Source organism: Rhizobium sp. 01N447_2 (assembly GCF_056399245.1).
In genome coordinates, this window is sequence record NZ_JBFTQY010000079.1 from 1 (window position 1) to 55142 (window position 55142).

Annotated in this window: 58 protein-coding genes and 1 pseudogene; 37 read left to right on the forward strand and 22 right to left on the reverse strand. The window is 60.9% G+C overall.

The genetic code is table 11. The features are described from left to right. The 7 genes from AC1ECN_RS32510 to alr form a co-directional block, all read left to right on the forward strand. Nucleotides 1-387 (forward strand): aldo/keto reductase (locus tag AC1ECN_RS32510; RefSeq protein ID WP_477955273.1); only part of this gene is annotated, 387 nt, incomplete at its 5' end. Nucleotides 388-702: 315 nt separating this feature from the next. Further along, nucleotides 703-1170, forward strand: coding sequence for a 30S ribosomal protein S6 (rpsF, locus tag AC1ECN_RS32515; RefSeq protein ID WP_003547040.1), 468 nt, complete (start codon nucleotides 703-705; stop codon nucleotides 1168-1170). A 14-nt stretch (nucleotides 1171-1184) separates the two neighbouring features. Then, on the forward strand, nucleotides 1185-1433 hold the full coding sequence (gene rpsR, locus AC1ECN_RS32520; protein WP_003547038.1) for a 30S ribosomal protein S18: 249 nt from the start codon (nucleotides 1185-1187) through the stop codon (nucleotides 1431-1433). Between the two features lie 156 nt (nucleotides 1434-1589). Further along, the gene (locus AC1ECN_RS32525; protein WP_075224235.1) at nucleotides 1590-2576 is read left to right on the forward strand and encodes a DUF2232 domain-containing protein; all 987 of its coding nucleotides are present in this window, start codon (nucleotides 1590-1592) and stop codon (nucleotides 2574-2576) included. A 22-nt stretch (nucleotides 2577-2598) separates the two neighbouring features. Next, entirely contained in the window at nucleotides 2599-3177 is a 579-nt protein-coding gene (rplI, locus tag AC1ECN_RS32530; protein WP_018070564.1) for a 50S ribosomal protein L9, read from the forward strand. Nucleotides 3178-3551: 374 nt separating this feature from the next. Next, nucleotides 3552-5048 carry a replicative DNA helicase gene (locus tag AC1ECN_RS32535; protein ID WP_063474885.1) on the forward strand — a complete coding sequence of 499 codons (1497 nt, stop codon included), beginning with the start codon at nucleotides 3552-3554 and terminating at the stop codon, nucleotides 5046-5048. A gap of 178 nt (nucleotides 5049-5226) precedes the next feature. After that, nucleotides 5227-6396: an alanine racemase gene (gene alr, locus AC1ECN_RS32540; protein ID WP_197727395.1), complete on the forward strand. Its 1170-nt coding sequence runs from the start codon at nucleotides 5227-5229 to the stop codon at nucleotides 6394-6396. 120 nt (nucleotides 6397-6516) lie between these two features. Here alr and AC1ECN_RS32545 read toward each other — a convergent pair whose 3' ends face one another. Next, complete coding sequence (locus AC1ECN_RS32545; protein WP_130661313.1) at nucleotides 6517-7152, reverse strand: LysE family translocator; 636 nt, start codon at nucleotides 7150-7152, stop codon at nucleotides 6517-6519. Between the two features lie 163 nt (nucleotides 7153-7315). Between AC1ECN_RS32545 and radA the strand changes: the two genes are divergently transcribed. The 4 genes from radA to AC1ECN_RS32565 all read left to right on the forward strand — a co-directional run bounded on the left by radA (nucleotide 7316) and on the right by AC1ECN_RS32565 (nucleotide 11890). Continuing rightward, entirely contained in the window at nucleotides 7316-8716 is a 1401-nt protein-coding gene (radA, locus tag AC1ECN_RS32550; protein ID WP_012756823.1) for a DNA repair protein RadA, read from the forward strand. 89 nt (nucleotides 8717-8805) lie between these two features. After that, nucleotides 8806-9432, forward strand: a complete 627-nt coding sequence (locus tag AC1ECN_RS32555; RefSeq protein WP_011651236.1) for a CvpA family protein — start codon at nucleotides 8806-8808, stop codon at nucleotides 9430-9432. Nucleotides 9433-9580: 148 nt separating this feature from the next. Then, nucleotides 9581-11071, forward strand: coding sequence for an amidophosphoribosyltransferase (gene purF, locus AC1ECN_RS32560; protein ID WP_018070568.1), 1491 nt, complete (start codon nucleotides 9581-9583; stop codon nucleotides 11069-11071). Nucleotides 11072-11149: 78 nt separating this feature from the next. Then, nucleotides 11150-11890: an SDR family NAD(P)-dependent oxidoreductase gene (locus tag AC1ECN_RS32565; RefSeq protein ID WP_018070569.1), complete on the forward strand. Its 741-nt coding sequence runs from the start codon at nucleotides 11150-11152 to the stop codon at nucleotides 11888-11890. A 114-nt stretch (nucleotides 11891-12004) separates the two neighbouring features. Here the strand turns inward: AC1ECN_RS32565 and AC1ECN_RS32570 are convergent, their stop codons facing one another. Further along, entirely contained in the window at nucleotides 12005-12754 is a 750-nt protein-coding gene (locus AC1ECN_RS32570; protein ID WP_018070570.1) for a glycoside hydrolase family 25 protein, read from the reverse strand. Nucleotides 12755-13108: 354 nt separating this feature from the next. On the opposite strand from AC1ECN_RS32570, the gene cysS reads away from it, so the two are divergent. From cysS to rarD, 7 genes are all read left to right on the forward strand, one after another. Continuing rightward, nucleotides 13109-14500, forward strand: a complete 1392-nt coding sequence (gene cysS / locus AC1ECN_RS32575) for a cysteine--tRNA ligase (protein WP_018070572.1) — start codon at nucleotides 13109-13111, stop codon at nucleotides 14498-14500. Further along, nucleotides 14497-14973 (forward strand): GFA family protein, encoded by a 477-nt coding sequence (locus tag AC1ECN_RS32580; RefSeq protein WP_130661312.1) that lies wholly within the window; start codon nucleotides 14497-14499, stop codon nucleotides 14971-14973. The genes cysS and AC1ECN_RS32580 overlap by 4 nt, the downstream gene beginning before the upstream one ends. Then, nucleotides 14970-15458 (forward strand): GFA family protein, encoded by a 489-nt coding sequence (locus AC1ECN_RS32585; RefSeq protein WP_477955280.1) that lies wholly within the window; start codon nucleotides 14970-14972, stop codon nucleotides 15456-15458. Before AC1ECN_RS32580 ends, AC1ECN_RS32585 begins: the two co-directional genes overlap by 4 nt. Beyond that, nucleotides 15455-15931: a GFA family protein gene (locus AC1ECN_RS32590; protein WP_018070575.1), complete on the forward strand. Its 477-nt coding sequence runs from the start codon at nucleotides 15455-15457 to the stop codon at nucleotides 15929-15931. Before AC1ECN_RS32585 ends, AC1ECN_RS32590 begins: the two co-directional genes overlap by 4 nt. Then, complete coding sequence (gene pip, locus AC1ECN_RS32595) at nucleotides 15928-16890, forward strand: prolyl aminopeptidase (RefSeq protein WP_130661311.1); 963 nt, start codon at nucleotides 15928-15930, stop codon at nucleotides 16888-16890. Before AC1ECN_RS32590 ends, pip begins: the two co-directional genes overlap by 4 nt. Nucleotides 16891-17071: 181 nt before the next feature. Further along, nucleotides 17072-18685 carry a citramalate synthase gene (cimA, locus tag AC1ECN_RS32600; RefSeq protein ID WP_075224240.1) on the forward strand — a complete coding sequence of 538 codons (1614 nt, stop codon included), beginning with the start codon at nucleotides 17072-17074 and terminating at the stop codon, nucleotides 18683-18685. 219 nt (nucleotides 18686-18904) lie between these two features. Further along, complete coding sequence (gene rarD / locus AC1ECN_RS32605) at nucleotides 18905-19819, forward strand: EamA family transporter RarD (RefSeq protein ID WP_027689730.1); 915 nt, start codon at nucleotides 18905-18907, stop codon at nucleotides 19817-19819. Nucleotides 19820-19935: 116 nt separating this feature from the next. Here the strand turns inward: rarD and AC1ECN_RS32610 are convergent, their stop codons facing one another. Beyond that, entirely contained in the window at nucleotides 19936-20559 is a 624-nt protein-coding gene (locus AC1ECN_RS32610) for an LOG family protein (RefSeq protein ID WP_003558142.1), read from the reverse strand. 155 nt (nucleotides 20560-20714) lie between these two features. On the opposite strand from AC1ECN_RS32610, the gene AC1ECN_RS32615 reads away from it, so the two are divergent. The 5 genes from AC1ECN_RS32615 (at nucleotide 20715) to AC1ECN_RS32635 (ending at nucleotide 27155) form a co-directional block, all read left to right on the forward strand. Next, nucleotides 20715-22739: a LysM peptidoglycan-binding domain-containing protein gene (locus tag AC1ECN_RS32615; protein ID WP_018070580.1), complete on the forward strand. Its 2025-nt coding sequence runs from the start codon at nucleotides 20715-20717 to the stop codon at nucleotides 22737-22739. Between the two features lie 203 nt (nucleotides 22740-22942). Next, nucleotides 22943-24820 carry an ABCB family ABC transporter ATP-binding protein/permease gene (locus AC1ECN_RS32620; protein WP_477955284.1) on the forward strand — a complete coding sequence of 626 codons (1878 nt, stop codon included), beginning with the start codon at nucleotides 22943-22945 and terminating at the stop codon, nucleotides 24818-24820. Between the two features lie 134 nt (nucleotides 24821-24954). Beyond that, the gene (locus AC1ECN_RS32625; protein ID WP_477955285.1) at nucleotides 24955-25653 is read left to right on the forward strand and encodes a phosphatidylserine decarboxylase; all 699 of its coding nucleotides are present in this window, start codon (nucleotides 24955-24957) and stop codon (nucleotides 25651-25653) included. 74 nt (nucleotides 25654-25727) lie between these two features. After that, nucleotides 25728-26573, forward strand: a complete 846-nt coding sequence (gene pssA, locus AC1ECN_RS32630; RefSeq protein WP_024321223.1) for a CDP-diacylglycerol--serine O-phosphatidyltransferase — start codon at nucleotides 25728-25730, stop codon at nucleotides 26571-26573. Nucleotides 26574-27008: 435 nt separating this feature from the next. Next, nucleotides 27009-27155, forward strand: a complete 147-nt coding sequence (locus tag AC1ECN_RS32635) for a hypothetical protein (RefSeq protein WP_018070583.1) — start codon at nucleotides 27009-27011, stop codon at nucleotides 27153-27155. 225 nt (nucleotides 27156-27380) lie between these two features. Here the strand turns inward: AC1ECN_RS32635 and AC1ECN_RS32640 are convergent, their stop codons facing one another. Then, nucleotides 27381-28145 (reverse strand): SOS response-associated peptidase, encoded by a 765-nt coding sequence (locus AC1ECN_RS32640; RefSeq protein WP_130672320.1) that lies wholly within the window; start codon nucleotides 28143-28145, stop codon nucleotides 27381-27383. Nucleotides 28146-28186: 41 nt separating this feature from the next. Continuing rightward, nucleotides 28187-28294 (reverse strand): annotated as a pseudogene (locus AC1ECN_RS32645) (YnfA family protein); the annotation flags it as partial. Nucleotides 28295-28355: 61 nt separating this feature from the next. Here AC1ECN_RS32645 and AC1ECN_RS32650 point away from each other — a divergent pair. From AC1ECN_RS32650 to AC1ECN_RS32685, 8 genes are all read left to right on the forward strand, one after another. After that, on the forward strand, nucleotides 28356-28766 hold the full coding sequence (locus AC1ECN_RS32650; protein WP_130661309.1) for an NUDIX hydrolase: 411 nt from the start codon (nucleotides 28356-28358) through the stop codon (nucleotides 28764-28766). A gap of 34 nt (nucleotides 28767-28800) precedes the next feature. Then, the gene (locus AC1ECN_RS32655) at nucleotides 28801-29244 is read left to right on the forward strand and encodes a TIGR02301 family protein (protein WP_018070587.1); all 444 of its coding nucleotides are present in this window, start codon (nucleotides 28801-28803) and stop codon (nucleotides 29242-29244) included. Between the two features lie 103 nt (nucleotides 29245-29347). Further along, nucleotides 29348-29605, forward strand: a complete 258-nt coding sequence (locus AC1ECN_RS32660; protein WP_003546972.1) for a hypothetical protein — start codon at nucleotides 29348-29350, stop codon at nucleotides 29603-29605. Nucleotides 29606-29623: 18 nt separating this feature from the next. Next, a complete protein-coding gene (locus tag AC1ECN_RS32665) occupies nucleotides 29624-30376 on the forward strand; it encodes a hypothetical protein (protein ID WP_130661308.1) in 753 nt (250 codons plus the stop codon). Nucleotides 30377-30474: 98 nt separating this feature from the next. After that, a complete protein-coding gene (gene ygfZ / locus AC1ECN_RS32670) occupies nucleotides 30475-31338 on the forward strand; it encodes a CAF17-like 4Fe-4S cluster assembly/insertion protein YgfZ (RefSeq protein ID WP_130655103.1) in 864 nt (287 codons plus the stop codon). Then, nucleotides 31335-31943, forward strand: coding sequence for a YfbR-like 5'-deoxynucleotidase (locus AC1ECN_RS32675; RefSeq protein ID WP_018070590.1), 609 nt, complete (start codon nucleotides 31335-31337; stop codon nucleotides 31941-31943). The genes ygfZ and AC1ECN_RS32675 overlap by 4 nt, the downstream gene beginning before the upstream one ends. Then, nucleotides 31940-32470 (forward strand): tyrosine phosphatase family protein, encoded by a 531-nt coding sequence (locus AC1ECN_RS32680; RefSeq protein ID WP_477955291.1) that lies wholly within the window; start codon nucleotides 31940-31942, stop codon nucleotides 32468-32470. Before AC1ECN_RS32675 ends, AC1ECN_RS32680 begins: the two co-directional genes overlap by 4 nt. A gap of 58 nt (nucleotides 32471-32528) precedes the next feature. Further along, nucleotides 32529-33413 carry a mechanosensitive ion channel family protein gene (locus AC1ECN_RS32685; protein WP_130661307.1) on the forward strand — a complete coding sequence of 295 codons (885 nt, stop codon included), beginning with the start codon at nucleotides 32529-32531 and terminating at the stop codon, nucleotides 33411-33413. 110 nt (nucleotides 33414-33523) lie between these two features. Here AC1ECN_RS32685 and AC1ECN_RS32690 read toward each other — a convergent pair whose 3' ends face one another. Both AC1ECN_RS32690 and AC1ECN_RS32695 read right to left on the reverse strand, forming a co-directional pair. Further along, the gene (locus AC1ECN_RS32690; RefSeq protein ID WP_130672319.1) at nucleotides 33524-34039 is read right to left on the reverse strand and encodes a superoxide dismutase family protein; all 516 of its coding nucleotides are present in this window, start codon (nucleotides 34037-34039) and stop codon (nucleotides 33524-33526) included. 138 nt (nucleotides 34040-34177) lie between these two features. After that, nucleotides 34178-34531 (reverse strand): hypothetical protein, encoded by a 354-nt coding sequence (locus AC1ECN_RS32695; protein ID WP_477955293.1) that lies wholly within the window; start codon nucleotides 34529-34531, stop codon nucleotides 34178-34180. 427 nt (nucleotides 34532-34958) lie between these two features. Here AC1ECN_RS32695 and AC1ECN_RS32700 point away from each other — a divergent pair, with 427 nt between their 5' ends. The 3 genes from AC1ECN_RS32700 to AC1ECN_RS32710 all read left to right on the forward strand — a co-directional run bounded on the left by AC1ECN_RS32700 (nucleotide 34959) and on the right by AC1ECN_RS32710 (nucleotide 38523). After that, nucleotides 34959-36860, forward strand: a complete 1902-nt coding sequence (locus AC1ECN_RS32700; RefSeq protein ID WP_130672318.1) for a putative bifunctional diguanylate cyclase/phosphodiesterase — start codon at nucleotides 34959-34961, stop codon at nucleotides 36858-36860. A gap of 136 nt (nucleotides 36861-36996) precedes the next feature. Beyond that, the gene (locus AC1ECN_RS32705) at nucleotides 36997-37656 is read left to right on the forward strand and encodes an HD domain-containing protein (protein ID WP_024321234.1); all 660 of its coding nucleotides are present in this window, start codon (nucleotides 36997-36999) and stop codon (nucleotides 37654-37656) included. Nucleotides 37657-37665: 9 nt separating this feature from the next. After that, complete coding sequence (locus AC1ECN_RS32710) at nucleotides 37666-38523, forward strand: MOSC domain-containing protein (protein WP_130664365.1); 858 nt, start codon at nucleotides 37666-37668, stop codon at nucleotides 38521-38523. Between the two features lie 108 nt (nucleotides 38524-38631). Here the strand turns inward: AC1ECN_RS32710 and AC1ECN_RS32715 are convergent, their stop codons facing one another. The 12 genes from AC1ECN_RS32715 to rpoZ all read right to left on the reverse strand — a co-directional run bounded on the left by AC1ECN_RS32715 (nucleotide 38632) and on the right by rpoZ (nucleotide 48974). After that, a complete protein-coding gene (locus AC1ECN_RS32715) occupies nucleotides 38632-39627 on the reverse strand; it encodes an aldo/keto reductase (RefSeq protein WP_130655097.1) in 996 nt (331 codons plus the stop codon). Between the two features lie 101 nt (nucleotides 39628-39728). Further along, a complete protein-coding gene (gene recO, locus AC1ECN_RS32720) occupies nucleotides 39729-40499 on the reverse strand; it encodes a DNA repair protein RecO (RefSeq protein ID WP_018070599.1) in 771 nt (256 codons plus the stop codon). A gap of 82 nt (nucleotides 40500-40581) precedes the next feature. Beyond that, nucleotides 40582-41067, reverse strand: a complete 486-nt coding sequence (locus tag AC1ECN_RS32725; protein ID WP_477955297.1) for a response regulator — start codon at nucleotides 41065-41067, stop codon at nucleotides 40582-40584. Nucleotides 41068-41276: 209 nt separating this feature from the next. Continuing rightward, nucleotides 41277-42029: a Crp/Fnr family transcriptional regulator gene (locus AC1ECN_RS32730; protein WP_018070601.1), complete on the reverse strand. Its 753-nt coding sequence runs from the start codon at nucleotides 42027-42029 to the stop codon at nucleotides 41277-41279. 72 nt (nucleotides 42030-42101) lie between these two features. Further along, nucleotides 42102-43043: a GTPase Era gene (gene era, locus AC1ECN_RS32735; RefSeq protein WP_018070602.1), complete on the reverse strand. Its 942-nt coding sequence runs from the start codon at nucleotides 43041-43043 to the stop codon at nucleotides 42102-42104. A 7-nt stretch (nucleotides 43044-43050) separates the two neighbouring features. Continuing rightward, nucleotides 43051-43770, reverse strand: coding sequence for a ribonuclease III (rnc, locus tag AC1ECN_RS32740; RefSeq protein WP_018070603.1), 720 nt, complete (start codon nucleotides 43768-43770; stop codon nucleotides 43051-43053). After that, entirely contained in the window at nucleotides 43767-44510 is a 744-nt protein-coding gene (gene lepB, locus AC1ECN_RS32745; RefSeq protein WP_018070604.1) for a signal peptidase I, read from the reverse strand. The genes rnc and lepB overlap by 4 nt, the downstream gene beginning before the upstream one ends. A 114-nt stretch (nucleotides 44511-44624) precedes the next feature. Beyond that, complete coding sequence (gene acpS / locus AC1ECN_RS32750; RefSeq protein WP_018070605.1) at nucleotides 44625-45029, reverse strand: holo-ACP synthase; 405 nt, start codon at nucleotides 45027-45029, stop codon at nucleotides 44625-44627. A gap of 37 nt (nucleotides 45030-45066) precedes the next feature. Continuing rightward, nucleotides 45067-45657 (reverse strand): DUF2062 domain-containing protein, encoded by a 591-nt coding sequence (locus tag AC1ECN_RS32755; RefSeq protein WP_130661301.1) that lies wholly within the window; start codon nucleotides 45655-45657, stop codon nucleotides 45067-45069. A 161-nt stretch (nucleotides 45658-45818) separates the two neighbouring features. Further along, entirely contained in the window at nucleotides 45819-45968 is a 150-nt protein-coding gene (locus tag AC1ECN_RS32760; protein ID WP_003558084.1) for a DUF3563 family protein, read from the reverse strand. A 184-nt stretch (nucleotides 45969-46152) separates the two neighbouring features. Beyond that, a complete protein-coding gene (locus AC1ECN_RS32765; protein ID WP_477955302.1) occupies nucleotides 46153-48387 on the reverse strand; it encodes a RelA/SpoT family protein in 2235 nt (744 codons plus the stop codon). 182 nt (nucleotides 48388-48569) lie between these two features. Further along, the gene (gene rpoZ, locus AC1ECN_RS32770; RefSeq protein ID WP_477955304.1) at nucleotides 48570-48974 is read right to left on the reverse strand and encodes a DNA-directed RNA polymerase subunit omega; all 405 of its coding nucleotides are present in this window, start codon (nucleotides 48972-48974) and stop codon (nucleotides 48570-48572) included. 298 nt (nucleotides 48975-49272) lie between these two features. On the opposite strand from rpoZ, the gene AC1ECN_RS32775 reads away from it, so the two are divergent. Continuing rightward, nucleotides 49273-49854 carry a LabA-like NYN domain-containing protein gene (locus tag AC1ECN_RS32775; RefSeq protein ID WP_003558079.1) on the forward strand — a complete coding sequence of 194 codons (582 nt, stop codon included), beginning with the start codon at nucleotides 49273-49275 and terminating at the stop codon, nucleotides 49852-49854. Between the two features lie 68 nt (nucleotides 49855-49922). Here AC1ECN_RS32775 and smpB read toward each other — a convergent pair whose 3' ends face one another. Both smpB and dapA read right to left on the reverse strand, forming a co-directional pair. Beyond that, entirely contained in the window at nucleotides 49923-50402 is a 480-nt protein-coding gene (gene smpB / locus AC1ECN_RS32780; protein WP_003558077.1) for an SsrA-binding protein SmpB, read from the reverse strand. Nucleotides 50403-50613: 211 nt separating this feature from the next. Further along, nucleotides 50614-51498 (reverse strand): 4-hydroxy-tetrahydrodipicolinate synthase, encoded by an 885-nt coding sequence (gene dapA, locus AC1ECN_RS32785; protein ID WP_018070610.1) that lies wholly within the window; start codon nucleotides 51496-51498, stop codon nucleotides 50614-50616. Nucleotides 51499-51712: 214 nt separating this feature from the next. On the opposite strand from dapA, the gene AC1ECN_RS32790 reads away from it, so the two are divergent. Beyond that, nucleotides 51713-53788: a lytic transglycosylase domain-containing protein gene (locus tag AC1ECN_RS32790; protein ID WP_018070611.1), complete on the forward strand. Its 2076-nt coding sequence runs from the start codon at nucleotides 51713-51715 to the stop codon at nucleotides 53786-53788. 64 nt (nucleotides 53789-53852) lie between these two features. Continuing rightward, nucleotides 53853-54749: an alpha/beta fold hydrolase gene (locus tag AC1ECN_RS32795; RefSeq protein WP_018070612.1), complete on the forward strand. Its 897-nt coding sequence runs from the start codon at nucleotides 53853-53855 to the stop codon at nucleotides 54747-54749. Between the two features lie 100 nt (nucleotides 54750-54849). Here AC1ECN_RS32795 and AC1ECN_RS32800 read toward each other — a convergent pair. Then, the coding region (locus tag AC1ECN_RS32800) for a porin (protein ID WP_477955307.1) at nucleotides 54850-55142 on the reverse strand (293 nt) is incomplete at its 5' end.

A 55142-nucleotide genomic window follows, 5' to 3' on the forward strand; every position in this document is an offset into this window, starting at 1 on the left:
CGCATCACGAGGATGTCGCATCACGAGGATGTCGGGCTGCTTGCCTATTCGCCGCTCGCCGGCGGCATCCTCTCCGGCAAATATGTCGATGGTATCAGGCCGAAGGGTTCGCGCGGTTCGATCAACCCCGATATCGGCGGCCGGCTGCAGCCATTGCAGGAACCGGCGACCAAAGCCTATCTGCAGATCGCAGCAACATTCGGCCTCGACCCGGCAGCAATGGCGCTCGCCTTCTGCCTGTCCAGGCCCTTCATGGCTTCAGCCATCATCGGCGCGACCTCGATGGAGCAGTTGAAAATCGATATCGGCGCGGCAGACATTACGCTTTCGAACGAGATTCTGGCGGAAATCGCCAAGGTGCACCGGCAGTATCCGCTGACGCTTTGATCATATTTGTTTGGCGCCTGCCCGATGCCGACCATTGGCCTGCATCGGGTTCGGGTGTCCGATTGCGCTTGCCTTTGCCCAAAAAATCCGTATAAGCCGCCCTGTTCGTTAACCCGGTCTTCTGGCTGGTGGCTGAACGGAGGGCCGGTTTCCTATTGGAAATCGTTCGGAACGGAAGCGTTCCAGCCTCCCGTGTCTCCGCTCTCGACCGTCTCGGAAACGCTTTCTTGCCTGGGTCCGCCCAATCAGGAGCAGTCGTTGAGGCTTAGCCGCCGAATATCGGGTTGAACCAAACGCAAGAAAGGTAAAGCTGTCATGGCTCTTTATGAACATGTATTCCTTGCCCGGCAGGATATTTCCGCTCAGCAGGTCGATGCCCTCGTAGAACAGTACAAGGGTGTGATCGAAGCGAATGGCGGTAAGGTCGGGCGCATCGAGAACTGGGGCCTCAAGTCCCTCACCTACCGCATCAAGAAGAACCGCAAGGCGCACTACGCCCTGATGGACATCGATGCACCGGCTGCTGCCGTCCAGGAAATGGAACGTCAGATGCGCATCAGCGAAGACGTTCTTCGCTACATGACGATTGCCGTCGAGAAGCATGAAGAAGGTCCGTCTGCCATGATGCAGAAGCGCGACCGTGACGACCGTCCGCGTGAAGGCGGCCGTGGCCCGCGTGAAGGCGGCTTCGGTGATCGCGATCGCGGCCCGCGTCCGCCGCGTGAAGGTGGCTTCGGCGACCGTGACGACCGTCCGCGCCGTCCGCGCGAAGACCGTGTATAAGGGAGATCTGAGATATGTCTGAAACTTCCTCCGCTCCGGTCCGCCGCCCGTTCCATCGCCGCCGCAAGACCTGCCCATTCTCCGGCGCCAACGCGCCGCGGATCGACTATAAGGACGTACGCCTGCTGCAGCGCTACATTTCCGAGCGCGGCAAGATCGTTCCGTCCCGCATCACGGCCGTTTCCCAGAAGAAGCAGCGCGAACTCGCCCAGGCGATCAAGCGCGCCCGTTTCCTCGGCCTGCTGCCCTACGTCGTCGCCTAATCGGTCGACGCCAACACCTTTGAGGGAAGGCATTCGTGCCTTCCCTTCTCCCTTCCGCGATGGGCGCGGATCGGAACTGTTAAAACCCATGTTGAGACGTTTCTGAATTTGATTCAGCAACATCCTCTAACTGCTTGATGAAGCAGGACAGCGACCTTGAAACGACCGAACATTAAAACGCTGCTGATCGGCGCACTCGCCGGATTGACCGCCGCCCTGCTGGTGCTGGGCGCGAGCATGCAGCCGTCGTTTTTCAGCGCGCTCCTCTATACGGCCTCGGCGCTGCCGATCCTGATCGTCGGGCTCGGCTGGGGCAATGCCGCCGCGGTCTCGGCCGTCGTCACCGCTGCGGCGCTGGGCGCGATCTTGATCTCGCCTTCCTTCGCGCTGATCATGACGCTGGTGACGCTTCTGCCGGCCGGTTGGCTCAGCCATCTCGCCAATCTGGCGCGTCCGGCCTCCGAACTCGGCGGTCCCGACCATCTGCTTGCCTGGTATCCGCTCTCCGATATCCTGCTGCATCTCTGCGGTCTGGTGACGCTTGCCGTCATCGTCATCGGGGTGATCATCGGCTACGGGCCTGAGATCACCGATCCCATCGTTGATCTTCTGATCACCTCGCTCAAGCAGCAGCAGCCGGAATTCATGCCCGATCCGGCAGCGACGGCGCAGACCAAGTCGCTGATCCTGCTGATGCTGCCGGCTTTGCAGGGCGGCATGTGGGTCAGCATGCTGTTTGCCGCCTATTATTTCGCGGTGCGCATCGTAGCCGCGTCCGGCCGCGGCCTTCGTCCGCGCGAGGATATTCCCTCGTCGCTGCGGATGAACCGCAACTCGATCTTCATCTTCCTGGCTGGGCTTGCCGCGTGCTTCTTCGGCGGCGTTCCGGCGCTGGTCGGTGCGACCGTGATCGGCACCTTCGGCGCCGGCTTCATGCTCTCCGGTTTCGCCTCTCTGCATTTCCGCACGCGCGGCAAGGACTGGCGCATACCGGCTCTCATCCTCTGCTATCTGGCCTCGATGCTCATGCTGCTGCCAGCTCTCCTCATCCTCGTCCTCGGTCTCAGCGATACGCGCAAGGCGATCGCGCTGACCCCGACGAAAGATGCTGATGCCCCCAAACAATCCGATACGAAAATCTGAGACACAAGAAAGGAAAAAGAAAATGGAAGTCATCCTTCTCGAACGCATCTCCAAGCTCGGCCAGATGGGCGAAACCGTAAAGGTTCGCGACGGCTTTGCCCGTAACTACCTGCTGCCACTCGGCAAGGCGCTGCGCGCCAACGCCGCCAACAAGACCCGCTTCGAAGCCGAGCGCGCGACGCTCGAAGCCCGCAACCTCGAGCGCAAATCGGAAGCCCAGAAGGTCGCCGACGTTCTCGACGGCAAGTCCTTCATCGTCGTGCGTTCCGCCGGCGAAACCGGCCAGCTCTATGGTTCGGTCGCTGCCCGTGACGTCGTCGAGATTCTCGGCGCCGAAGGCTTCAACATCGGCCGCAACCAGGTTCACCTCAACACGCCGATCAAGTCGATCGGCCTGCACAAGGTCGAGCTGCAGTTGCATGCGGAAGTCGAAATCCACGTCGAGCTGAACGTTGCCCGTTCTGCCGAAGAGGCAGAGCGCCAGGCCAAGGGCGAAGAACTCACCTCGGTCGACGCGATCTACGGCGTCGACGAAGACGCGCTGCGTCCGGAAGATTTCTTCGATCCGGAAGCCGACGGCGTCGACGAAGACGAAGCATAATTCTCGTCGGAGCGATCCGCGTGAGGGAAAGCCCGGCCACCGCGCCGGGCTTTTTCGTTTCAATCCCTTCGATTTGAGCCGCCGATCGGTTCGCTTTTTTAAGGGGATTTTCCGGATGTTTTTGCTGCGTGCCTTATCGCATCGCGCTAAAGTAGCGTTCTCCGAAACGGATGGACTGAGTCGGCGCCATACCGTGTCGTGCGGGTGACACTGCCAGTATTTCTCCTTTGTGTCGCCCAAGACTGTGGAGAAGTCGAACAACGTGCACAGCATTCAGGATTTAGGCGAAGCGAGCCCCCGCTCCTTTCGTAGCCTCTTGATTTTCGCGTCCGGAATTGCAAATCCGGAGCTGGAAAAAGACAGAACGGATGATGATGAACGACGCCGCTCGAAAGATTGCAGCTGTTGCTCCGTCGGAGCAGCATTATCGCGAAGCACCCAACAATATCGAAGCCGAGCAAGCGCTTCTGGGTGCGATCCTGATGAACAACGACGCCTATTACCGGGTGTCCGACTTCCTGAAACCGATCCATCTCTATGAGCCGCTGCACCGGAAGATCTTCGAGGTTGCCGGCGATATCATCCGCATGGGCAAGATCGCCAATCCGGTGACGATCAAGACCTTCCTGAAAGCCGACGAGAAGGTCGGTGACATGACGGTTTCGCAATATCTGGCGAGCCTCGTCAGCAATGCCGTCACCGTCATCAATGCCGAGGATTACGGCCGGGCGATCTACGACCTGGCGCTGCGCCGGGCGCTGATCACCATCGGCGAGGACGTCGTCAACATCGCCTATGACGCGCCGCTCGACATGCCGCCGCAGTCACAGATCGAGGATACCGAACGCCGCCTCTTCGAACTGGCGGAAAACGGCCGCTACGACGGTGGCTTCCAGGCCTTCAACGATGCGGTCGCGCTGGCGATCGACATGGCGGCCGTCGCCAAGGAACGTGATGGCGGGCTTTCCGGCATTTCCACCGGCATCCATTCGCTGGATTCCAAGATGGGCGGCCTGCAGCGGTCGGACTTGATCGTGCTTGCCGGACGCCCCGGCATGGGCAAGACCTCGCTTGCCACCAACATCGCCTACAATATCGCCGCCGCCTACGAAGGCGAAGTCCAGTCGGACGGCAGCATGAAGGCGAAGAACGGCGGCGTTGTCGGCTTCTATTCGCTCGAAATGTCGTCCGAACAGCTCGCCACCCGTATCATCTCCGAGCAGACGGAAGTCTCCTCCTCGAAGATCCGCCGCGGCGACATCAACGATGCCGATTTCGAAAAGCTCGTCGCCTGCTCGATGATGATGCAGAAGGTGCCGCTCTATATCGACCAGACCGGCGGCATCTCGATCGCCCAGCTTTCGGCCCGCGCGCGCCGTCTGAAGCGCCAGCGCGGTCTCGACGTGCTTGTCGTCGACTACATTCAGTTGATGACCGGCTCGGGCAAATCCAGCGACAACCGCGTGCAGGAAATCACCCAGATCACCACCGGCCTCAAGGCGCTCGGCAAGGAGCTCAACGTTCCGATCATCGCGCTGTCTCAGCTCTCGCGTCAGGTCGAAAGCCGCGACGACAAGCGGCCGCAGCTGTCCGACCTTCGCGAATCCGGCTCGATCGAGCAGGACGCCGACGTCGTGCTCTTCGTGTTCCGCGAGGAATATTACGTCAAGAATTCGGAGCCGCGCGATATCCACGATCCGAAATATCCGGAGTGGGAGGCACTGTTCGACAAGGTGAAGGGCACGGCCGACGTCATCATCGCCAAGCAGCGCCACGGGCCAACAGGCACGGTGAAGCTCGCCTTCCAGGCGGAATTCACGCGTTTTGCCGATCTCGCCGATCCCTCCTTCACCCAATATGAAGAGCACTGATCGCGCGGATGCTGCGTGCAGCGCCGGGCTTTCCCTTGACATAGTTGACCTCTAACCGCGTCGTATGCGACGCGGTTAGAGGTMTTTGCTTTATGCACGTCGTCGTCCCAAAACCGCTACGCACTTTTGGGCGACTTGCAGTAAACTGGCCGGAGAATCCTTCTGCGGCCTCTTTTCGATGCGGATCATGAGCGAATTTTTCGACGCCCCCGAAGATGACAATTTTGCCTCGGCAGGCCTGCGGCTGACCGTCGACCTGACCGCCCTGACGGAGAACTGGCGCGACATGGCGCGCCGCTCCGGTGCGGCGCGCGCCTCGGCGGTCGTCAAGGCGGATGCCTATGGCATGGGCATCGAGGATGCCGGCGAAGCGCTCTATATGGCCGGCGCGCGCGACTTCTTCGTCGCGACCGTCGACGAGGGCGTGACACTTCGCCTCTATGCGCCCGAGGCGCGCATCTTCGTGCTTTCCGGCATCTGGCCGGGCACCGAGCGGCGCTTCTTCGAAAACGATCTGGTGCCGGTGATTTCTTCCGACGAACAGCTCGCCTTCTGGATGGCGGTGCTTGCCGATTACGGCGACTACCCCTGCGCGCTCCATGTCGATACCGGCTTCAATCGGCTCGGACTGCATATCGACGATGCGATCACGCTCGCCGACGACGTCTCACGGCCGGCGAGCTTCGCGCCCGTGCTTGTCATGAGCCACCTCGCCTGCGCCGACGATCCCACCCATGCGATGAACCGGCAGCAGCTCGAATCATTCCACAGGGTTAGCGCCGCCTATGAAGGCATCGATTCAAGTCTGGCTGCCTCGGCCGGCATCTTTCTCGGTGAGGATTATCACTTCGACCTGACCCGCCCCGGCATCGCGCTCTATGGCGGCGAAGCGGTCAGCGGCATGGCGAACCCGATGCGGCCGGTGGCGACGGCGGAAGCGCGCATCATCCAGGTGCGCAGCGTCGAAGCCGGCGAGACCGTCAGCTATGGGCGGGCGCTGCAGCTTCGCCGCGAAAGCCGGCTGGCGATCGCCTCGGCCGGCTATGCCGACGGCTATATGCGCAGCCAGTCGAGCGGCGGCGTGCCGCTGCGCCAGGTGGTGCCGCAAGGTGGGCAAGGTTTCATCGCCGGACACAAGGTTCCGGTTGCCGGCCGGATCACCATGGACCTGACGATCTTCGATGTCACCGACCTGCCTGACAATGCCGTGCGCGCCGGGGATTATGTCGAACTGTTTGGAAAGAACATGCCGGTGGACGATGTGGCGCGGGCATCCGGCACGATCGGATACGAGATCCTGACCAGCATGGGGCTGCGCCACGAGCGGCGCTACGTGGCCGAGGAATAGCGGCCTTTCTAGAACAGGATGATTTTAGGCCGGATCGGCCTAAAATCTGAATCCTGTTCTAAATTACTAGTTGGAGCATGATGTCGTCCGAAAACCGCTCACACTTTTCGGCGTCATGCTCTAGCGGCTGCTGAGAGCGAGACGGACACCGAGCGCCACAAAAAGCGCACCGAGGCCGCGGTCGAGCCAGAGTCCGATTTTTTGATTATGCCTGATCGCATCCGCAAGGCGCCCTCCGAGAAGGACGAGCGGTGGTTCGATGAAGGCCGCCACGACGATGATGAGCCCGCCATGCAGCAGGAGCTGCGCCCATGCCGGCCCTGCCCCTTCGACGACGAATTGCGGCAGGAAGGCCAGGAAGAATATCGCCACTTTCGGATTGAGCAGCGACACCAGAATTCCCTGCCGGTAGATCCTTGCCACCGACAATCTTTCACCGGCGGCCTTTATCAGGCCGTTGCCGCCGCCGGAGCGCAAAGCCTGAATGCCCAGCCAGACGAGATAGGCGGCGCCGATCCATTTGACCGTGGAGAAGGCGACGGCGGAAGCGGCAAGTATCGCGGAGAGGCCGAGTGCAGCCATCAGCACATGCAGACAGGCGCCGGACCAGACGCCGAACAGCGCGGAAAAACCGGCACGTTTTCCGCTTCTCATCGTGTGACCGAGGATGAAGGCGATGTCGGGACCGGGCGAGAGATTGAGCAGAACCGCCGCCGACAGAAATGCAAGCCAGTGCGCAAACGAATAATCGAACATCTTCCATCATTCCAGATAAGCAGAAGCAAAGGATAGGCATGGGTGCGCTGATGGGGAAATCATTAGTTTTGATCCGTCGCGATAGCCATTATCTCAAGCACGACAATGATTCGGTGAAGCGGCGCGTCGCTTCGCTCGGGACCCCGGACTGAAAGAGCAATTGATGGCGAAGGCCAGGACACAATTCATCTGCCAGAGTTGCGGCACAGTTCATAACCGCTGGGCCGGCAAATGCGAGAACTGCGGCGAGTGGAACACCATCGTCGAGGAAGACCCGATGGGCGGGATCGGCTCCGGTCCCGGCAAGACGCCGAAGAAGGGCCGCCCGGTGGCGCTGACGGCGCTCTCCGGCGAAATCGAAGAGGCACCGCGCATCCATACCGCCATGTCGGAGCTCGACCGGGCGCTCGGCGGCGGCTTCGTGCGCGGTTCGGCGGTGCTGATCGGCGGCGATCCCGGCATCGGCAAATCGACGCTGTTGATGCAGGCAGCCGCCGCCCTTGCGCGGCGCGGCCACAAGATCATCTACGTTTCCGGCGAAGAAGCTGTGGCGCAGGTCCGGCTACGGGCGCAACGCCTTGCGGCGGCCGATACCGACGTGATGCTGGCGGCCGAAACCAATGTCGAGGATATTCTGGCGACGCTCGCCGAGGGCAAGCGGCCGGACCTCGTCATCATCGATTCCATCCAGACGCTATGGAGCGAACTTGCCGAATCGGCGCCGGGAACGGTGACGCAGGTGCGCACCGGCGTCCAGGCAATGATCCGTTTCGCCAAGCAGACGGGGGCCGCCATGGTGCTCGTCGGCCACGTGACCAAGGACGGGCAGATCGCCGGGCCACGCGTCGTCGAGCACATGGTCGATGCCGTACTCTATTTCGAAGGCGATCGCGGCCATCACTACCGCATCCTGCGCACGGTCAAGAACCGCTTCGGCCCGACCGACGAGATCGGCGTCTTCGAAATGTCAGACAAAGGCTTACGCGAAGTCGCCAACCCCTCGGAACTCTTCCTCGGCGAGCGCAACGAAAAATCGCCGGGTGCTGCCGTCTTCGCCGGCATGGAGGGCACCCGCCCCATTCTCGTCGAGGTGCAGGCGCTGGTGGCGCCGACCTCACTCGGCACGCCACGGCGCGCCGTGGTCGGCTGGGATTCGGCCCGGCTCTCTATGATCCTCGCAGTGCTTGAGGCCCATTGCGGCGTCAGGCTCGGCCAGCACGACGTCTACCTCAACGTCGCCGGCGGTTACCGCATCTCCGAACCGGCGGCCGATCTTGCCGTCGCCTCGGCGCTCGTTTCCTCGCTTGCCGGTATTGCCCTTCCCGCCGATTGCGTCTATTTCGGCGAAGTCAGCCTGTCGGGCGCCATCCGGCCGGTTGCGCACACCGCCCAGCGCCTCAAGGAAGCCGAGAAGCTGGGTTTTTCTGCAGCACTGCTTCCATCCGCCTCCGCCGAACTGCCGAAGGGCTCCGGCGGGCGCTGGAGCGAAGTCGGAAGCCTGCCGGATCTGGTCGCGCGCATCGCCGGATCGAAGGGGGCGCTGCGTGTGGAAGACGACGTTTGATCCTTTCATTGCCAGGAATGGTGATGATATAGGAGCACACGATAAGGCACGACACGGCCGCCAAGCGGCAGTCCTGGAGTTGAATTTACATGCCCATTACGATTTTCGACGGTATTGTCATCGGCGTCGTGCTCTTCTCCGCCGTGCTGGCGATGGTCCGCGGGTTTTCGCGCGAGATCCTTTCGATCGCGAGCTGGGGTGGTTCGGCCGCCGCTGCCTATTACCTCTATCCGTACCTGCTACCCTATGCGAAGAAATATACCGATGACGACCGCATCGCGATCGTCGGTTCGGCAGCGGTCGTCTTCCTGATCGCGCTCATCGTCATCTCCTTCATCACGATGAAGATCGCCGATTTCATCATCGACAGTCGTGTCGGCGCTCTCGACCGCACGCTCGGTTTCCTGTTCGGGGCGGCGCGCGGTGTGCTGCTCCTGGTCGTCGCCGTCGCCTTCTGGAATTGGCTCGTCGATGTCGACCACCGTCCGGCCTGGGTCAACGAAGCGAAGTCGAAACCTTTCCTGGATTCGATGGTGGTGAAGCTGAAATCGGTTCTGCCGGAGCAATTTGCCCAGATGATACCGGAAAGCATCCGTGATAAGCTGCAGCCGCCGGCACAGGGCGCTGGAGGTACCACTCCGCCGACGGGCGACCAGGCTCCGGCGGAAGACGCACCGACCGCGCCAGCAGACGGCGCACAGCAGCCGGCGAATTGACACAGTGTTCAAGAGCTTGACCCGCCTTCCGGCAATTGCCATTTGAGCGGAACATGAAATGAGGGTCCGGCCGAGCATTCCAGCTCCGCCGGGCTCAGCTATTTCTGGAAATGCCGATCCATTCTTGTGAGAGCAGAGGCCCGCAGAAATGAACCAGTCCCATTCCTTCCCGACCGACGATCCGCTCGACGGAGATACGCTGCATGAAGAATGCGGGGTTTTCGGAATTCTGGGACATCCCGATGCCGCCGCGCTCACGGCTCTAGGCCTGCATGCCTTGCAGCACCGCGGGCAGGAAGCGGCCGGCATCGTCTCCTTCGACGGCAAGCGCTTTTATCAAGAGCGCCACATGGGCCTCGTCGGTGACCACTATACCAATCCGATGACGCTTGCCCGCCTGCCCGGCAGCATTACGATCGGTCATACCCGCTACTCGACAACCGGCGAAGTGGCCATGCGCAACGTACAGCCGCTCTTTGCCGAACTGGAAGAAGGCGGCATCGCCATTGCCCATAACGGCAATTTCACCAACGGCCTGACGCTGCGCCGCCAGATCATCGCGACCGGCGCCATCTGTCAGTCGACGTCCGATACCGAAGTCGTCCTCCACCTCATCGCCCGTTCCCGCCATGCTTCCACGTCAGACCGCTTCATCGACGCCATTCGTCAGATGGAAGGCGGCTATTCGATGCTCGCCATGACGCGCACCAAGTTGATTGCCGCGCGCGACCCGACCGGCATCCGCCCGCTGGTCATGGGCGAACTCGACGGCAAGCCGATCTTCTGCTCGGAGACCTGTGCGCTCGACATTATCGGCGCCAAGTTCATCCGCGACGTGGAGAACGGCGAAGTCGTCATCTGCGAAATCCAGCCTGACGGCTCGATCAGCATCGATGCGCGTAAGCCCAGCAAGCCGCAGCCGGAGCGCCTCTGCCTGTTCGAATATGTCTACTTCGCCCGCCCGGACTCGGTTGTCGGCGGCCGCAACGTCTATACGACGCGCAAGAGCATGGGCATGAACCTTGCCAAGGAATCGCCCGTCGATGCCGACGTGATCGTGCCGGTGCCGGATGGCGGCACACCTGCGGCGCTCGGCTATGCTCAGCAGAGCGGCATTCCCTTCGAATACGGCATCATCCGCAACCATTATGTCGGGCGCACCTTCATCGAGCCGACGCAGCAGATCCGCGCCTTCGGCGTAAAGCTGAAGCATTCCGCCAACCGGGCAATGATCGAAGGCAAGCGCGTGGTGCTGGTTGACGATTCCATCGTGCGCGGCACGACTTCTCTCAAGATCGTCCAGATGATCCGTGAAGCCGGCGCGCGCGAAGTCCATGTCCGCGTCGCAAGCCCGATGATCTTCTTCCCGGATTTCTACGGCATCGACACGCCTGACGCAGACAAGCTGCTGGCAAACCAATATGCCGATGTCAAAGCCATGGCCAAATATATCGGCGCGGATTCACTCGCCTTCCTGTCGATCGACGGCCTCTATCGCGCTGTTGGCGGTGAAGACCGCAATCCGGCCCGGCCGCAGTTCACCGACCACTATTTTACCGGCGACTATCCGACCCGCCTGCTCGACAAGAACGGCGAGTCTATGGGCAACAAGATTTCGATGCTTGCCAGCAACGGCTGACACAGCGCGCCGGTTTTTCCATTGTCCATCCCGAGGGGTTCATCGCACCCCTCTCCCTTCGTGAGGGAACACGACATCATGAATATCAATCTTGAGGGCAAGATCGCGCTCGTCACCGGTGCGTCGCGCGGCATCGGCTATTTCACGGCGCTGGAACTTGCGAAAGCCGGCGCCCATGTGATTGCCTGCGCACGCACAGTCGGCGGACTCGAGGACCTCGACGATGCGATCAAGGCCATCGGCGGCACGGCGACGCTCGTGCCCTTCGACCTTGCCGACATGAATGCGATCGATGCGCTCGGCGGCTCGATCTTCGAGCGCTGGGGCAAGCTCGACATCCTCGTCGCCAATGCCGGCGTGCTCGGCGTCATTTCGCCGATCGGCCATATCGAAGCGAAAGTGTTCGAGAAGGTGATGACCATCAACGTCACCGCGACATGGCGGCTGATCCGTTCGGTCGACCCGTTGTTGGCCCGCTCGGATGCCGGCCGCGCGGTGATCATCTCTTCGGGTGCTGCCCACAAGTGCCGCCCCTTCTGGGGCGCCTATTCCGCTTCCAAGGCTGCGGTCGAGGCGCTGGCACGCACTTGGGCCGGCGAAAGTCAAAGCACACCGCTGCGGGTCACCAGCGTCGATCCGGGGGCGACACGCACGGCGATGCGGGCGCAGGCGGTGCCGGGCGAAGATCCGCAGACGCTGCCGCATCCCTCCCAGGTCGCAAAGGCGATCCTGCCGTTGCTGGGGCCTGGAGTGACCGAGACGGGTAAGCTGTTCATCGTGCGGGAGAACAAGCTCGTCGATTACCGGTTGCCGGAATAAGCTCCTGCATAATTCCTTAAATCGGAATCGATTTAAGGATAAAATTATGCAGCAATTCAAAGTGCCACAGCGTCCTTTGCGGCTCTCGAAAAGACGCGTGGCGCTGTAGACGTCTCAGTTCGCTGCAACTGCCGGGAACAGATGCGCCAAGCCCGCTTCCGACGGGCAAAGCGCATTGAGGTCAACCGGTCCCTGGATGCCGTCCAAGGTGCCGTTGTCGGCAAATTGCCAGATTGACCAACGACTGCACTCTTCCTGCCTCGGTTCCCTGAATACACTACGCAGCCACAGATAGTGGTCGGGAAAGCGCGATTCATTGCCTTTCAGATATTGATCGAAGAACTCCTGCGTCACGTAGAAAATAGGCTTCTCCGGAAAAGTGCCCTTCAGCTCGGTGAAGAAGGCGTTCACCTCGGCAGCCATTTCCTCGAGCGTCGGGATTTTGTTACAATTGCCGACAAACTCCAGATCGATGGCGATGGGCAGAGTTCCCTGTTCCTTCGGCACGGTCGCCAGGACGTTCTGCGCCTGATCCTTGCCCGGTCGGCAGAAGGTGAAGAAATGATAAGCGCCCCTGACCAATCCAGCATCTCCGGCGCGCTGCCAGTTGTCGGCGAATTTGGAATCCCGATGATCTCCACCTTCGGTCGCCTTCATGAAGGCGAAGCGGACATTCGCCTGCGAGGCAACCACATTCCAATCGATATCACCTTGGTGATGGCTGACATCGATGCCTTGGATCGGATAGCTGCTTAAGGAAGGATTGTTGAAGCGAAGCATTCCGAAATCGTATGCGAAATATGCAGCGAATGCGACCACCAGCATTGCGGTCGCTCCGATCGTCGATCGAGCCGGTCTCCGCATCCCTTCCTCCCTATTAACAACAGCTTCTCAACCGGCTATGCGAGATTTGCGCCGCGAAAATGGCGGGCGAATTTCAAGGGCCCGCCAACTGGTTTCACCAGATGTCGCGGCTGCGATCGATTCATCGGATGGATGGATCCTGTTGCCGCTGGATCGCTCTTCGCCCCCTTGACCGGAAGCGCGAACCGGGCCATAAAACCCGCCATGAAAACGGTTATCTGCATTATCTGCCGGAAGATTATTCGCTAGCGCGAGCGCTGGCCCGGCCGTTTTCGTCTCCCAAATAGTCAAGATGCGAAACGCCCCGGTCCGCCGGTCGCGATATTTTTCTGATCGTGCATTTGGGAGAGTGAAATGGACGCGACGCCGGAACTGAAGCTGTACAACACGCTGACACGGGAAAAATCGGTCTTTTCGCCGATCGATCCCAACAATGTCCGCATGTATGTCTGCGGCCCGACCGTCTATGACTTCGCTCATATCGGCAATGCCCGGCCGGTCATCGTCTTCGACGTGCTGTTCCGGCTGCTGCGCCATGTCTATGGCGAAGACCACGTCACTTATGCCCGCAACATCACCGACGTCGACGACAAGATCAATGCGCGGGCGCTTCGGGACCATCCGGGCCTGCCGCTCAACGACGCGATCCGCGCCGTTACGGAAAAGACCGAGACCCAATTTCACGCCGATGTCGCCGACCTCGGCTGCCTGGAGCCGGACTTCGAGCCGCGCGCCACCGACAATATCGTTGAGATGACCGAGATCATCGAGAAGCTGATCGGCAACGGTCATGCCTATGTCGCATCGGGCGAAGTGCTGTTCGACACCAAATCCATGGCGGATTACGGTCAGCTTTCGAAGCGCCCGCTCGACGAACAGCAGGCCGGCGCCCGCATCGCGGTCGACGCACACAAGAAGAATCCTGGCGATTTCGTGCTCTGGAAGCTGTCGAGCCACAACGAGCCCGGCTGGGACAGCCCTTGGGGCCGCGGCCGGCCCGGATGGCACATCGAATGCTCTGCGATGAGCAAGCGTTATCTCGGCGATGTCTTCGACATTCACGGCGGCGGGCTGGACCTGATCTTCCCGCATCATGAAAACGAGATCGCCCAGTCGCGCTGCGCCCACGGTACCGAGGTGATGGCGAATGTCTGGATGCATAACGGCTTCCTGCAGGTCGAAGGCCGCAAGATGTCGAAATCCGAAGGCAATTTCGTCACAATCCACGAGTTGCTGCACACGGAAACCTTCGGCGGCCGCAAATGGCCGGGCGAGGTGCTGCGCCTTGCCATGCTGATGACGCATTACCGCGAGCCGATCGATTTCTCGATCAAGCGATTGGAAGAGGCCGAACGTCTGCTCGCCAAATGGCCGGCAACAGATGCCGGCGATGCGGCGCCCGATGAAAGCGTGCTGAACGCGCTTTCGGACGACCTCAATACGGTGGCGGCGGTGCAGGCATTGCATGCGTTGGCGCAAGCTGCCCACACGGATCCTGCCGTGGGCGCCACTTTTGCCGCAACGGCCGACCTTCTGGGCCTGCTGCCGAAAAAGATGGAGATCGACGAAGCCGTCGCATCGGCAATCGATGCGCTGATCGCAATGCGTCTCGAAATGCTGAAGGCGAAAAACTTCACTGAGGCCGACAAGATCCGCGACGAGCTGACGGCCAAGGGTATCCAGTTGAAGGACGGCAAGGATCCGGTGACCGGCGAGCGCGTGACGACGTGGGAGGTCAAGAGATGACGACCTATACCGGCGGATGCCAATGCGGAGCGATCCGTTTCCGCGTCAGCGGCGACATCAAGGATTCGTCGATCTGTCATTGCCGCATGTGTCAGAAGGCGTTCGGTGCCTATTATGCGCCGCTGGTCTCGGTGCGCGGCACCGATTTCGAGTGGACACGCGGCGAGCGGAAAAAATTCCGCTCTTCCAACTTTGTCGAGCGCGGCTTTTGCGGCGACTGCGGCACGCCGCTGACCTATGAAGCGCCGGATGGAATGGCGATTGCCGCCGGCGCCTTCGACGATCCTTCGGCATTTCCGCCGGTGGTCCAATTCGGGATCGAAGGCAAGATCGGTTTCGTCGATCATCTGCATGAATTGCCGGGGCACCGGACGGAGGAGGATGCGCAGGCTGCCCCCTTCCTGCTCGAGCTCGTCTCCCACCAGCATCCCGATCATGAGACGCAGGCATGGCCACCCAAGGAGCTCAGATGACGGCGGAAGCGGACAGAAGCGGCGGGTGCCAGTGCGGGGCGGTGCGCTACCACGTCAAAGGCGAACTCGGCTATCCCCATCTTTGCCATTGCCGCATGTGCCAGAAGGYAGCCGGCAACTATTTCATGCCGCTTGCCGCCGTGATGCGCAGCGATTTTACCCTGACGCGCGGCGCACCGAAATGGTTTCAGTCCTCGGATCTGGTGCGGCGCGGCTTCTGCGGCGATTGCGGTACGCCGCTGTTCTACGACATTCCGGAGACTGATTTCATCAACCTCACGCTCGGCTCGCTTGATGATCCCGATGCGGTCAAGCCGGTGATGCAATCGAACACCGGCCGCAAGATGTCCTGGTTTCACACGCTCGACGGCCTGCCGCTTGAACCACAGCCTGAAACGCCGGACCGCGAGAACGCGATCGCGGCAAGCAACCATCAGCACCCCGACCACGACACGAAAAGCTGGCCCCTCGGAGAAAGCTCATGACGGACACGACAAAGACAGGCGGATGCCAGTGCGGCGCCGTGCGCTTCCGCATTTCAGGCAGACTGGGACGTCCCTCGATCTGCCATTGCCGCATGTGCCAGAAACAGTTCGGCGGTTTCTTCTCCGCGCTCGTCACCACGCCTGAGGAAGGGATGGAATGGACGCGCGGCGAGCCGAGCTACTTCCAGTCCTCGGTCAATATCGAACGCGGGTTCTGCAGCAATTGCGGCACGCCGATGACCTATCGTCATCCGGGCGGGCTGGAGCTTGCGATCGGCACCTTCGACGACCGCAGCGACCTCGCACCGCTGATCCAGGTGAACTACGAGGCCCGCCTGCCCTGGGTCGAGGAAATCTTCGAGGCGCCGGTGCTGAAGGATCAGGATTTCTACTCACGACAGGAGGCGATCATCTCCTTCCAGCATCCCGATCACGACACAGAAGTCTGGCCCGCGAAAGGCGTGAAGATATGACCGAGATACTGCGCACGCTCTATCCCGAAATCGAACCTTATGCTTCCGGCCATCTCGATGTCGGCGACGGCCATGTGATCTATTGGGAGCGCTCGGGTACGCCTGGCGCCAAGCCCGCCGTCTTCCTGCATGGCGGCCCGGGCGGCGGCATCTCGCCTGCCCATCGCCGGCTCTTCGATCCTGCTCTCTACGACGTCATGCTGTTCGACCAGCGCGGTTGCGGCAGGTCGACGCCGCATGCGGAACTCCATGCCAACACGACCTGGCACCTCGTTGCCGATATCGAGCGGCTGCGCGAGATGGCAGGCGTCGACAGCTGGCAGGTGTTCGGCGGCTCCTGGGGCTCGACGCTGGCGCTCGCCTATGCCGAGACGCATCCAGAGCATGTCTCCGAGCTCATCCTGCGCGGCATCTATACGCTGACCAAGGCCGAGCTCGACTGGTACTACCAATTCGGCGTCTCGGAAATGTTCCCGGACAAGTGGGAGCGGTTCATCGCGCCCATTCCGCCGGAAGAGCGGCATGAGATGATGCATGCCTATCATCGCCGTCTGACGCATGAGGACAGGAACGTCCGCCTCGCGGCGGCGCAGACCTGGAGCATCTGGGAAGGCGAAACGATCACGCTGCTGCCGGAACCTTCGACGAGCTTCAAGTTCGAAGAGCCGGAATTCGCCTATGCATTTGCGCGCATCGAGAACCATTTCTTCGTCCATGCCGGCTGGATGGACGAGGGACAGCTGATCCGCGATGCGGGCAGGCTCAGGGATATTCCCGGCGTGATCGTGCATGGCCGCTACGACATGCCCTGCCCGGCCAAATATGCCTGGCTGCTGCACAAGGCCTGGCCGAAGGCGGAATTCCACCTGATCGAGGGCGCGGGCCATGCCTATTCGGAGCCGGGGATTCTCGATCGGCTGATCCGGGCGACGGATAGGTTTGCCGGGAAGCAAGACTGATCGTTAGCATTGGGGGCAGCCCCTCACCCTAACCCTCTCCCCGCCCGCGGGGAGAGGGGACGTGCCCCGCAATACGGTGCGGCATATCCCTTCCCCCGTCATAACGGAGAGAAGGTGGCGGCAGCCGGATGAGGGGCAGCATCCGCACTCCATAACAACCCGCCTGGCGGGAGGAAACGACATGAAAGAACGCATCTACCTCTTCGACACGACGCTCCGGGACGGGCAGCAGACGCCCGGTATCGATTTTTCCGTCGAGGACAAGATTGCGATCGCCGCCATGCTGGACGAATTCGGCCTCGACTACGTCGAGGGCGGATATCCCGGCGCCAATCCGACGGATACCGCCTTCTTCAGCGAGAAGCGCACCAGCCAGGCCAGTTTCGTCGCCTTCGGCATGACGAAGCGAGCAGGCGTTTCGGTCTCCAACGATCCCGGCATTGCCGGGCTGCTACAGGCAAAATCCGATGCCATCTGTTTCGTCGCCAAGAGCTGGGATTATCATGTCGCGGTGGCGCTCGGCTGCACCAACGAGGAAAACCTCGAATGCATCGCCGAAAGCGTCAAGGCGGCGGTTGGCGCGGCCAAGGAGGCGATCGTCGATTGCGAGCATTTCTTCGACGGCTTCAAGGCCAATCCGGCCTATGCGCTCGCCTGCGCCAAGACGGCCTATGACAGCGGCGCCCGCTGGGTCGTGCTCTGCGACACCAATGGCGGCACGCAGCCGCCGGAGGTGCGGGCGATTGTCGAGGCGGTGATCGCCGCCGGCGTTCCCGGCCACTGTCTTGGCATCCATGCGCATAACGACACCGGACAGGCGGTTGCCAATTCGCTTGCCGCGGTCGAAGCCGGCGTCCGGCAGATCCAGGGCACGCTGAACGGCATCGGCGAACGCTGCGGCAATGCCAATCTGGTGACGCTGATCCCGACTCTGGCGCTGAAGAGCGCCTACAACACACGTTTCGAAACGGCGATCGATGAGGAGCGGCTGCTCAACCTCACTCGGCTCTCGCATGCCTTCGACGAGCTGCTCAACCGCTCGCCCGACCACCAGATGCCCTATGTCGGCGCTTCTGCCTTCGCCACCAAGGCGGGCATCCATGCATCGGCGCTGCTCAAGGACCCGCGGACCTACGAACACGTGCCGCCGGAAACCGTCGGTAACTTCCGCAAGGTCATGGTCTCCGACCAGGGTGGCAAGGCGAACTTCATCAATGCGCTGAAACGGCGCGGCATCGCGGTCGCCAAGGACGATCCGAAGCTCGACCTGCTGATCTCCATCGTCAAGGAACGTGAATCCATCGGCTATGCCTATGAGGGCGCGGATGCAAGCTTCGAGCTGCTGGCGCGCCGCACGCTCGGCACGATCCCAGAATTCTTCACCATCGAAGGCTTCCGCGTGATGATCGAGCGCCGCTTCGACAGTCTTGGCCGCGTGAAGATCGTCTCGGAGGCGGTGGTCAAGATCACCATCGACGGCCAGACGCTGATGTCGGTTGCCGATGCCGAAGGCCCGGTCAACGCGCTCGACCTCGCGCTGCGCAAGGATTTCGGCAAATACCAGCACGAGATCGACGATCTGGTGCTCGCCGATTTCAAGGTGCGTATCCTCAATGGCGGTACGGAGGCGATCACCCGCGTGCTGATCGAGTCCACCGACAGCGACGGCGTGCGCTGGTGGACGGTCGGCGTCTCCGAGAACATCATCGACGCTTCGTTCCAGGCTTTGATGGATTCCGTCATTTACAAGCTGATGAAGAACCGGCAGCTGGCGGGCAAGATCGCGGCGGAATAGACCTATTCCGCCGGCTCGGCGACGAGACCCCAGCCCTCGGCCGAATACCATTCGCTTCCTTCGGGCTTCGTCTTCCAGCCGAGAGCATCGGATATCTTCTCGTCCATCGCTTTGTCTCCCGGTTCAAATCCTCTCACCCTTCATTCAACGAAATGAATTGGCCTATTCACGGCGCTTAAGCTAGGCCGGATCAGAAGAAGAACAAAGATGGAAACACCGATGTCGACCGATGCATCCGTTCCGTTGGCCAAGAACGAAGACAGTCCGCGCGGGTTCGCCTTCGCGCTGACAGCCTACCTGCTCTGGGGCTTCCTGCCGATCTACATGAAGGCGGTGGCGCATATCTCGCCGGCCGAGGTGATCGCCCATCGCATCGTCTGGTCGCTGCCGCTGGCGGGCATCGTGCTGATCGTGCTCGGACGCACACAGGACATCCGAACGGCGCTCGGCTCGCCGCGCATGCTGGCGATGGCGGCGCTGACGGCGTCGCTGATCACCGTCAACTGGGGCACCTATGTCTGGGCGATCGGCGCCGGCCATTCGCTCGACGCAGCACTCGGCTATTTCATCAATCCGCTGTTCAGCATCTTTCTTGGCGCGGTGTTCCTCAAGGAAAAGCTGCAGCCGCTGCAGATCGCGGCGATCGCGCTTGCGGCGCTTGCCGTCGCCATTCTCGCGCTGGACAGCGGCGGCATCCCGTGGGTGGCGCTGACGCTGGCGATCAGCTGGGGGTTCTACGCCCTGTTGCGCAAGACGCTGCCGCTCGGGCCGAACCAGGGCTTCTTCCTCGAAGTGCTGATCCTCAGCGGGCCGGCCCTCCTCTACATTCTCTATCTCGAATTCGGCAGCGGCCAGGGCCACCTCTACCGCACCGGTCTTGCCGACACGATCCTGCTGCTCGGGTGCGGCGTCATCACCGCCGTGCCGCTGATGATCTATGCGAACGGCGCCAAGCTCTTGAAACTCTCGACGATCGGCATCATGCAGTATATCGCGCCGACGATGATCTTCCTGATCGCGGTCTTCGTCTTCCACGAGCCATTCGGCACGGCGCGCATGATCGCCTTCCCGCTGATCTGGGCGGGGCTGTTCCTCTATAGCTGGTCGATGCTGAAGGGAAGCCGCGGGCGCTGAGGGCGCTAAAGCGCGCCACGTCGAATCGGATTCATGCGACGCGCTTTAGGTCTTTGTTTTATGCATGTCTTTGTCCCAAAACCGCTGGACACTTTTGGGCGACATGCATTGCATCCCTACATCTTCGAAATCACCTCGTCCTCGCCGTCACGATCGGCGGCGAGCTGGGCTGCCTGGGCCATGATCGCCGGAATGATGCCGGAGATCTCGTCGACGACGAGTGGCTGCACCCGGTGGGCGGTGTGCAGGAAGCCTTCTTCGGTCATATGGCGCATCAGTTCCATCATCGGATCCCAGAAACCGTTGACGTTGGCGAAGACCATCGGCTTCTCGTGGCGGCCGAGCTGCGCCCAAGTCATGATCTCGACGATCTCCTCCAGCGTACCGATGCCGCCGGGCAGCGCGACGAAGGCATCGGAGCGCTCGAACATGGTGTGTTTGCGCGCATGCATGTCAGGGGTTACAATGAGTTCGTTCAGCTGACCGAGCGAGTGGCGAGTCGCTTCCATATCGATCAGGAATTCGGGAATGATGCCCGTGACCTGACCGCCGCCTGAAAGCACGCCGCTGGCAACCGCGCCCATGATGCCTTTGGTACCCCCGCCATAGACGAGGCGCAGGCCGTATTCGGCGATCTCTCTTCCGAGAGCACGCCCGGCCGCCATGTGGGAAGGATCGCGTCCCGGCCTGGAGCCGCAGTAAACGCAGATGGATCGAATCGATACAGATTGTTCGGTCATGAGGGCAAAACAACTATTCCATTTCAATGCAGTCAAGAAAATTGACTGAAAAGCAGCGTGCCTAGCTTGCCTAATTGCTTTGAATGCTTGTGGAAAGCAACGGGAATCGCTAGCAATTTTGGGTATTACGGCAAATTGCCGCTCTGGGAGACATAATGATGAAGAACCGTGCCGGCTTGCTGGCTCTTGCAGTCCTCGCAATCGCAATCCTACTGATGGTGTTTGTCGTCATGCCGCGTATCGGCGGCGATGCAACCAAGGTCGGCGACGCCATCAACCAGGCGAGCACGGAGCTCAAGAACACGGTTAACGAGGCGTCAAAGACATCGCGCTCCGCTGTGGGCGATGCGGCTGCGGTCGCCGATCAGGTCGGTCGCCTTTCGGCCGATGCCGGCGTATCGCTCAGCGAGCTCAAGGCGCTGTTTGCGGACGGCAAAGGCCCGGCCATCGATGTTTTCACTGCCGCCAAGACCAAGGCCGTCAACGCGCTGACCGCACTTGCCGGCTTCACTATTCCCGAGGGCCTCGATCCCGCGACCCAGACCCTTGCCGCCAAGGCCAAGGACGGCGGCGCGAAGGCGCTCGCCATCGTCCAATCGCTGCCTGAGAACATTGCCGATGCGCTTGCCGCGATCGCCAAGGCAGAGGCTGCTCTGACCGGTGCGCCGGAGACCGCCCCTGCGGCGAACACGGCAGCGGAGAATACCGGCCCGAAACTTCCGGCCTTCGACGTATTGCGCGTCGAGCCCGACGGCTCGACGGTGATCGCCGGCTCCGCCGAACCGAACGGCAAGCTCGAGGTGCTCGACGGCGAGAAGGTGGTGACGACGGCCAATGTCGATGCGAGCGGCGATTTTGCTGCCGTCCTCGACGATCCGCTTCCGGCCGGCGACCACCAGCTCGTGCTCAAGTTCACGGGCAAGGACGGCAAGAGCACGCTTTCCGAAGAAGTCGCGACCATTTCCGTGCCGAAGGACGGCAATGGCGCCAATCTGCTCGCCATGGTCTCCAAACCCGGTGCGGCGAGCCGCATCATCACCGCGCCGAAGGCCGGAACCGAAGTTGCCGATGCCTCCAATCCGATGGCCCCGCCTGCGGACAAGCCGGCAACGGGCGAAAGCTCGGCTGCGCCTGCCGCAACAGTTGCACCAACCGGCGAGCTGGCGCTGCAGGCGCCGAACCTCACCGACACCTCCTCCGCCGGCGCAGCTACGCCATCGGATAAGGCGAATGTGCCCGATGTGATGGTCAATGCCGTCGAAATCGAGGGCAACAAGATCTTTATTGCCGGCACGACGCGCCCCAACGCCAAGGTTATCGGTTATGCCGACGACAGCCTCGTCGGCCAGGATACCGCCGGCTCCGACGGCCACTTCGTCATCGACGGCGTGGTGGCGCTCTCGGTCGGCGACCACAAGATCCGCGTCGATGTCGTTGATCCCGCAGGCAAGGTGATCGTGCGCGCGGCGGTGAATTTCAATCGCCCAGCCGGCGACCAGGTGAGGGTCGCCGCACAATCGGTACCCGCCGACACGAACAGCGCTCCCTCGATGGTGCCGCTCGACGAAGGCGAGCTCGACAAACTCAAAGCCGAAGTCGGCAAGGCCTTCGGCCTGCTGAAGGGYCTGTTTGCCGATGGCAAGCTGCCAGGCGCCGAGCAGCTCGCCGCGGCGCGCTCGGCAACGGAATTCGCTCTGCGCTCCGTCGCCGATTTCCGCCCTGCGGCCGATGCGCCTGATGTCTTCAAGCAGACGTCAGGCTCCGCCTCTCAGATCGCCGGCAACGCGCTGAAACTGCTGCAGGGCCTGCCGAAGGATGCGAAATCCGTGGGCAGCGCACTCGACAGGCTCGGCGCGATGATCGCCGAACTCGCCGTGGCACCCGCGCCGGCAGCGCCGTCCGCAAACGATGTCGGAAGCAACCAGCCGAAGACGATCGAACAGGCGCCGCTGACGGCAAACAACGCAGCGGTTATCATTCGCCGCGGCGACACGCTGTGGCAGATCTCGCGCCGCACCTATGGTCTCGGCGTTCGCTACACGACAATCTACATCGCCAACGAGGACAAGATCATCAATCCCGATCGCATCCGCCCTGGCCAGATTTTCGGCCTGCCGAAGGATGTACTGCCGAATGCCGAAGAGCTGCACCGCAAGCGCATGTCCGGCCARCATCTCTAAGCTGCAAAACAACACGGCAAGACCGGGCGGGATAAGCGCCCGGCCTCGTCGTTTCCTTACCCCAGCAATTGTTGTATTCGTCCGCCCGGCACCCTATCTGGCGGTGGCGGCTGCGGGTTGTGGGAAGCGCTTTCAGGCACGTCCCGGTTCCGCGCTCTTGCCGGCATCGAATCGCGGCAAGCCCATCCGGGCTGGAGACAATCATGGCAAACGGCAAGACAGTCTCGGATTCCAACCTGCCGCAGACGCTTCTCAACCTCTGGCCCTATATGTGGCCGGCCGGCCGGCCAGACCTCAAGATGCGCGTCGTCTGGGCTTCGGTCTTTCTGCTGATCTCCAAGTTCGTCCTGCTGCTCGTCCCCTATTTCTTCAAATGGTCGACCGATGCGCTGAACGGCAGGATGGATCTTGCCGGCTCCGTGCCGCCGCTGCTGGCCGGCGCCATCGCGCTTGTCATCGCCTATAACATCACCCGGCTGATCCAGCTCGGCCTCAACCAGCTGCGCGACGCGCTCTTTGCCAGCGTCGGACAACATGCAGTGCGCCAGCTCGCCTACAGGACCTTCGTGCACATGCACGAACTGTCGCTGCGCTTCCATCTGGAGCGCAAGACCGGCGGTCTCTCCCGCATCATCGAGCGCGGCACCAAGGGTATCGAGACGATCGTGCGCTTCACGATCCTCAACTCCGTCCCGACCGTCATCGAATTCCTGCTGACGGCAGTGATCTTCTGGTGGGGCTACGGCTTCTCCTATCTCGCCGTTACCGCCTTTACCGTCTGGGCCTATATCTGGTTCACGATCCGCGCATCCGACTGGCGCATCGCCATCCGCCGGTCGATGAACGACAGCGATACCGACGCCAACACCAAGGCGATCGACTCCCTCCTCAATTTCGAGACCGTCAAATATTTCGGCAATGAGGAGATGGAGGCAAAGCGTTTCGACAAATCGATGGAACGCTATGAGAAGGCGGCGACCGATGTCTGGACCTCGCTCGGCTGGCTGAATTTCGGCCAAGGCGTCATCTTCGGCATCGGCACGACCATCATGCTGGTGCTGTCGGCGTTGGCCGTGCAGCGCGGTGAGCAGACGGTCGGCGATTTCGTCTTCGTCAATTCGATGCTGCTGCAGCTTTCCGTACCGCTCAATTTCATCGGCTTCGTCTATCGCGAAATCCGCCAGGGGCTGACCGACATCGAGCAGATGTTCGATTTGCTTGAAGTGCAGACCGAAGTCAAAGACGCGCCCGATGCGACCGAACTTCGGATCGGCCAGGGCGCGATCTCCTTCAAGGACGTACACTTCGCCTATGATGCGGCCCGTCCGATCCTGAAGGGCATTTCCTTCGAGGTGCCGGCCGGCAAGACGGTCGCCGTCGTCGGTCCGTCGGGTGCGGGCAAATCGACGCTGTCGCGCCTGCTTTATCGTTTCTACGATATCCAGAGCGGCGCAATCAGCGTCGACGGTCAGGATATCCGCACGGTGACGCAGAAGAGCCTGCGCTCGGTGATCGGCATGGTGCCGCAGGATACCGTGCTCTTCAACGACACGGTCGCCTACAACATCCGCTACGGCCGCACATCGGCCAGCGACGGCGAAGTCTTTGYCGCTGCCGAGGTGGCGCAGATCGCGCATTTCATCGAAACGCTGCCCGAGGGTTTCGAAACCAAGGTCGGCGAGCGCGGGCTGAAGCTTTCGGGCGGCGAGAAGCAGCGGGTGGCGATCGCCCGCACCATCCTCAAGGCGCCACCGATCCTGATCCTCGACGAGGCGACGTCGGCGCTCGACACGACGACGGAACGGGAAATCCAGGAGGCACTCGACCTGGTTTCGAAGAACCGCACGACGCTGGTCATCGCCCACCGGCTTTCGACTGTCATCAGCGCCGATGAAATCATCGTGCTCAAAAGCGGCGAGATTGCCGAGCGTGGAACACATGCCGCCCTCCTCGAAAGAAACGGCCTTTATGCCTCGATGTGGAACCGCCAGCGCGAGGCGACGCAGGCCGAAGAACATCTGAAGCAGGTGCGCGAAAGCGACGACCTGGGGGTCATAACTCGGCTTGCTCCGGCAAGCTGAGCCGGGAGACCGACGCCTGCCGGCTTTTGTTGTTCAGAACCCCGGCGTGGGAACCAGGGCCGAGGCCGCAGCATTGCCCCGGAGACGGTTTTTCGCTAACCAGCAAAAATGGAAACGCAAGGAGACCGGCAGCCATGAGCCTGTTCAACACGGTTCGCAACACGATCGTCCCCGTGCACAAGGAGGGTTATCCCTTCGTTGCCGCCTTCTTCGTCGCGTCGCTTGTCTTGGGCTGGATCTTCAAGCCGCTCTTCTGGATCGGCATGATCTTCACGCTCTGGTGCGCCTATTTTTTCCGCGATCCCGAGCGCGTGACCCCGCAGGACGACGATCTGGTGATCTCTCCCGCCGACGGCAAGGTCTCGGCGATCCAGATGGTGACCGCTCCGGCAGAGCTCAACCTCGGCTCCGAGCCGATGCTGCGCATCTCGGTCTTCATGAACGTCTTCAATTGCCATGTGAACCGGGCGCCGATGCGCGGGCGCATCGTCAGCATCAACTACCGCTCCGGCAGCTTCGTCAACGCCGAACTCGACAAGGCGAGCGAGGACAATGAGCGCAATGGACTGGTGATCGAAACCCGCCACGGCCAGATCGGCGTCGTGCAGATCGCCGGCCTCGTGGCGCGGCGCATCCTCTGCTGGGCAAACCCCAACGAGCCGGTGGATGCCGGCGAGCGTTTCGGGCTGATCCGTTTCGGCTCGCGGCTCGACGTATTCCTGCCCGCCGGTGCTGCGCCACGCGTCTCGCTCGGCCAGACGGCGGTTGCAGGAGAAACCGTCATCGCCGAATTCGCCTCCGCCAAGGGTCCCGTCATCAGCCGCCGCAGCTAAAGCGGTTCAGCTTTCACGGAAGTGACCGCTGCGCAGGTTTGCTGGAATTGCTTTAGGAACGATTGGAACGCGATATGGAAACGCCTTTTCCGCCTTTCGAGCCCAATGGGCCGGATGATTCCGCCCGCGGCCCGCGTCTGCGCGAAATCCCGCTCCGGCTCGTCTTTCCGAACCTCATCACCATTCTGGCGATCTGCGCCGGGCTKACCGGCATCCGGCTGGCTTTCGAGAATCGTTACGAACTCGCCGTCTCCATGGTGCTGCTCGCCGCCTTCCTCGACGGCATCGACGGGCGTGTGGCACGGCTGATGAAGGCGACTTCCAAATTCGGCGCGCAGATGGATTCGCTTGCCGACATCGTCAATTTCGGCGTCGCACCCGCCCTCGTCGTTTATGTCTTCGCGCTCGACCAGGCGCGCTCGCTCGGCTGGATCGCCGCCCTGATCTATGCGATCGCCGCCGGGCTTCGCCTTGCCCGTTTCAACGTCATGGCCGAACGCGAAAACAAGGCGAGCTGGCAATCGGAATATTTCGTCGGCGTGCCGGCGCCGGCCGGCGCCATGCTGGTGCTGCTGCCGGTCTATCTCGGCTTCCTCGGGCTGGCGACGGACCGCACCTTCGCCTATCTCTCGTCGATCTACACCGTGCTCATCGCCTTCCTGCTGATCAGCCGGCTGCCGGTCTGGTCAGGCAAATCGGAAGGCAACCGCTTGCGGCGCGATCTCGTGCTGCCGATGATGCTTGGCGTCGTGCTCTATGTGGCTCTGCTAATGAGCTACACCTGGGAGGTGATGGTCTTCACCGTTGCCGCCTACCTCCTATCGCTTCCCTTCGGCGCGCGGAAATGGCAGCGGAAATACGGAACGCTGACGATCGAGGAGCCGGGCATCGGCGACGACGATATCGGCCGGCACATCTGATCACCGAGCATTTCCGGATTTCTCTAAAGCGCGTCGCGATCTTTCAGATTCGCCCTCGCGCTTTAGCTCTTTGTTTTTACGCATGTCGTTGTCGCAAAACCGCTGCACACTTTTGCGCGACATGCTTTAAATGACGGAAATGTTTCTCTCCCTTCGTTCTGACGGATCCCCGGGAAAAGCATGCGTTTTCCCCGGAGAAACCGTGCGCTTATCCGGGTGAAAACTGTTCCGCGCTTTTCCCCAGAAAACCGCTTTCGCACTTTTATTGGAACTACTCTCTTCAGTAAGTTTTAACCAACGTAGGCTTCAGTTAAGCCTCGCGAATTATGGTGCGCGTTTACAAATCCTGATAAGCGACGCCCCCATTTTGTCGCTATTCGTGACGAAACATCAAACTATAAAACACCCAGGGAAGAACCACGCAAGGAGAGTATCGTGACTTCGAAGAAGAGTAGTACCAGCGAACAGCAGGCGGCCAAGCCAGACCTCGCCGCAAACTATCGCCCCGTCGGCCTGAAGGCTGTTGCCGCAGCATCGCTGATGGCGAAGCATAGGCCGACCAGCGTCAAGAAATCCGCTTGAGGCAAGAGGCTTCACATTGGAATCATGCGTGCTTTCGGGTTGCATGCGTTAGGCACCGCTGAGGAAGTGAATGACGAGGCGATCGCCGGAAATCTCCCGACAACGCACTGGCGACATAAGCACAACCTGAAAAACCTGATGGACGAAGCGACGCATCGCCGCCGCTTATGTGAGATGTCGGCGCCGATAGGTCGCCGACGGGCCTGCTGGTGCGGCGGATAGTGTTCAGAAGAAGCTGAGCTGGCCGTCGTCCGGCTTTTGCTTCTCGGGCGCCTTCAGCGGCTTTTCGATGACGACCGGCTCTTGCAGGTCGGGACCCATATTGGCGACCTTGTTGACCTTGTCGGAGACCGGGACGGCCTCGAAGAAATCGTCCTGAACGGGCTGCATCAGGTCGACCACCTCGCGTGGCTCCTGCGTCTTGCAATCGAGCCAGCGCGAGAAATCTTCGGGCTTGATGACGACTGGCATGCGATCGTGGATCGCCGATATGGCTGAATTGGCTGATGTCGTCAGGATCGCGCCGGTATCGACCTCGGAGCCGTCGGCCGAAGACCATGTCTCCATCAGCCCGGCAAAGGCGATGACCCCACCCTGGCGCGGCCTGATCCAGTAGGCCCGCGGCCGCTCGCCGCTTTCCTTGGACGAGCGATGCCATTCATAGAAACCGGAGGCCGGAATGAGCACGCGACGATGACGCATGGCGGCGCGGAAGGAAGCCTTGCCAATCGCGGTTTCGGAGCGCGCGTTGATCAGCAGCGGAAAATCTCTCGGATCCTTGACCCAGCCCGGCGTGAGGCCCCAGCGCACGAGCACGGCGCGCCGGTCGGCCAAGTTGCTGCCCTGCTCCCTGCCCTCGCCGGATATGACGACGAGGATCGGTTGCGTCGGCGCGATGTTGTAGCGCGCCGGAAAATCGTCGAGATCGAGACCGGAGAAGAAGTCGCTCAGGTCGGCGCTGGAGCTTGTCAGGGCGAAACGTCCACACATCGGCCTGTCTTTACACCCGGCTCGTGTCCGGTCAAGGCGCCTCAGCCTCTCGGTGCGAAGAGGATGAGGCTGGCGCCGGCAAGGCAGATCAGCGCGCCGCCGATATCGTAACGATCCGGCACGCGGCTCTCGACCAGCCACAGCCAGAGCCGAATCTCCGTCGCACTCTTCATCCGATAAGATGGGCGATCACAGCAAGAGCAGGCCCCGATGACCGCCAGAGCCGCCTCCGCCGCCATTCTCGAACGCGACGGACGATTCCTCCTCGTGTTGCGCCGCAACCCGCCTTCCGCCGACATGTACGCCTTTCCCGGCGGGCGCGCCGAGCCTGGCGAAACGCCGGAGCAAACGGCATTGCGCGAATTCCATGAAGAGACCGGCATTTCGGCACGGAATCCGCGGCTGTTTTCGACCTACGACCTGAAGACGCATGCGGCCGACGGCAGCGTCAAGAGCCATTTCCTGCTGTCGGTCTTTCGCGTCGATGCGGATCGGGACGCGGTGGCAGAAGCCGCCGACGATGCGGCAGGCCTCGGCTGGTACACGGTGGAGGAAATCCGGCAATTGCCCGTACCGCAGAGCGTGCTCGAATGCGCTGAGCGGCTGGCGGGCGGCGAATAGACGTGGAAACTTTGAAGCACGCCTTGTTGCTGTCATGCTGAGCGTATCAACTACGAGCATGATTCCCGTTCGACGCGTTTTCCTGTCCCTGCTCGTGCTCGCCGGCCCCACGATGGCGCAGGGCAAGAATACGCCGCCTCCACAGGAGGAGCAGATTGCGCCGCCGATCGTGAGCGTGCCCTATGACGACAAGCTGGCACGGTTCGCCGAGGTGCTGGGTTCGGTGCATTATCTGAGAACGCTCTGCAAGGCAGCGGGTGGCGACGAGTGGCGAAACGGCATGCAGCAGCTGCTCGATTCGGAGACCGGCAACGAGCAGTTGCGCAAGGAAAAGCTCACAGCGGCRTTCAATCGCGGCTATCGCGCCTTCGCCTCGGTCTATACGGATTGCACCCCGGCGGCCATCGTGGCAGAAGAGCGCTACCGTAACGAAGGTGCAACACTTGCCACAGAAATTACCTCGCGCTTTGGAAATTGACGTTTAATTAACCTGTTTTCGCATGCGGACGTGTCGTTTTGGGAAAAGGCTGTTAGTGTTGTTAACGGTGCAGTAAGACATGAGAAGTTCTGAGGAAAAGACAATGGAAGCAAGCCTCAACGACATCGACGACATGATCGTCCACGAAAAGATGCAGGCAGCTCTGGAGTACCAGAACGAGGCTTGGGCCGATGGCATGGCCGACGGTATCGAGCCTGAAATCATCGCTGATGCCGCCATTGCACATGCGCTGCGCGAGACGATCAGATTGCATGGTGAAAAGAGCGCCGAAGCCCTGCTGGATTCGCTGCGTGAGCGCATGCTTGCCGGCGAATTCTCCGCGAACCGCACCCTGCAATAATTGTTATCAGAGAGTTTGATGCACACCGGTAAAGAGAAAGTTTCGCGAATTTCGCTCGCGCCGGTGCTGCTTGCGTTCAGCCTCGCCGCCGGCAATGTTTTCCTTGCGCCGGCAGCCTACGCGCTTTCCGAACTGCACAAGATCCCCGGCCAGGCGGCCAACGACACGCCGCCCGCGCAAGGAAGCGCTCAGGGACAGAGCCAGCCGCAGACCACTCCCGGCGTCCCCATGGCCGATCCGCTGGTCAACAGCCAGAACAATCAGGGTGCCGACAAGACGCCGGGCGCTCAGGACAGTTCCAAGCCCGTCGAGGTAATCTACGACATCAGCAAGGTGCCAGAGCCGGTTCGCAAGATGCGCGAGCAGATCGTCGAGGCGGCCGCGTCCGGCGATCTCGAGCGGCTGCGACCGCTGATGGGTACCGGCGCCGACCAGACGCAGGTGACTGTGGGCGAGCCGACCGACGATCCTATCGGCACGCTGAAGGATCTATCGGGCGATCCCGACGGCGACGAGATCCTTGCCATCATGCTCGACATCATCTCGACCGGCTTCGTGCATGTCGGCCAGGGCACAGCAGACGACATGTATGTCTGGCCCTATTTTGCCGAAAAGGACCTGAAGTCGCTGACCCCGCCGGAGCGCGTCGAGCTGCTGCGCATCGTCACGGCCGGCGATCTCTCCGACATGCAGGAATTCGGCGGATACAATTTCTATCGCCTCGGCATCACGCCTGAGGGCAAATGGAAATTCTTCACGGCGGGCGACTGACACCCGTCTTGGCTGCGCCTTTCACGTCTCGCATGGCGCTTGCGATCCAGCTCATGAAGACATACCTCTGAGCGATGACCAACGCGACAGGTTCCGCCATGCCAGCCGTATTCCTGAAAGACCGCTCATTGCTCTTCGTCAGCGGCGCGGAAGCCCAACCCTTCCTGCAAAACCTGATCACCACCGATATCACCTCGCTTGGGCCCGACGAGGCGCGGCCCGGGGCACTCTTGACGCCGCAGGGCAAGATCCTGTTCGATTTCATGATCTGGCAGGACGGCGACGGTTACATGATCGAAACCGATGCCGGCCAGCGCGACAGCCTGCTGAAGCGGTTGACGATGTACAAGCTGCGCGCCGCCGTCACACTTGCGCCAAGCACCGAAGAGGGCGTCACCGTTTGCTGGGGCGAGGATGCCGAGGACAGCCAAGGCGTCCGGGGCAGCCAGGGCGTCCGGGACAGCCGCTTCACCAAGGCGGGCATCACGCTGATCCGCCGGCCCGGCAAACTTGGTGATGGCAAAGAAGCGCTCTACGACGCGCTGCGAATCAGCCACGGCATCGTCACATCAGGATCGGACTTCGCCCTGCAGGACGCCTTCCCGCATGACGTGCTGATGGATTTCAACGGTGGGCTCTCCTTCAGGAAAGGCTGCTATGTCGGCCAGGAGGTCGTCTCGCGCATGCAGCACCGCGGCACCGCGCGCCGGCGCGTCGTCACGGTGTCCGCCGCAACAGCCTTGCCGGAGACAGGGACGGAGATCACCGCCGCCGGCAAGCCGGTGGGAACGCTCGGTTCGGTCGAAGGCGGTAGTGGACTTGCGATCGTGCGCATCGACCGCGCCGGCGCGGCGATGGCCGCAGGCACGCCTCTGCTGGCCGGAGAAACGCCTGTTTCTCTCATCCTGCCGGCATGGTCCGGCCTTGTCTTTCCCGCCAGCGCCGACGAGGCCAGCGCGTGACAACGACGAAAGCGCCGCGTGCCTGGCAACGCATGCTGTCCGGGCGCAGGCTCGACCTGCTCGACCCCTCGCCGCTCGACGTCGAACTCGCCGACATCGCTCATGGGCTTGCGCGCGTGGCCCGCTGGAACGGCCAGACCTCCGGCGATCATGCTTTTTCGGTGGCTCAGCACAGTCTCGTCGTCGAGGATATTTTTCGCCGCTTCAACGATGCGCGGCCGCAGGAGTGCCTGATGGCGCTGTTGCACGACGCACCCGAATATGTGATCGGCGATATGATATCGCCGTTCAAATCGGTGGTCGGCGGCGGCTACAAGACGGTAGAAAAGCGGCTCGAAGCCGCCGTGCACCTGCGCTTCGGCCTGCCGCCGCATCCCTCGCGCGATCTCAAAGACCGGATCAAGAAGGCCGACACGATCGCTGCCTATTTCGAGGCGACGGTGCTCGCCGGCTTCACCCCCGCCGAGGCGCAGAAATTCTTCGGCCAGCCACGCGGCATCAGCAAGGACATGCTGATGATCGAGCCCCTGCCGGCGATCGAGGCGCAGCGATTGTTCTGCGAGCGCTTCGCGGCGATCGAGGCCGAGCGGGAGATGGTGTCGTGACCTTTATCGTCGTCTCGCCGCTGTCGCGCATTGCCGAAATGGCGGTGCGCCATAAGGCGCGCGATATGATCAGCCTGATCGCCAAGGAGCAGGCCTTTCACCGACCCGGCGTGATCGCGGCCGAACGTCATCTGACGCTTGGCATGAACGACATCGTCTTCAAAGGCACCGGCGATCTCGTGGCGCCTGACGAGACGCATGTGCGAGCAATTATCGACTTTGCCGCATCGTGGCGACAGGAGACGCCGCTGCTCATCCATTGCTGGATGGGCGTGTCGCGGTCACCGGCGGCAGCCCTCATCGCCGCGCTGTCGCTCGCACCGGATCAGAGCGAGGAAACGCTTGCCCGCCGGCTCCGAACCGCCTCACCTTTCGCGACGCCGAATGCCCGACTGATCGAGATCGGTGACGCGTTGCTCGGCCGCGGCGGCCGGCTGGTCGCGGCGGTGCGGGCAATCGGACGCGGTGCGGATGCCGACGGCAATGCGCCCTTGGTGCTTGCGATCCGGGACGCCGTTGGTGGTTGACGCTGCCTCCAGCCGCTCCATCTAGCCCCCGACCACGTACAATCGACAGGGCCAGATCATGGAACAACAAGCAGCCGATGTCCTCCTCGCCACGCAATCGGCACTCAGCCAGGCAAGCGCGCTTGCGGTGCAATATTCCTTCTCCGTCCTCGGGGCGGTGATCCTGCTCGTTCTTGGCTGGGCGCTGGCCGGTTTTACCAGCCGCTGGGCCTATGAAGGTCTGTCGCGGGTTCATGGCATCGACGAGACGCTGGCCCGGTTCTTCACCAATGTGCTGCGCTATGCGCTGCTCATCCTGGTGTTCATCACCGTCCTCGGTCAATTCGGCGTCCAGACCGCTTCGATCATCGCAACCCTCGGCGCAGCAGGCCTGGCGATCGGACTGGCGCTGCAAGGGACGCTGCAGAATATCGCCGCCGGCATTATGCTGCTGATCCTCAGGCCTTTCCGCGTCGGCGAATATATCGAGACCAGCAGCGTGGCCGGCACGGTGCGCGAAATCGGATTGTTTGCAACCGAGCTCAAAACCGGCGACGGGCTCTACCGTTTGGCGCCGAATTCGACGCTCTGGAATACGCCCATTACCAATTTCACCCGCGAGCCTACCCGGCGGAACGAGCTGAAAATCAGCGTCGCCTATGCGGATGACATCGATCTGGCGATGGAGACGCTGATGAACCTTGCCAAAGCCGATTCCAGGGTGCTGACGTCACCGGCCCCCAGCGTCTTCATCGACAGCCTTGGTGACGGCACGATCTCCGTAGCGCTGCGCTACTGGGCAAAGACAGGTGATTGGTGGCTGGTCAGCCGTGACATGGTGAAGCGCGTGAAACTTGCCTTCGACGACAATCCTAACGCTGTGCCGGATGATTCAGATGCCGCGCCGGAAAAAAAGTCCAACGGTAAGGCGGCTGCCGTAAAGCCGATGCCGACGCGGCAGTAAGACATTGCAGCGCCGCGGGGTCTTTTTGAAGACTCGCGACACTGTACACTTTGAATTGCTGCATAGTTTTGTCCTTCAATCGATTCCGATTTAAGGAATTATGCCGTAGGCTATTGGATGACGCCGCAGGACAGTCTTTCCCCGGCATCGCCTGAAGGCTGGCTCCGGTAATCATCCGAATTGGCGTGAACCATCAATGCGCGGCCGCGAATGCCGTCGGTCTTGCCGTCGAGCGTGACCATGCTGTCGAAGATCTGTGCCCGCAGCACGCCGTCCTCCCCGACATATTGATTGGGCATATCGCCGGCGTGCGGACCCTTGGCGGCAAGAATGCCGTGCTCGGCCTTCTCAGGATTGAAGTGGCCGCCCGCCGATTCGTGATGGGTCGCGGCGTCGCAGCGGCCGGTCTCATGAACATGGAAGGCCACCCATTTATTCACCGGCAGTCCCGATATCTCGACTTCGATCAGGACGCCGCCAGTGGCGGCAGCCGTCAGTTGCGCGCGACCGTCCTCCTTGCCGTCCTTGCCGACGAAATTGGCGACCGCCGTCTGCTTGTCCTGAGCGCCCGCCGGCAATGCAACCGCAAGCAGGCTCAGGGCGGCGATAATGCGCATGGCTTTCATGGAGATCTCCTTCCGTCCGGTTGTCCTTCTGAACGTGTCAAACCGGAAGGTGTTCCTGACCGAGGAAGATCGAACGAAGAAGACGTAACGAGAAAAGCCGGCCAACGGCCGGCTTGATCATCCGAATCGGGACGCCGTTCAGGCGACCGCGTCGAAATCGAACTGGCCGTAGGTCTTGCGGTAGAGATCCTCGGGCTGATCGCCTGTCGCCGGCGCGGTCTGCTGTAATGGATAGGAAACGGCGATGCTGCTTGCCGTGGCACTGTCACGCGTGTTCATCATCAGCGCGATCAGGCTGCCGGAAAATTTCGGCTGCGTGTCGCTGTTCTTGTCCTCGTCGAGGAGCTCTTTGATGATGCCGGGCTTCTCATCGGCGGCACGTTCGCCGCGGCTGAGGACGCCATCGCCATTAGCATCGAGACGCGAAAGAGTCGCCAGATATGCATATGACGTGTCTGAAACGGATGTGGTGCTGGTCATACAAACCTCCATTCACCGCATTTTGCCGGTGGTGTTTGTACGCAATACGAACTTGGAAAATCACTGTTGACTCGGTGGTTAAACTGATTTGCGCAGTGCGTCAATAAGTTGTTAACTTCTCATTAACGATGATTGACAAAAGTTAACGGAATGCTCGAGCGCAGGCCTCTGCCAGCATCAGGGGGCCGCTTTTCTCCGTATTTCAGGTATTTTTCACATATAAAACAGACGCCTAACGCAGCGAGGTCTCTGCTGCACTGCAACCGAATATTAATCCGGCCCATACAAAATGGGCATTCACGCATCACCAGCAGGCGTCCAGCTCATCAATATCAATCTCTGTATTCATTTTAGAAAGGTCTTCTATGTCCGGCGAAATGAGGCACGTTCATCAAACGAGGACGCTTCCCTCCGCTATCGTCCCGCGAGACGCATTCACATGAAAGCTGAAGCGCTTTTCTGGCGGCAATGCACCGAGGCCGTCACCGCCGACGGATCGATCGATGCGCAGCGCCTGATGGATCTTGTGATCGCGACCTATCGCGTCCATGAAAGCAACTATGACGAAATCGAGAGAAGCGCGGAAACGCTGCTAAGGGAAAACCATGCGCTGACAGGCAATATTTCCGCCCTCAGCCAAGCGTTCGACGGACAGAAAAAACTCTTCGAAATCATCCTCAACAACCTGCCGCTCGGTCTCAGCGTCTTCGACTCCGACCAGCGGCTGACGCTTTCCAACACCCGCTTCCGCCAGCTCTTCGACCTGACGGACGAAGATGTCATTGCCGGCGCGACAATCGCCGATCTCACGGCCAAAATGCGCGGCACGGAGAGCGCCAGCACCAAGCCCGGCCGGCGGGCCGGGCGACATTCTTCCGCAACCGTAAGGAGCAGTAGTCTCCGTCGGCGCGAATGGTTGATGGACGATGGCCGCATCATCCAGAGCATGGTGACTATCCTTTCCGACGGCAGCAACATTTCCATTCATGCCGATATTACCGAGGATCGAAGGGCGGCCGAGCGCATCACCTATCTCGCCCACCACGACCCGCTCACCGGCCTTCCGAATCGCATTCATTTCCGCGAGCAGGTGGATGCGACGCTCACAGAGCGCAGGCCAGATCAGCAGATTGCCCTCGTTCACCTCAATCTCGACCGGTTCAAATCGATCAACAACACGATGGGCGTTTCGGCCGGCGACAAGATCCTGCTGCAGGTCGCCGAGCGCATCCGAGCCTCGGCCGGTTCGGAAAACACCCTGGCGCGCCTCGGCTCGGACGAATTCGCCATCCTGCAGACGGGCAAGCAGCAGCCCCGGAACGTGACGGCGCTTGCCGAGCGGATCCGCCGGGAGCTTTCCAAACCATTCCTCCACGGCGAAAAACAGGTGGAACTCAGCGTCTCCATGGGCATCGCAATCGCCCCTGAGGATGGCGAGGAAACCGATATCCTGTTGAAAAATGCCGGCGTGGCGCTGTCACATGCCAAGGCGGACGGGCGCAAACGCGAACGTTTCTTCGCCAGCGAGATGGAAGCGCAGATCCAGTTGCGCCACGCGCTGGAGGCGGACCTCAGAGCAGCCGTTGAGAATGAAGAATTCGAGCTGCACTACCAGCCGCTTTATGACCTCGTGCAGCGGCGCATCTGTGGTTTCGAAGCGTTGATCCGTTGGAACCACCCAGCTCGAGGCCGCGTTCCGCCGATGGATTTCATTCCGCTTGCCGAAGAGGTCGGCCTTGTCGTTGATATCGGCCGTTGGGTTTTGCACCGGGCCTGCAACGATGCAGCGCAATGGCCGGAGGGCATCAAGATCGCCGTCAACGTTTCGGCAATCCAATTCAGCAGCAGCGACCTGACGCAAGATGTCAGCGAGGCGCTTGCCGCCGCGGCGCTGTCGCCGTCGCGGCTTGAACTCGAAATCACCGAGAGCGTGCTGATGGAAAATCTGAGCGACGTGCTGCCGATCCTGCATGCGCTGAAGGAGCGCGGCATCCGCATCTCGATGGACGATTTCGGAACCGGCTATTCCTCACTGAGCTATCTCTCGAGCTTCCCCTTCGACAAGATCAAGATCGATAAGTCCTTCGTCAACGACATCGTCGACAACAAGGAAGCGCATGCGATCATGCACGCGATCATCCTGCTCGGCGATGCGCTCGGCATGCGCGTCACCGTCGAGGGCGTCGAGACGGCCGCCCAACTGGCGCTGCTCGAATGCGAGGAATGCGACGAAATCCAGGGCTATCACATCAGTCCGCCGCGACCGGCGCGTGACGTGCCCCATCTTCTCTCCCTGCCGCCGAACGGCGGCGTGACGCATCTTCCTGAAGCCAAGCACTGAGATCCCCCTCGATTGCGACTCGCACGGCAAGCCGCTACAAAATCGGCTGCGATTCCTGAGATCTTCGTTGTCGCATCCTTTTACCGCCCGCATTCCATTCCGCGCCGATGCCTATCGGCGGAAAACGATCTTCCTCATGACAGGTGGCGCTATGTTCGCGGCTGAAGCTTTCTCCCCACACGAAACGCTTGCCGCGGCGCTGATTGCGCATGCTGCCGATGGCGACGACGGCTCGCACGACCTTGCCCATATCCTGCGCGTCTTCAGGAATGCCATGCGCATCCATGAGGGAGAAGGCGGCGACGGTCGGGTGCTTGCCGCTTCCGTGCTGCTGCATGACTGCGTCGCAGTCGAGAAGAATTCGCCGCTGCGGGCAAGAGCATCGGCTTTGGCGGCGGAGAAGGCATCGGCGATCCTGGCAGAACTCGGCTGGAGCGAGGCGGATATTGAAGCAGCAGCCCACGCAATCACCGCGCATAGTTTCTCGGCCGGGGTGACGCCGCAGACGCTGGAAGCGAAGATCCTGCAGGATGCCGACCGGCTGGATGCGATCGGCATGGTCGGCGTCGCCCGCTGCTTCTATATCGCCGGGCGACTGGGATCCGGGCTCTACGATCCGTTCGACCCGGCGGCGGCGGACCGCCCGCTCGACGACAAGCGTTATGCCATTGACCATTTCCAGACGAAGCTGTTCAAACTGGCGGAAGGGTTCCAGACCGAGACCGGCCGCAGGCTGGCGGCCGCGCGTGACAAAAGCCTGCGCGATTTCCTCTCGGAATTCATGGACGAAATCTAGGAGCACAACATGCGTGTCAGCGACCTCTTCATCTACCCGCTCAAGAGCGCCCGCGGCATTGCGCTGCCGGCCGCCGACATCGACGGTTACGGACTTCCCGGCGACCGACGGGCGATGATCACCGATGCGCAGGGTCACTTCATCACCCAACGCGAACTGCCAGATCTCGCGCGCATCGAGGTGCGACCGGAGGCAAGCGCCTTTCGGCTGCTGATGCAGGGGAAAACGGACATATCGGTAGCAGCGCCTCAGCCTGAAAACCGCATGGATGTGATCGTTTGGAAATCTGCCGTCAGCGCCGCCGTCGCCGATCCGGAGAGCAACCGGCAGCTTTCCGAATGGCTTGGCCGCGAGGTGCGGCTGGTCTTCTTCGACGGGCAGGCGCGGCGGACGGCGAATGCCGAATGGGCTGGCGAAGGCACGCCTGTCACCTTTACCGACGGTTACCAGATCCTGGTGGCGACGACGGGCTCGCTGAAGGCATTGAATGCCGATCTCGCCGCCCATGGCGAAGGCAGTGTCGGCATGGAACGCTTCCGTCCGAACGTCGTCATCGATACGGACGAAGCCTGGCCGGAGGACCGCTGGGCGGCGATCGAGATCGCCGGCATCCGCTTTGATCTCGTCAAACCCTGTTCCCGCTGCATCATGACGACTCAGGACCAGTTGACCGGGTCCCGCGAGGGACCAAACCCGATGCCGGCCATGGGCCGCATCCGCATGTCGGCCGACCGGCGCGTGCCCGGCCCGCTCTTCGGCTGGAACGTCACGCCACGCGGCAGTGGCAAGATCACGATCGGTGACACCGTCAGCATCATTGAAGAGAGGCCGGAAGGCTGGGCGCTCAAGCGTCGCGCCGCAGCATAGAAGCAATTCCAGGAAAAGTGCGAAGCGGTTTTCCGTCCGGAATTGCGTGAATACAAAGAGTTAGAGCGGTTCTGCGCTTCCGTGAAAAGCTGAACCGCTCTAGAATCGTCACACGCGCGCGAGTGCGGTGTCGATGCCTGCCATGACATCGGCCGACAGGGGTCCCTTCTCCAGCGCGCCGGCATTTTCCTCCACCTGGGCGACGGTGCGGAAGCCCGGGATGGGAAGGGTGCGCGGCGAGCGTGCCCAGAGCCAGGCAAGCGCGCCCTGCGTCAGCGTGCGGCCGCCTGATGTCAGGAGATCGCGGACGGCATCGAGCCTTGCAGCGAATTCCGGGGCCATGCGGCCATCCTTGAAATAGACCATCCACTCGAGCGCAGCACCGCGGACATCCTTGGCRCCCACTGCCTTGTCAGCGGTGAACTTGCCGGTGAGCAGACCCATCGCCAGCGGACCGCGATTGATGGAGATCAGCCCCTTCCCCTCGATCACCGCAATCATCTCCGGCACCGGCTCGAAGACGTTCATCGTATGCTGGACCGAGACGTAGCCCTGGCGGCCGGTATGACGGGCGGCGCGATCGGGAAAATCGGTGCTCCAGCCGAACGCGTCGATCTTGCCTTCGGCGCGCAGCGCCTCCAGCGTATCGAAGACGGCATCCGATTGATCCAGCGGAAAATCATTGAGATGGAACTGCAGGAGATCGAGGCGCTCGCGCTTGAGGCGGCGCAACGAGGTCTCGACCGAACGGCGGATGAAGGCCTCATCGGCGAAGGCGCCGGTTGCCTGCTTGGTAGCCGGATCTGTGGCGAAGCCGAACTTGGTGGCGATGACGATATCGTCGCGATTGCCGATCGCCCGACCGAGCACCTCCTCCGAGTGGCCGGCGCCATAGTTCGAGGCCGTGTCGAAGAAGCGGATGCCGAGTTCGATGGCACGGTGGATCGCCTCCACGGATTCATCGTCGTTGACATCGCCCCAGCCGAGCGGCGTGTCGCCGGCGAAGAAGGGGCCGCCGATCGCCCAGCATCCCATGCCGAGGCGCGGAATTTCGCGGCCGTTCCAGAGCGTGATCGTCGTCGGTGATGCGGTCTTGGTCAGCATGAGGTCCTCCTCGATTGGCAATCCTGTGAACACATAGGAAGCGCTCATGGGCAGGTAAACCGCCAAATCCGGAGGATGTTTTGCACCCGTAAAAAACGAGGTCAGGCGGAAATACCATTCGGGCCGGAAAGCGTCCGCAAGGCTGGATTAAGCGCCTTGAGCGCCGCCTGAACGAAACCGTCGCGGGCAGTTGCCGCCTCGATGCCGCGCGGCTCGTAAACATGGCGATGCAGAAAGAACCCTGTGAGACGGAATGCGGCTGAGAGACTATCGAAGTCGGCCGCATGATTGCCTTCGACGCTGAGGAACGGCGGCAGGAGCAGCATTTTGTCCGCCCAGGGCGCACCCGCGGCGCGGCTGACGGCGCGGCCGGATTTCGGCGAGACATAGACGAGATCGGAACGGGCGCCGGTCGCGGCGCATTCGGCGAGATCGAGGCCGAAGCCGAGATCATTCAGCACCGCAAGCTCGAAGCGTACGAAGAGTTCGCCGGCATCAGCCGGGTTGTGCAGGTGATCGAGGATGACCTCCAGCGCATCGAAGAGGTGCGGATGCGGGTCACGCTCCGGCAGCAGCCGCAGCAACGCGCCCATCGCCTGAACTCCGTAGACGGCGGTCGCCGTTTCCATCAGGCGGGCGGCGCGCAGCGTCACGGGCTCGACGCGGAATTCGCCGAGATGCTCGTCAAGCCGGGCACGCCAGATGACCTCCACGGCGTTGCCCGCCTGCAGCACCGGCTGCATGGCGCGCGAGCGGCCGGAACGCACCAGGCCGAGATGACGGCCGCGATCACGCGTCATCACCTCGGCAATGACGCTCGTCTCGCCGTGGCGCTTGACGCCCAGAATGATCGCCTGATCCTGCCATTGCATCGAAAGAAGTCCCTGCGGCTGACGAATCCATCCTAATCCAAGGCCCGGTTTCTGTCATGGACCACTTCTGTCATGGACCGCATCAGGCTACAGCCGGGAAAAGCCTCTGCAGGAATTCACGCATTGCCGTTTCGTCGAACGGTTTCACCAGAAGCGGTATTTGCTGCAGGTCGGCCGGGAAATCGCCTGTATCGGAATAGCCGCTGACGAAGCCGAAGGGGATGCCGATATCGAGAAGATGGCGGGCAAATCCGAAGCTCATGCCCTCGCCGAGATTGACGTCGAGAAGGGCGAAATCATATTTCTCCGCAGCGATGGCAGCCCTCGCCTGTTCCAAACTGCCGACGATATCGATGCTCTCGACACCTGCCAGGCGCAAAATATCTTCCGCCTCCATCGCGATGATCAGACTGTCTTCAAGAACCAGAACAYGGGTTGCGCTCATGATTCCATGCCCCTCGTCGGGCACTTGTCGCAGCGCCCCGGCCATTTCGCCAACATCATTGCCCTCCGGTGCCCCGCATGGCACGCTATCGGTGAATTCCGCCACCTTTTCTGAATAAACCATTTTTCTGCCCGGTCGATAAGAATCAAAATCGGAGGAAAGATGTCGGCTGACCTTATTTTCCCTGCTGCTAATCTGCATTTAAAAAAGACATAACCAGGCTGCTTGGCTAAAGCATGTCGCGCAAAAGTGTGCAGCGGTTTTGCGACAACGACATGCGTAAAACGAAGACCTGAAGCGCCAGGAGCGAATCTAAAAGATCGCGACGCGCTTTAGATGAACGGGCGTTTGCCCTCTCCAAGCCCTTCCCAGCCGGCGATGACCATCAATTCCTCGCCGTTCAGCACCTCGCAGCCGCGCTCCTGCCAGCGGATCAACCCACGTTCGCTGAGCTTTTTCAAGGTTTTGTTGGTGTGAACGATGGAGAGACCGAGTGTGTCGGCAATGTGCTGCTGGGTGATGGGGATAAATTTGCGGCCGTTGAAGATGTTGAGCTTCCGGCCGCGCTCAAACAGGAAAGCGATCAGGTAGGCTGCTCTTTCCAGCGCCGTGCGGCGGCCGATGCTCAAGAGATGCTCATCCAGGATGCGCTCCTCGCGCGCGGCGATCCAGGTAATGTCGAAGGCGAGCGAGGCGTGCTTGTTGTAAAGCGTCATCAGCCTGTCTCGTTCGAAGACACAGAGCGAAACGGGTGAAAGCGCTTCGACGGAGTGCTGCATCTCGCCGGCGATGGTTCCCTGCAGGCCGATCAGATCGCCCGGCATGATATAGTTCAGAATCTGGCGACGCCCGTCCTCCAGCATCTTGTAGCGGAAGCCCCAGCCGGAGAGCACCGTGAAGAGATGAGCGCTATGGGCTCCCTCGACGAGGATGGTGGAGCCGGCATCGACGGCAAGCTCACCCCTTTTGAAGCTCGAGACGAATTCCAGCTCGTCGCGACTGAATTCCCTGAAATGCGGCAACGGCCGCAAAGGACATTGCTCGCATGGGGTCTTGAACGAATTGATGGGTCTCGACGTCGCCATACTTGCCCTTGCCGTCGCAAAACCGGCGCGCCAGCAGAGGCCAGCGTCTACCCGATGACATCCTTGCCATGCTTATTTCGGAAAATCGAGACCCATTTCGCGGAACCGCTCGGGATCATCACCCCAATTCTCGCGAACCTTGACGAACAGGAAGAGATGGACCGGCTGTTCGAGGATCTCCGACAATTCCTTACGCGACGCAGTCGAGATCGCCTTGATGGTTTCACCACCCTTGCCGAGCGCGATCTTCTTCTGGCTGTCGCGCTCAAGATAGATCACCTGCTCGATCCGCACCGAGCCGTCCTTGCGCTCTTCCCACTTCTCCGTTTCGACATGCGAGGCATAGGGAAGCTCCTGATGCAGGCGCAGAAACAGCTTCTCTCGGGTGATCTCGGCGGCGAGCTGGCGCATCGGCAGATCGGAGATCTGGTCTTCCGGATAGTACCACGGCCCCTCCGGGAGCGTTTTCGCCAGATAGTCCATGAGGTCGTCGCAGCCGGAGCCATTTTCGGCTGATATCATGAATGTGCGCTCGAAAGCGATCTTCTCGTTGGCGGCAGCGGCCAGTGCGAGCAGATCCTCGCGGTTGACGCGGTCGATCTTGTTGAGCAGCAGGATCTTCGGTTGCCGGACTTCCTTGAGGCCTTCGAGGATGGCTTCGGCATCGCCGCGCAGGCCGCGCTCGCTGTCGATCAGCAGCACGATCAAATCGGCATCCCTCGCACCGCCCCAGGCCGAGGTTACCATGGCACGGTCAAGCCGGCGGCGCGGCTTGAAGATACCGGGCGTATCCATGAAGACGATCTGGGCATTGTCGTGGATCGCGATGCCGCGAACGATGGCCCGCGTCGTCTGTACCTTATGGCTGACGATCGAGACCTTGGCGCCGACGAGGCGGTTCACCAGCGTCGACTTGCCGGCATTGGTCGGCCCGATCAGCGCGACGAAGCCCGAATGCGTCGGACCATTGGTTTCTGCGGCAGCTTCGGCCGCGATATCTTCTTCTTGTGTCATTGTCCCGTCAGTTTCCGGCAGACGATTGCTGCCAAATGCCTTCGCGCTCGAGCATCTTCGTTGCCGCGACCTGTTCGGCGGCACGCTTCGACCGCTCTACGCCGGTTTCGGGCTTAATGCCAGCAACTTCCACCGTCACCTTGAAGCGCGGATCATGATCCGGTCCACTGCGTTCATCAACCCGGTAGATCGGCGTGACGCCGAATTTCGCGTGCGACCATTCCTGCAGCTCGGTCTTGGCGTCGCGCTTGGCGCCATCGGCCCGCACCGCCCTGCCCTGCCAGTAACGCAGAATGAACCGGCGGGCAACTTCGAGGCCGCCGTCGAGATAGATCGCGGCGATCAGGCTTTCGACGACGTCGGCGCGCACGTTCATCATGCGCTTGCCGGTCAATTTCTTCACATCGGCGCCGGTGCGGATATAGAGGTGAAGATTGAGCTCGTCGGCGACCGCGGCACAGGTTTCAGCACTGACGAGCTGGTTGAGGCGAACCGAGAGCTCGCCTTCTCCCGCCGTGCCGAAAGTGCGGAACAGAAGCTCGGCGATGCAGAGCCCGAGGACCCTGTCGCCGAGGAATTCCAGCCGTTCGTAATTGCTGCCCTTTTCCGTGCGGGCGCTGGCATGGGTCAGCGCGCGATCCAGGCGCTCCTTTTCAGCGAAGTCATGACCGATCAGGCCTTCAAGCTTTGCGCGGTCCGCCGCAGAAAGCGTCTGCGCCTTACTCATTCAACAACCTTGAAGAGGCGATCCCAACGCATGTTCGTCGGCCACTTCCAGATTTCGCGGAAGGAGGTATCGTTGCCGAGCGAGAAGAAGATGACGCTGGCGCGGCCGACAAGATTTTCCGCAGGCACGAAGCCGACGTCAAAGCGGCTGTCGAGCGAGTTGTCGCGGTTATCGCCCATCATGAAATAGTGGCCTTCCGGCACGATGAACTCGCGGGTGTTGTCGCCGCGCGATACCGGAGACTGATCAAGCGTGTCATAGGTCTTGCCGTTGTCGAGCGTTTCGCGGAACACCGGCACATCCGCACCCGGATCAAGCTTGTAATCCGAGGTGAAGCTGCCGTCCGCCACCTTCGGAACCGGCTTGCTGTTAACGTAGAGCACGCCGTCGGTAACCTGGATATGGTCACCCGGCAGGCCGATACAGCGCTTGATGTAATCAACCTCAGGGTTTGGCGGGAAGCGGAAGACGACGATGTCGCCACGCTTCGGATCGGCGCCGAACAGGCGGCCGCTGAAGACGTCAGGCGAGAAGGGCAGCGAATATTTCGAATAGCCGTAAGCGAACTTATTGACGAAGATGTAGTCGCCGACGAGCAGCGTCGGCATCATCGAACCGGACGGAATGGTAAAGGGCTGGAACAGCACCGTACGGATCACCATCGCCAAAATCAGCGCCTGGATGATGACTTTGATATTTTCCCAGAGGGCATTCGGCTTGGCTTCGACTTTTTCGGACACGCAGTCTTATTCCTTCAAGACGCCGCGGAGGCGCAATTCTTTCTGTCGTTCTCTCTAGCGGCTTCGGTCGGTTGCGGCAATGGCGACAACACCAAAAGCGACGAGAGGTCGCGATCAGAAGCTCTCGGGCAACGCCTCGATAATGACGAAGGCCTGCGCCAAGGGATAATCATCCGTTATTGTCAAATGAATGGCGGGCCTGTGGCCCGCGGGCAGCAGCGATTCGAGGATCAGGGCGGCGGCGCCTGATAAAACCATGGTCGGTTTGCCGCTCGGCAGGTTGACGACGCCCATGTCCTTCCAGAAGATGCCCTGGGCTATGCCGGTACCCAGCGCCTTGGAACAGGCCTCCTTGGCAGCGAAACGCTTGGCATAGGATGCGGCACGATTTGCCCGGCGGTCAGAACGCGCGCGCTCGATCTCGGTGAAGCAGCGATGGGTGAAGCGCTCGCCGAAGCGCTCGATGGATTTCTCGACACGGCGAATGTCGATCAGATCGCTGCCAATGCCGATGATCATGCGGAACCTTCCATCGCTTAAGAATTCTTGATCAGGTTCATACGCTCGGCATGTCGCCGGCCGGACTGGCAAGACGCAGGCGCGCCCGCTCCATCAGCCGTATGTGGCGGCGCGTCTGAAAACCCTTCACGGTGTAGAACGTCAGCGCATAGAGCGCAACGGAGGTGACGATCGCCGGCGGAATGGCGCCGACCAGCATCGGCTCCAGCACCGGCTTCCACAGCTCAGCGAAGTTCAGCTTGTGAAAAAGGGCAGCGAGATCCACCGTCTGACCGGCCAGATGATCCTCGCGGCTCAACAGCAAATGTCCGATTTCCCAGGTGATGCCCCAGATGAAGGGATAGGTCAGCGGATTGCCGAAGGCGGCGCAACCGAGGGCGGCGGCCACCATGCTGCCGGAGAGGAAATAGGTGATGACGAAAGCCATGACAAAATGCACGCCGATGAAAGGCGTCCACGAGACGAAGACACCCGCAGCGACGCCGGCGGCAACCGCATGCGGTGAAGCGCTCAGGCGCAGGACGCGCATTGTCAGGTAACGGATCGGGCGAAGGAAACCCTTGCGAGGCCATAAAAGCTCCCGCATCTTTTCCTTGAATCCCGCAGGCTTGCGACGGCGAAACAACATGGCCGGTATTTAGTGCAGCGCACACGGCCATGACAAGAGCGGCAAATGATACCGCTCGAAAAACCGCCCCTCATTTCTCTCTGCGAAGAGGAGCTTCTTCATGCCGAGGGGCGTCCGTTATGCATAACGTCCCTCACTCGTCTCAAGTATAAAGTTCTGTATCAGCGATTGCGGAACAGACCGCGGTCGACCTGGCGCTGACGAAACTCGAGATCAATACGATCGAGCGAGCCGTTCAAATAAGCCATTTCACGTTCCTGCGTGGTCGGAGCGCGGAAGGCACGTGCGAATTTCTTGATAGGGTCAAACATTACCTTGTCTCATCTTCTGTTTGCGTTTCGATAGCCAGAAGATAGGCCCGACAGAGGTTAATTACCACCGCCGCAACATGGAGACAGCCATGCGCTCAGCGCATCTCTTGACTTTTTGATGCGTCATCCCGATCATAAAATGTGCAATTTTTCATCCAAACCCCCGAAAGGGCTTAACAAAAGCTTACTCGTAGAGACGCCGGACCGTGGCGATGCAATCCAGTTCCTTCATCTGGGCGAGCAACTGGTTGAGCTGACGCAGGTCCCAGACCTCGACCTCGAGCATCATTTCGGTGAAATCCGCCGCCACCCGCACCGTGTTCAGCAAGCGGATATTGACGTCGAGGCCTGCAACCGTCTGGGCGACCTTGGCAAGCGTGCCGGGTTCATTCAACCCATTCACCATGATGCGCGCCATGAAACGCGACTTGTTGGCTTCGTCGAGATCCCAACGCACGTCGATCCAGCGGTCGGGCTGATCGTCGAAGCGCTGCAGGCTCGGCGACTGGATCGGATAGATGGTGATGCCCTTGCCTTGGTCCATGATGCCGACAATGCGATCGCCGGGCACGGCGCCGGTCGGTGCGAATTTGACGTCGACATTGCCGGACAGGCCGCGGATCGGCCCGATATCAGCGTCGGCGTCGATTTCCGAATGGCCGCCGTCATGCCCGGCCTTCGTCTTGCCGGGGATCTTGAAGATCATACCGGCCGCACTGCGGACGTTGAACCAGCCATCATCCCCCGACGGCTTCACGGTCACGCGCTCATCCTGATGATCGGGATAGACGGCGCGCAACACGTCGAGCGAGGACATCTCGCCTCGGCCGACGGCGGCGATCGCATCCTCGACGTCCTTCTGGCCGAGACGGTGCAGCGCCGGCTTCATCGCCTCGCGCGAGAAGATCTTGCCGGCCCTATTGAAGGTGCGCTCGAGAATGCGGTGGCCGAGGCCGGCATATTGCTTGCGGATCGCCATTCGGGTGGCCCGGCGGATGGCGGCGCGCGCCTTGCCGGTCACGACAATCTCCTCCCAGGCGGCGGGCGGAACTTGCACGCCGGAGCGGATGATCTCGACCTCGTCGCCATTTGCAAGCCGCGTCACCAGCGGCATGATACGGCCATTGATCTTGGCGCCCACCGTGGTATCGCCGATATTGGTGTGCACCGCATAAGCGAAATCGATCGGGGTGGCGCCGCGCGGCAGGGCAATCAACTTGCCCTTCGGCGTGAAGCAGAAGACCTGGTCCTGGAAGAGCTCGAGTTTGGTATGTTCGAGAAATTCTTCCGGACTGTCGCCCTCGGCCAGCGCCTCGATCGTATGGCGCAACCAGGAATAGGCATTGGATTCGCGGGACAGGATGTCGCCATCGGCATTGGTGGCGCCGTCCTTATAGAGCGTGTGGGCGGCGATGCCGAATTCGGCGATTTCATGCATCCGCTTGGTGCGGATCTGCAGTTCGATGCGCTGGCTGGAGGGACCGACGATCGTGGTGTGCAGCGACCGGTAATCGTTCTGCTTCGGCGTCGAGATATAGTCCTTGAAGCGGCCGGGCACGACGCGCCAGCGCGTATGAACGATGCCGAGCGCCCGGTAACAGGAAGGGATGTCCTCGACGATCAGGCGGAAGCCGTAGACATCGGAAAGCTGCTCGAAGGAAAGCGACTTCGACTGCATTTTGCGGAAGACCGAATAGGGCTTCTTCTGCCGGCCCTTGACGTAGGCACTCGTCAGGCCGCTGGCCACCAGCAAGTCGCGCAGTTCGGCCTCGATCTTCTTGACGATGCCCTCGTTGCGCTTCGAAAGCTCTTCCAGCCTTTTGGTGACAGTCTCGTAGGCTTCCGGATTCATATGCCGGAAGGAGAGTTCCTCGAGCTCCTCGCGCATGTCCTGCATGCCCATGCGGCCGGCGAGCGGCGCATAGATCTCCATCGTCTCCTCGGAAATGMGGGCACGCTTGTCGGCCGACATGTGATCGAGGGTGCGCATATTGTGCAGGCGATCGGCAAGCTTGACGAGCAGCACGCGCACATCGTCGGAAATGGCCAGCAGCAGCTTGCGCAGGTTTTCCGCCTGCTTGGCCTTTTTGGTGACGAGATCGAGCTTCTTGATCTTCGTCAGCCCCTCGACCAGCCGGCCGATATCCTCGCCGAACAGTTCGTCGATCTCGGCGCGCGTCGCCGTCGTATCTTCGATCGTATCGTGCAGAAGGGCGACCGCGATCGTCGATTCATCGAGATGCATGTCGGTAAGGATCGCAGCGACCTCGAGCGGATGGGAAATATAGGGATCGCCGCTCGCGCGCTTTTGCTGGCCATGCTTCTGCATGGCGTAGACATAGGCTTTGTTCAGCAGTGCTTCATTGGCATCGGGCTTGTATTGCTGAACCCGCTCCACGAGCTCGTACTGCCGCATCATTCCAAAGCCACTCCGATAAAAATAAAAGCGCGCCAATCAACGATTGGCGCACACATGGGCAATAATATGCCTAAGCAATAAAGGTGCAAGATTGACGATTGGTAATCGTCGCTCTTTTGCGTCGCATGAAGCTTTTTTCGGGCTGCATGTAACCGATGCGACCGGAGATCCCGCCTGCGCGCTTAGTAGTCGTCGCTCTTTTCCGGCGGCACGAGGCCTTCAATGCCGGCAAGCAGCTCTTCTTCCGACATCTGGTCGAAAGTGATCGTCTCCGGCAGGTCGTCCTGCTCTTCGCTGTCGGCTGCGGTAACACCGCCGGCGGCGATCATGCTTGCCGGATCGGGCTCGGGCTCGTCGACTTCGACATGCTTCTGCAGCGAATGGATCAGATCTTCCTTGAGGTCGTCGGGCGAAAGCGTCTCGTCGGCGATTTCGCGCAGGTCCACCACAGGATTCTTGTCGTTGTCGCGATCGATGGTGATCGAGGCACCCTGGGAAATCAGCCGGGCGCGGTGGCTGGCGAGCAGAACCAGCTCAAAGCGGTTCTCCACCTTGTCGATGCAATCTTCAACTGTGACACGGGCCATTGCCTGTCCTTTACGGTCGTCATTTCGGGATTAACACGCCCGATACAATTAAAACCGGGCAAATACAAGTTTTTCATTCCGGCTCCCCCTCGTCTTTATCCGCGGCTGAGCTAAATTTCCATGGAGAATGTCATAATTCCACCAAAGGTTGCTTGGAATATGTCGAATCGTGCCCTAAATCTTTCATATATGAATAATTCATAAAGTAAGGATCAGATCGAAATTGAAACGCAAGCTATTGTTTTTATTGAGGTTTGGTGCCTTCTGATTTCGATTGCTCTCATTGGATTGGTAAGCGATGTTTGACCCACGCGAGAAAATTGCACTCTTCATTGACGGCGCCAATCTCTACGCTGCATCCAAGAGCCTCGGCTTTGACATAGATTACCGCAAGCTCCTGAAAGCATTCCAGAAACGCGGATATCTGCTACGCGCCTATTATTATACCGCTCTGATCGAGGATCAGGAATATTCATCGATCCGGCCGCTGATCGACTGGCTCGACTATAACGGCTACAAAGTCGTCACCAAGCCCGCCAAGGAATTCACGGATTCCATGGGTCGCCGAAAGATCAAGGGCAACATGGACATCGAGCTTGCGATCGACGCCATGGAACAGTCCGAAACGGTCGATCACCTCGTCATCTTCTCGGGCGACGGCGACTTCACGAATCTGGTCGAAGCGTTGCAGCGCAGAGGCCGCAAGGTCTCGGTGATCTCAACCATGGCGACGCAGCCGCCGATGATTGCCGACGACCTGCGCCGTCAGGCGGATCATTTCATCGATCTCTTATCTCTGAAGGCTGAAATCGGTCGTGATCCCTCCGAGCGGGCGCCACGCCCCGCCGAAGTTGCCCCGGTCAGCGATCTCGAGGATTGATCTCTCCATCATCCCGAACCGGAGTGGCCGCGACGATCAGGACGTGATCATAAACCACGGCAGCGCGGTCAGCCATGAGCCTTCAGCAGGCGGCTCTTCTGCCGGTTCCAATCGCGCTCCTTCTCGGATTCGCGCTTGTCGTGCAATTTCTTACCCTTGGCGAGCGCCAGTTCCATCTTCGCCCGACCGCGATCGTTGAAATAGATCTTCAGCGGGATTAGCGTCATGCCTTCGCGGTTGATGGCAGAGCGCAGGCGATGGATTTCACGGCCCGACAGCAGCAGTTTGCGGCGCCGGCGCGGCTCGTGATTGAAGCGGTTGGCCTGCAGATATTCCGGCAGATAGGAATTGATCAGCCAGATCTCGCCGCCCTCATCCGAGGCGTAGGATTCGGCGATATTGGCCTTGCCTTCGCGCAGCGACTTGACCTCCGTGCCCATCAGCACGATGCCCGCCTCGTAAGTATCGATGATCTCGTAGTTGAAGCGGGCCTTGCGGTTTTCGGCCACGATCTTGTTCACCACGCGCTGGCTGCCTTTGGGGGCCATGACGATATTCCAATTGCTTCCGAGCATGATGCCGAAAAGTGTGAGCGGTTTTCGGGTGCCATCATGCTCTATTTCTTGATGTAGATCCGGATTCAGATTTCAGGCCAGTCAGGCCTAAAATCATCCGGATCTATGGCGCGAAAAGCCGCGCCCTCATTCCTTGCCCTTTATGTAAAGGAGAGACCCCGTCTTGTGAAGACGGCCGGTCTCGTCAGTTCAACAGGCCTGCATGACGCATGGCGGCGTCAATCGCCGATTCCGTTGCCGGCTCCAGCGTCGAAAGCAGCGGCGAGCGAACGTTGCGGCTCATCCGGCCAAGCTTGGACAGCCCGTATTTGGCGCCGCAAAGACCCGGCTCAAGGAAGATCGCCTTGTGGAGCGGCATCAGCCGATCCTGATATTCCAGGGCACGGGCATAGTCGCCTGCCAGCGTTGCCGCCTGGAAGTCGGCGCAAAGGCGCGGGGCGACATTGGCCGTTACCGAAATACAGCCGACACCGCCATGGGCGTTGAAGCCGAGCGCCGTCGCATCCTCGCCGGATAATTGCCTGAAATCCGCGCCGCAGGTGATGCGCTGTTCGGAGACGCGCTCGATCTTGCCCGTCGCATCCTTGACGCCAACGATATTCCTGTGCGCCTTGGCGAGCGCACCCATCGTTTCCGGCGTCATGTCGACCACCGAGCGGCCGGGGATGTTATAGATATAGATCGGCAGATCGACGGCATCGGCAATGGCCGAAAAATGCGCGATCAAGCCCTTCTGCGTCGGCTTGTTGTAATAGGGAGTGACGACCAGAACGGCGTTCGCACCGACCTTTTCGGCATGCTGGGCAAGCTCGATCGCCTCCCGCGTATTGTTCGAGCCGGCGCCAGCCATGACGGGAACGCGTTTTGCGGCAACCTCAATGCAGAGTTCCACGACCCGTTTGTGTTCGGCATGCGACAGCGTCGGGGATTCGCCCGTCGTGCCGACCGGAACGAGACCACCGCTGCCTTCCTTGATCTGCCAGTCGACATGAGCGGCGAAGCTGTCTTCGTCGATCAGTCCGGCATCCGTGAAGGGGGTGACGAGGGCGGGAATGGACCCATTGAACATGCAAAGCTCCTCACGACCAAATCCTTGCTTCGGCCGCATTCCATGAATAAGAGTTGCGCACCATAGAGCGCCGAAATCATCGCGACAAGCGCGTAGAGTTCGGTTTAGGGCAAATTCCGATAGCAGATGTGAATGAATTTTACCTGGTACGGTAAGGTTTCGTTAAGATGCCTCTAGCCTAATGGCAGGGCGTGTTTTCATTGCGAGATCCCGGATGAAGAAAGCTGTCCTGATTCTGTCCGCCTTCGGCTTCATTGCCGCTGCGTGGGGCAGCGTTGCGTCGCCGCTTCCCGGCGAGAGCACTTCCATGCCTGAGGTCAAGCCGCTCGGCTTCATTCCCGAGACAGCCATACCGGAATCGATCACAACAGGCGCCATTCCGCGCAACCCGGCAATCGCGCCCGTCAACGGCGACCTGAAAGCCGGCCTCGATGCGCTTTCCGACAAGGACCCGCAGCTGGCGCTTTCGATCCGCGACAGCATGCGCGACGCGACGCTCGACCGCCACATCCTCACCTGGGCGATTGCCGTTTCCGGATTGAAGGGCGTTCCCTCCTATGAAATTGCCAGCGCCGCGCAGGAGCTCAAGGGCTGGCCGGGTCTTGCGCGGCTGCGCGCCTATTCCGAGCGCGCGCTCTATGACGAAAATCCCGCCCCTTCCGCCATACTTGCCGCCTTCGGCGATACCGCGCCTGAAACGATGCAGGGCGCGGTCATCCTCGGCCGGGCGCTGATTGCATCAGGCAAGCAGGCGCAGGCGGCAAAATATATCCGCAAGGTCTGGCGTGGAGAGGCTCTCGACAAGGCGACCGAGGACAAGATCCTCATCGAGTTTTCCGCGCTGTTGACGCCTGCCGACCACAAGGCGCGGATGGACTATCTGATGTATCGCGGCCGGGTGGCGCAGGCCAAGCGCTTCGGCGACATGGGCCAGGCACAATCGCTCTACAAGGCCTGGGCTGCGGTCGACGCCAAAGCGGCCAATGCCGGAGCTTTGCTCAACGGAGTCGATGCGAAGTGGCGGGCCGATGCCGGCCTGCTGTTTGCGCGGATCGAATATCTGCGCAAGCAGGACAAATATGCCGAGGCGGCAGCACTTCTGGAGCAAATGCCGCCCGAGCGCAGCGAACTCGTCAATTCCGGCGAATGGTGGAACGAGCAACGCATCGTCAGCCGTGGCCTCGTCGACCAGGGACAATTCAAGCCTGCCTATCGCATCGTCGCAAACTACGCCGCAACGAGCCCGACGGATATCGTTGAGGCTGAATTCCATGCCGGATGGTACGCGCTTCGCGGCCTGCAGGACCCGGCAGCGGCGGAAAGACATTTCCGCAAGATCCTCGAGACATCAAACGGGCCGATCTCGGTTTCACGCGCCTGGTACTGGCTGGGACGGGCAGCCGAAGCCGGCGGCCCCGGAAAATCCAGCGAATTCTATGCAAAGGCCGCGAATTTTCCCGGCACCTTCTATGGCCAGCTCGCGGCCGAAAGGCTGGGGCGAAAGACGCTTAATGTCACCTATCCGTCGCCGAGCACTGCCGACCGGCAACGCTTCCAGGCACGCGAAGCCGTGCAGGCCATTGCCCGGCTGGAGGCCGCAGGCCATGGATGGCGGGCCGACATTCTCTATCTCGCGCTTGCCGATCAACTGCAGAGCCCGGGTGAACTGGCTGTCCTCGCGGCTCAGGCAGAGCAATCCGGCGATCATCATCTTTCGCTGCAGATCGGCAAGATCGCTTATGGACGCGGCATCGATGTCGCGGCGCTCGCCTTTCCGGTCGGCGTGATCCCGGCGAACGCCAATATATCAGGCTCCGGCAAGGCGCTCGCCTATGCCATCGCCCGGCAAGAAAGCGCCTTCAATCCGGCCGCCGTTTCGGCGGCGAATGCACGCGGCCTGCTGCAGCTTCTGCCAGGAACAGCCCAGGCGGTGGCCAAGCGCCACAACATCGCCTATTCGAAGGACAAGCTGACGGCCGATGCCGGTTATAATGCGACGCTCGGTGCGCATTATCTCGGCGAGCAGATCGACGCCTTCGGCGGCTCCTATATCCTCACCTTCATTGCCTACAATGCCGGGCCGAAGCGGGTACCGGAATGGATCGGCCGTTACGGCGATCCGCGCGGCAGGCCGATCGACGAGATCGTCGACTGGATCGAACGCATCCCCTTCCCCGAAACGCGCAACTATGTGCAGCGGGTGATGGAGAATTACGAAGTCTACAAGGCTCGCCTCGGCCAGCAGACCGATATCGAGCGTGATCTCATCGGCGGACGCAGCGCCTCCTGAAGCCATTTGGCCCAGCTCGAAAAGCAGGCTACATCTTCGCGATCAACAGGTCTCGAGGGATGCGATGCCGGATAGGGATGCGGGTGGTTTTCAAGAACGATTTTACACGTCTTCCGATGGGCTGAGGCTTTATGCCCGCGACTACCGGCCCGACGAGGCGGCAAGTGCCGGATGGTTGCCGGTGATCTGCCTGCCAGGCCTGACCCGCAATACGCGGGATTTTCATCCGCTGGCGCTGCTTCTTTCCCGCGACCCGACAGCGCCACGCAGGGTGATTGCGATCGATTCGCGCGGGCGGGGAAATTCGGCTTGGGATGAGAACAAGGCGAACTACAATCTCGCCATCGAGGCCGGCGACGTCATTGCCGCCTGCACGACACTCGGCATCGAGCGGGCGATCTTCATCGGCACGTCGCGGGGCGGCCTGATCCTGCATCTGATCGCGGCGACACATCCGGATCTTCTCGAAGCCGTCATCCTCAACGATATCGGGCCTGTGCTCGAGGCTGAGGGACTGGCACGGATCCGCGACTACCTCAACAACAGCAGGAGGCCGGGGGACTGGAACGAGGCTGCCGGTCTATTGAAGGAGAATCATGGAGCGTCGTTTACCGCGCTTGCAGAGGAAGACTGGCGCGAGATGGCGCTTGCCCTTTATCGCGACATCGGCGGAAGGCCGGTCGCCGATTTCGATCCAGCGATTGCGGAGGCACTGAAATCGATCGATTTCAGCCAGCCGCTGCCTGATCTCTGGGGGCAATTCGAAAGCCTGGGCCGGTTGCCGCTCATGCTGATCCGCGGCGAAAATACTTCGCTGCTTTCACAGGAAACCGCCGGCGAGATGGCGCGGCGGCATTCGGGGTTGATCCTTCATACTGCCGAAGGGCAAGGACATGCCCCGCTCCTGCATCTTGATAACATCCCCACAGCAATGCGAGCTTTTCTCGCCGCCTGTCGATAACCTCATCGAAACCGCTCAGCGGGCACAACGTGCCTTCGTCCAAATACAAAAAGCCCGGCTCGAGAGCCGGGCTTTCCTGACTGACCGAGGTCAGATCAGATTAGAACGAACGCTGCAGACGGAAGTAGCCCGTCGTGGTGTCGTCGCCATCTTCCGGATCGAGCCACTGAACCGAAGCCTTGGCGTAGAAGTTGTCGACGATCTGGTAATCAACCGTCAGACCAGCCTTCCAGGCATCGCCGAGACCGTCGAAGTCTTCCGGAACTTCCGTGCCACCGCCGAAGTAGTTGCCGTAGTACTGAACGCCCGGGGTGATCTTGAGCTTGTCGGTTGCCTTGATAGCGTATTCGGCAGCGATAGCCCATTCAGCTGAGGAGTAGTAGGAGTTCGGGC

Coding starts and splice junctions, on each gene's coding strand:
- rpsF (WP_003547040.1), top strand. CDS start 703: ATGGCTCTTTATGAACATGTATTCCTTGCCCGGCAGGATATTTCCGCT.
- rpsR (WP_003547038.1), top strand. CDS start 1,185: ATGTCTGAAACTTCCTCCGCTCCGGTCCGCCGCCCGTTCCATCGCCGC.
- rplI (WP_018070564.1), top strand. CDS start 2,599: ATGGAAGTCATCCTTCTCGAACGCATCTCCAAGCTCGGCCAGATGGGC.
- AC1ECN_RS32535 (WP_063474885.1), top strand. CDS start 3,552: ATGAACGACGCCGCTCGAAAGATTGCAGCTGTTGCTCCGTCGGAGCAG.
- alr (WP_197727395.1), top strand. CDS start 5,227: ATGCGGATCATGAGCGAATTTTTCGACGCCCCCGAAGATGACAATTTT.
- AC1ECN_RS32545 (WP_130661313.1), bottom strand. CDS start 7,152: ATGTTCGATTATTCGTTTGCGCACTGGCTTGCATTTCTGTCGGCGGCG.
- radA (WP_012756823.1), top strand. CDS start 7,316: ATGGCGAAGGCCAGGACACAATTCATCTGCCAGAGTTGCGGCACAGTT.
- AC1ECN_RS32555 (WP_011651236.1), top strand. CDS start 8,806: ATGCCCATTACGATTTTCGACGGTATTGTCATCGGCGTCGTGCTCTTC.
- purF (WP_018070568.1), top strand. CDS start 9,581: ATGAACCAGTCCCATTCCTTCCCGACCGACGATCCGCTCGACGGAGAT.
- AC1ECN_RS32565 (WP_018070569.1), top strand. CDS start 11,150: ATGAATATCAATCTTGAGGGCAAGATCGCGCTCGTCACCGGTGCGTCG.
- AC1ECN_RS32570 (WP_018070570.1), bottom strand. CDS start 12,754: ATGCGGAGACCGGCTCGATCGACGATCGGAGCGACCGCAATGCTGGTG.
- cysS (WP_018070572.1), top strand. CDS start 13,109: ATGGACGCGACGCCGGAACTGAAGCTGTACAACACGCTGACACGGGAA.
- AC1ECN_RS32580 (WP_130661312.1), top strand. CDS start 14,497: ATGACGACCTATACCGGCGGATGCCAATGCGGAGCGATCCGTTTCCGC.
- AC1ECN_RS32590 (WP_018070575.1), top strand. CDS start 15,455: ATGACGGACACGACAAAGACAGGCGGATGCCAGTGCGGCGCCGTGCGC.
- pip (WP_130661311.1), top strand. CDS start 15,928: ATGACCGAGATACTGCGCACGCTCTATCCCGAAATCGAACCTTATGCT.
- cimA (WP_075224240.1), top strand. CDS start 17,072: ATGAAAGAACGCATCTACCTCTTCGACACGACGCTCCGGGACGGGCAG.
- rarD (WP_027689730.1), top strand. CDS start 18,905: ATGTCGACCGATGCATCCGTTCCGTTGGCCAAGAACGAAGACAGTCCG.
- AC1ECN_RS32610 (WP_003558142.1), bottom strand. CDS start 20,559: ATGACCGAACAATCTGTATCGATTCGATCCATCTGCGTTTACTGCGGC.
- AC1ECN_RS32625 (WP_477955285.1), top strand. CDS start 24,955: ATGAGCCTGTTCAACACGGTTCGCAACACGATCGTCCCCGTGCACAAG.
- AC1ECN_RS32640 (WP_130672320.1), bottom strand. CDS start 28,145: ATGTGTGGACGTTTCGCCCTGACAAGCTCCAGCGCCGACCTGAGCGAC.
- AC1ECN_RS32650 (WP_130661309.1), top strand. CDS start 28,356: ATGACCGCCAGAGCCGCCTCCGCCGCCATTCTCGAACGCGACGGACGA.
- AC1ECN_RS32660 (WP_003546972.1), top strand. CDS start 29,348: ATGGAAGCAAGCCTCAACGACATCGACGACATGATCGTCCACGAAAAG.
- AC1ECN_RS32665 (WP_130661308.1), top strand. CDS start 29,624: ATGCACACCGGTAAAGAGAAAGTTTCGCGAATTTCGCTCGCGCCGGTG.
- ygfZ (WP_130655103.1), top strand. CDS start 30,475: ATGCCAGCCGTATTCCTGAAAGACCGCTCATTGCTCTTCGTCAGCGGC.
- AC1ECN_RS32685 (WP_130661307.1), top strand. CDS start 32,529: ATGGAACAACAAGCAGCCGATGTCCTCCTCGCCACGCAATCGGCACTC.
- AC1ECN_RS32690 (WP_130672319.1), bottom strand. CDS start 34,039: ATGAAAGCCATGCGCATTATCGCCGCCCTGAGCCTGCTTGCGGTTGCA.
- AC1ECN_RS32695 (WP_477955293.1), bottom strand. CDS start 34,531: ATGGAGGTTTGTATGACCAGCACCACATCCGTTTCAGACACGTCATAT.
- AC1ECN_RS32700 (WP_130672318.1), top strand. CDS start 34,959: ATGAAAGCTGAAGCGCTTTTCTGGCGGCAATGCACCGAGGCCGTCACC.
- AC1ECN_RS32705 (WP_024321234.1), top strand. CDS start 36,997: ATGACAGGTGGCGCTATGTTCGCGGCTGAAGCTTTCTCCCCACACGAA.
- AC1ECN_RS32710 (WP_130664365.1), top strand. CDS start 37,666: ATGCGTGTCAGCGACCTCTTCATCTACCCGCTCAAGAGCGCCCGCGGC.
- recO (WP_018070599.1), bottom strand. CDS start 40,499: ATGCAATGGCAGGATCAGGCGATCATTCTGGGCGTCAAGCGCCACGGC.
- AC1ECN_RS32730 (WP_018070601.1), bottom strand. CDS start 42,029: ATGGCGACGTCGAGACCCATCAATTCGTTCAAGACCCCATGCGAGCAA.
- era (WP_018070602.1), bottom strand. CDS start 43,043: ATGACACAAGAAGAAGATATCGCGGCCGAAGCTGCCGCAGAAACCAAT.
- rnc (WP_018070603.1), bottom strand. CDS start 43,770: ATGAGTAAGGCGCAGACGCTTTCTGCGGCGGACCGCGCAAAGCTTGAA.
- acpS (WP_018070605.1), bottom strand. CDS start 45,029: ATGATCATCGGCATTGGCAGCGATCTGATCGACATTCGCCGTGTCGAG.
- AC1ECN_RS32755 (WP_130661301.1), bottom strand. CDS start 45,657: ATGTTGTTTCGCCGTCGCAAGCCTGCGGGATTCAAGGAAAAGATGCGG.
- AC1ECN_RS32760 (WP_003558084.1), bottom strand. CDS start 45,968: ATGTTTGACCCTATCAAGAAATTCGCACGTGCCTTCCGCGCTCCGACC.
- rpoZ (WP_477955304.1), bottom strand. CDS start 48,974: ATGGCCCGTGTCACAGTTGAAGATTGCATCGACAAGGTGGAGAACCGC.
- AC1ECN_RS32775 (WP_003558079.1), top strand. CDS start 49,273: ATGTTTGACCCACGCGAGAAAATTGCACTCTTCATTGACGGCGCCAAT.
- smpB (WP_003558077.1), bottom strand. CDS start 50,402: ATGGCCCCCAAAGGCAGCCAGCGCGTGGTGAACAAGATCGTGGCCGAA.
- dapA (WP_018070610.1), bottom strand. CDS start 51,498: ATGTTCAATGGGTCCATTCCCGCCCTCGTCACCCCCTTCACGGATGCC.
- AC1ECN_RS32790 (WP_018070611.1), top strand. CDS start 51,713: ATGAAGAAAGCTGTCCTGATTCTGTCCGCCTTCGGCTTCATTGCCGCT.
- AC1ECN_RS32795 (WP_018070612.1), top strand. CDS start 53,853: ATGCCGGATAGGGATGCGGGTGGTTTTCAAGAACGATTTTACACGTCT.